The sequence below is a fragment of the Companilactobacillus allii genome, from assembly GCF_001971585.1.
GTDB lineage: Bacteria > Bacillota > Bacilli > Lactobacillales > Lactobacillaceae > Companilactobacillus > Companilactobacillus allii.
In genome coordinates, this window is the sequence record NZ_CP019323.1 from 2,131,891 (window position 1) to 2,189,561 (window position 57,671).

At 34.7% G+C, this 57,671-nt stretch carries 50 protein-coding genes (2 of these 50 only partly in view); 8 read left to right on the forward strand and 42 right to left on the reverse strand.

The window, feature by feature from the left end; genetic code table 11:
• From BTM29_RS10570 to BTM29_RS10635, 14 genes are all read right to left on the reverse strand, one after another.
• On the reverse strand, positions 1 to 1,678 hold the 5' portion of the coding sequence (locus BTM29_RS10570; protein WP_076617339.1) for a lactose/cellobiose PTS transporter subunit IIB. It extends 62 nt beyond the left edge of the window; the window shows 1,678 of its 1,740 coding nt (coding positions 1-1,678); the start codon lies at positions 1,676 to 1,678; its stop codon lies beyond the left edge, outside the window.
• A 37-nt stretch (positions 1,679 to 1,715) separates the two neighbouring features.
• Positions 1,716 to 2,063, reverse strand: coding sequence for a PTS lactose/cellobiose transporter subunit IIA (locus BTM29_RS10575; protein WP_076617342.1), 348 nt, complete (start codon positions 2,061 to 2,063; stop codon positions 1,716 to 1,718).
• 14 nt (positions 2,064 to 2,077) lie between these two features.
• Complete coding sequence (locus BTM29_RS10580; RefSeq protein WP_076617345.1) at positions 2,078 to 2,932, reverse strand: PRD domain-containing protein; 855 nt, start codon at positions 2,930 to 2,932, stop codon at positions 2,078 to 2,080.
• 297 nt (positions 2,933 to 3,229) lie between these two features.
• On the reverse strand, positions 3,230 to 4,654 hold the full coding sequence (lacG, locus tag BTM29_RS10585; RefSeq protein WP_076617349.1) for a 6-phospho-beta-galactosidase: 1,425 nt from the start codon (positions 4,652 to 4,654) through the stop codon (positions 3,230 to 3,232).
• 36 nt (positions 4,655 to 4,690) lie between these two features.
• Positions 4,691 to 6,445, reverse strand: coding sequence for a lactose-specific PTS transporter subunit EIIC (locus BTM29_RS10590; RefSeq protein ID WP_076617352.1), 1,755 nt, complete (start codon positions 6,443 to 6,445; stop codon positions 4,691 to 4,693).
• A gap of 15 nt (positions 6,446 to 6,460) precedes the next feature.
• Positions 6,461 to 6,814 carry a PTS lactose/cellobiose transporter subunit IIA gene (locus BTM29_RS10595; protein ID WP_076617354.1) on the reverse strand — a complete coding sequence of 118 codons (354 nt, stop codon included), beginning with the start codon at positions 6,812 to 6,814 and terminating at the stop codon, positions 6,461 to 6,463.
• A 30-nt stretch (positions 6,815 to 6,844) separates the two neighbouring features.
• Positions 6,845 to 7,699 carry a PRD domain-containing protein gene (locus BTM29_RS10600; protein WP_076617358.1) on the reverse strand — a complete coding sequence of 285 codons (855 nt, stop codon included), beginning with the start codon at positions 7,697 to 7,699 and terminating at the stop codon, positions 6,845 to 6,847.
• A gap of 297 nt (positions 7,700 to 7,996) precedes the next feature.
• Entirely contained in the window at positions 7,997 to 9,313 is a 1,317-nt protein-coding gene (locus BTM29_RS10605; RefSeq protein WP_225972198.1) for a Sapep family Mn(2+)-dependent dipeptidase, read from the reverse strand.
• A 17-nt stretch (positions 9,314 to 9,330) separates the two neighbouring features.
• Positions 9,331 to 10,443 carry a M42 family metallopeptidase gene (locus tag BTM29_RS10610; protein WP_076617362.1) on the reverse strand — a complete coding sequence of 371 codons (1,113 nt, stop codon included), beginning with the start codon at positions 10,441 to 10,443 and terminating at the stop codon, positions 9,331 to 9,333.
• A 13-nt stretch (positions 10,444 to 10,456) separates the two neighbouring features.
• Positions 10,457 to 11,521: a hypothetical protein gene (locus BTM29_RS10615; protein ID WP_076617366.1), complete on the reverse strand. Its 1,065-nt coding sequence runs from the start codon at positions 11,519 to 11,521 to the stop codon at positions 10,457 to 10,459.
• Positions 11,522 to 11,537: 16 nt separating this feature from the next.
• Positions 11,538 to 12,059 (reverse strand): GrdB-related putative oxidoreductase, encoded by a 522-nt coding sequence (locus BTM29_RS10620; RefSeq protein WP_225972199.1) that lies wholly within the window; start codon positions 12,057 to 12,059, stop codon positions 11,538 to 11,540.
• Between the two features lie 21 nt (positions 12,060 to 12,080).
• Positions 12,081 to 13,430, reverse strand: coding sequence for a PTS sugar transporter subunit IIC (locus BTM29_RS10625; protein ID WP_076617369.1), 1,350 nt, complete (start codon positions 13,428 to 13,430; stop codon positions 12,081 to 12,083).
• A gap of 26 nt (positions 13,431 to 13,456) precedes the next feature.
• Positions 13,457 to 14,173: a GntR family transcriptional regulator, LSA1692 subfamily gene (locus tag BTM29_RS10630; RefSeq protein WP_076617372.1), complete on the reverse strand. Its 717-nt coding sequence runs from the start codon at positions 14,171 to 14,173 to the stop codon at positions 13,457 to 13,459.
• Positions 14,174 to 14,211: 38 nt separating this feature from the next.
• Positions 14,212 to 15,165, reverse strand: a complete 954-nt coding sequence (locus BTM29_RS10635) for a glycosylasparaginase (RefSeq protein ID WP_076618914.1) — start codon at positions 15,163 to 15,165, stop codon at positions 14,212 to 14,214.
• Positions 15,166 to 15,430: 265 nt separating this feature from the next.
• Between BTM29_RS10635 and guaD the strand changes: the two genes are divergently transcribed.
• Complete coding sequence (gene guaD, locus BTM29_RS10640) at positions 15,431 to 16,753, forward strand: guanine deaminase (protein WP_076617376.1); 1,323 nt, start codon at positions 15,431 to 15,433, stop codon at positions 16,751 to 16,753.
• A complete protein-coding gene (locus BTM29_RS10645; RefSeq protein WP_076617380.1) occupies positions 16,740 to 18,083 on the forward strand; it encodes a uracil-xanthine permease family protein in 1,344 nt (447 codons plus the stop codon). The genes guaD and BTM29_RS10645 overlap by 14 nt, the downstream gene beginning before the upstream one ends.
• Before the next feature lie 177 nt (positions 18,084 to 18,260).
• On the opposite strand, the gene BTM29_RS10650 is transcribed toward BTM29_RS10645, so the two are convergent.
• From BTM29_RS10650 to BTM29_RS10705, 12 genes are all read right to left on the reverse strand, one after another.
• Positions 18,261 to 19,421: a GNAT family N-acetyltransferase gene (locus tag BTM29_RS10650; RefSeq protein WP_076617385.1), complete on the reverse strand. Its 1,161-nt coding sequence runs from the start codon at positions 19,419 to 19,421 to the stop codon at positions 18,261 to 18,263.
• A 55-nt stretch (positions 19,422 to 19,476) separates the two neighbouring features.
• Positions 19,477 to 20,562, reverse strand: a complete 1,086-nt coding sequence (locus BTM29_RS10655) for a DUF871 domain-containing protein (RefSeq protein ID WP_076617388.1) — start codon at positions 20,560 to 20,562, stop codon at positions 19,477 to 19,479.
• Between the two features lie 21 nt (positions 20,563 to 20,583).
• Positions 20,584 to 21,906 carry a PTS cellobiose transporter subunit IIC gene (gene celB / locus BTM29_RS10660; protein ID WP_076617392.1) on the reverse strand — a complete coding sequence of 441 codons (1,323 nt, stop codon included), beginning with the start codon at positions 21,904 to 21,906 and terminating at the stop codon, positions 20,584 to 20,586.
• Positions 21,907 to 22,044: 138 nt separating this feature from the next.
• Positions 22,045 to 22,818, reverse strand: coding sequence for a MurR/RpiR family transcriptional regulator (locus tag BTM29_RS10665; protein ID WP_076617396.1), 774 nt, complete (start codon positions 22,816 to 22,818; stop codon positions 22,045 to 22,047).
• A gap of 129 nt (positions 22,819 to 22,947) precedes the next feature.
• On the reverse strand, positions 22,948 to 24,399 hold the full coding sequence (locus BTM29_RS10670) for a 6-phospho-beta-glucosidase (protein ID WP_076617400.1): 1,452 nt from the start codon (positions 24,397 to 24,399) through the stop codon (positions 22,948 to 22,950).
• Between the two features lie 16 nt (positions 24,400 to 24,415).
• A complete protein-coding gene (locus BTM29_RS10675; protein WP_076617404.1) occupies positions 24,416 to 25,873 on the reverse strand; it encodes a 6-phospho-beta-glucosidase in 1,458 nt (485 codons plus the stop codon).
• A gap of 37 nt (positions 25,874 to 25,910) precedes the next feature.
• Positions 25,911 to 26,246 (reverse strand): PTS lactose/cellobiose transporter subunit IIA, encoded by a 336-nt coding sequence (locus BTM29_RS10680; RefSeq protein ID WP_076617408.1) that lies wholly within the window; start codon positions 26,244 to 26,246, stop codon positions 25,911 to 25,913.
• Positions 26,247 to 26,352: 106 nt separating this feature from the next.
• Complete coding sequence (locus BTM29_RS10685) at positions 26,353 to 26,661, reverse strand: PTS sugar transporter subunit IIB (protein WP_076617411.1); 309 nt, start codon at positions 26,659 to 26,661, stop codon at positions 26,353 to 26,355.
• Between the two features lie 193 nt (positions 26,662 to 26,854).
• Positions 26,855 to 27,706 carry a Cof-type HAD-IIB family hydrolase gene (locus tag BTM29_RS10690; protein ID WP_076617415.1) on the reverse strand — a complete coding sequence of 284 codons (852 nt, stop codon included), beginning with the start codon at positions 27,704 to 27,706 and terminating at the stop codon, positions 26,855 to 26,857.
• Between the two features lie 74 nt (positions 27,707 to 27,780).
• Entirely contained in the window at positions 27,781 to 29,061 is a 1,281-nt protein-coding gene (gene aroA, locus BTM29_RS10695) for a 3-phosphoshikimate 1-carboxyvinyltransferase (protein ID WP_076618917.1), read from the reverse strand.
• Positions 29,062 to 29,307: 246 nt separating this feature from the next.
• Positions 29,308 to 30,642 (reverse strand): M20 family metallopeptidase, encoded by a 1,335-nt coding sequence (locus BTM29_RS10700; protein WP_076617418.1) that lies wholly within the window; start codon positions 30,640 to 30,642, stop codon positions 29,308 to 29,310.
• Between the two features lie 38 nt (positions 30,643 to 30,680).
• Positions 30,681 to 32,183 carry a YfcC family protein gene (locus BTM29_RS10705; RefSeq protein WP_076617421.1) on the reverse strand — a complete coding sequence of 501 codons (1,503 nt, stop codon included), beginning with the start codon at positions 32,181 to 32,183 and terminating at the stop codon, positions 30,681 to 30,683.
• A 131-nt stretch (positions 32,184 to 32,314) separates the two neighbouring features.
• Between BTM29_RS10705 and BTM29_RS10710 the strand changes: the two genes are divergently transcribed.
• Positions 32,315 to 32,899: a hypothetical protein gene (locus BTM29_RS10710; RefSeq protein ID WP_125673061.1), complete on the forward strand. Its 585-nt coding sequence runs from the start codon at positions 32,315 to 32,317 to the stop codon at positions 32,897 to 32,899.
• A 61-nt stretch (positions 32,900 to 32,960) separates the two neighbouring features.
• Here BTM29_RS10710 and BTM29_RS10715 read toward each other — a convergent pair whose 3' ends face one another.
• Complete coding sequence (locus BTM29_RS10715; protein ID WP_225972200.1) at positions 32,961 to 34,328, reverse strand: FAD-dependent oxidoreductase; 1,368 nt, start codon at positions 34,326 to 34,328, stop codon at positions 32,961 to 32,963.
• An 80-nt stretch (positions 34,329 to 34,408) separates the two neighbouring features.
• Here BTM29_RS10715 and BTM29_RS10720 point away from each other — a divergent pair, with 80 nt between their 5' ends.
• A complete protein-coding gene (locus BTM29_RS10720) occupies positions 34,409 to 35,101 on the forward strand; it encodes an EAL domain-containing protein (RefSeq protein ID WP_083685984.1) in 693 nt (230 codons plus the stop codon).
• Between the two features lie 302 nt (positions 35,102 to 35,403).
• Here BTM29_RS10720 and BTM29_RS10725 read toward each other — a convergent pair whose 3' ends face one another.
• The 3 genes from BTM29_RS10725 to BTM29_RS10735 all read right to left on the reverse strand — a co-directional run bounded on the left by BTM29_RS10725 (position 35,404) and on the right by BTM29_RS10735 (position 37,706).
• On the reverse strand, positions 35,404 to 36,777 hold the full coding sequence (locus tag BTM29_RS10725; protein ID WP_076617432.1) for a DUF4097 family beta strand repeat-containing protein: 1,374 nt from the start codon (positions 36,775 to 36,777) through the stop codon (positions 35,404 to 35,406).
• A 1-nt stretch (position 36,778) separates the two neighbouring features.
• On the reverse strand, positions 36,779 to 37,120 hold the full coding sequence (locus BTM29_RS10730; RefSeq protein WP_076617436.1) for a PadR family transcriptional regulator: 342 nt from the start codon (positions 37,118 to 37,120) through the stop codon (positions 36,779 to 36,781).
• A gap of 103 nt (positions 37,121 to 37,223) precedes the next feature.
• Entirely contained in the window at positions 37,224 to 37,706 is a 483-nt protein-coding gene (locus tag BTM29_RS10735; protein ID WP_076617440.1) for a GNAT family N-acetyltransferase, read from the reverse strand.
• A 262-nt stretch (positions 37,707 to 37,968) separates the two neighbouring features.
• On the opposite strand from BTM29_RS10735, the gene BTM29_RS10740 reads away from it, so the two are divergent.
• Entirely contained in the window at positions 37,969 to 39,558 is a 1,590-nt protein-coding gene (locus BTM29_RS10740) for an L-lactate permease (protein WP_076617443.1), read from the forward strand.
• A 338-nt stretch (positions 39,559 to 39,896) separates the two neighbouring features.
• Complete coding sequence (locus BTM29_RS10745) at positions 39,897 to 41,489, forward strand: L-lactate permease (RefSeq protein ID WP_076617447.1); 1,593 nt, start codon at positions 39,897 to 39,899, stop codon at positions 41,487 to 41,489.
• Here BTM29_RS10745 and BTM29_RS10750 read toward each other — a convergent pair.
• The 8 genes from BTM29_RS10750 to tyrS all read right to left on the reverse strand — a co-directional run bounded on the left by BTM29_RS10750 (position 41,473) and on the right by tyrS (position 51,441).
• Positions 41,473 to 42,498 carry a quinone-dependent dihydroorotate dehydrogenase gene (locus BTM29_RS10750; RefSeq protein ID WP_076617450.1) on the reverse strand — a complete coding sequence of 342 codons (1,026 nt, stop codon included), beginning with the start codon at positions 42,496 to 42,498 and terminating at the stop codon, positions 41,473 to 41,475. The two genes, BTM29_RS10745 and BTM29_RS10750, sit on opposite strands and share 17 nt — an antisense overlap.
• Before the next feature lie 2 nt (positions 42,499 to 42,500).
• A complete protein-coding gene (gene pyrE / locus BTM29_RS10755; protein ID WP_076617454.1) occupies positions 42,501 to 43,139 on the reverse strand; it encodes an orotate phosphoribosyltransferase in 639 nt (212 codons plus the stop codon).
• Positions 43,139 to 43,831, reverse strand: coding sequence for an orotidine-5'-phosphate decarboxylase (gene pyrF / locus BTM29_RS10760; RefSeq protein ID WP_076617458.1), 693 nt, complete (start codon positions 43,829 to 43,831; stop codon positions 43,139 to 43,141). Before pyrF ends, pyrE begins: the two co-directional genes overlap by 1 nt.
• A gap of 26 nt (positions 43,832 to 43,857) precedes the next feature.
• A complete protein-coding gene (locus tag BTM29_RS10765) occupies positions 43,858 to 45,120 on the reverse strand; it encodes a dihydroorotase (RefSeq protein WP_076618924.1) in 1,263 nt (420 codons plus the stop codon).
• Positions 45,083 to 46,024 carry an aspartate carbamoyltransferase catalytic subunit gene (locus tag BTM29_RS10770; RefSeq protein ID WP_076617461.1) on the reverse strand — a complete coding sequence of 314 codons (942 nt, stop codon included), beginning with the start codon at positions 46,022 to 46,024 and terminating at the stop codon, positions 45,083 to 45,085. Before BTM29_RS10770 ends, BTM29_RS10765 begins: the two co-directional genes overlap by 38 nt.
• A 314-nt stretch (positions 46,025 to 46,338) precedes the next feature.
• Positions 46,339 to 48,591, reverse strand: a complete 2,253-nt coding sequence (locus BTM29_RS10775) for an ATP-binding cassette domain-containing protein (protein ID WP_076617465.1) — start codon at positions 48,589 to 48,591, stop codon at positions 46,339 to 46,341.
• 147 nt (positions 48,592 to 48,738) lie between these two features.
• Complete coding sequence (gene nhaC, locus BTM29_RS10780; protein WP_076617469.1) at positions 48,739 to 50,169, reverse strand: Na+/H+ antiporter NhaC; 1,431 nt, start codon at positions 50,167 to 50,169, stop codon at positions 48,739 to 48,741.
• Positions 50,170 to 50,196: 27 nt separating this feature from the next.
• Positions 50,197 to 51,441, reverse strand: a complete 1,245-nt coding sequence (gene tyrS / locus BTM29_RS10785) for a tyrosine--tRNA ligase (RefSeq protein ID WP_076617472.1) — start codon at positions 51,439 to 51,441, stop codon at positions 50,197 to 50,199.
• 358 nt (positions 51,442 to 51,799) lie between these two features.
• On the opposite strand from tyrS, the gene BTM29_RS10790 reads away from it, so the two are divergent.
• On the forward strand, positions 51,800 to 52,570 hold the full coding sequence (locus BTM29_RS10790) for a nucleoside phosphorylase (protein WP_076617476.1): 771 nt from the start codon (positions 51,800 to 51,802) through the stop codon (positions 52,568 to 52,570).
• A gap of 13 nt (positions 52,571 to 52,583) precedes the next feature.
• Complete coding sequence (locus tag BTM29_RS10795; RefSeq protein WP_076618927.1) at positions 52,584 to 53,147, forward strand: histidine phosphatase family protein; 564 nt, start codon at positions 52,584 to 52,586, stop codon at positions 53,145 to 53,147.
• A gap of 70 nt (positions 53,148 to 53,217) precedes the next feature.
• On the opposite strand, the gene yihA is transcribed toward BTM29_RS10795, so the two are convergent.
• From yihA to tuf, 4 genes are all read right to left on the reverse strand, one after another.
• Positions 53,218 to 53,799 (reverse strand): ribosome biogenesis GTP-binding protein YihA/YsxC, encoded by a 582-nt coding sequence (gene yihA, locus BTM29_RS10800; protein ID WP_076617479.1) that lies wholly within the window; start codon positions 53,797 to 53,799, stop codon positions 53,218 to 53,220.
• Between the two features lie 74 nt (positions 53,800 to 53,873).
• Positions 53,874 to 55,127, reverse strand: coding sequence for an ATP-dependent Clp protease ATP-binding subunit ClpX (clpX, locus tag BTM29_RS10805; protein ID WP_076617483.1), 1,254 nt, complete (start codon positions 55,125 to 55,127; stop codon positions 53,874 to 53,876).
• 114 nt (positions 55,128 to 55,241) lie between these two features.
• Entirely contained in the window at positions 55,242 to 56,528 is a 1,287-nt protein-coding gene (gene tig / locus BTM29_RS10810) for a trigger factor (protein ID WP_076617487.1), read from the reverse strand.
• A gap of 202 nt (positions 56,529 to 56,730) precedes the next feature.
• Positions 56,731 to 57,671: the 3' portion of an elongation factor Tu gene (tuf, locus tag BTM29_RS10815; protein WP_076617490.1), read on the reverse strand. It continues 250 nt past the right edge of the window; only the last 941 of its 1,191 coding nucleotides appear in the window; its start codon lies beyond the right edge, outside the window; it ends in the stop codon at positions 56,731 to 56,733.

Sequence of the window (57,671 nt, forward strand, 5' to 3'; positions counted from 1 at the left end):
TAAAGTGTAAAGCCTTATCAGCATGTCTTGTTAAATCAATATACTGTTTACCAGTAGTTGTAATCATTGAAACATCAGAATGATCAGCTTCTTCTTTCAATGAATCACGCATAGCATCCATTTGTGGAGCCAAAACAACAACATCCATATCAGGTAGTAAATCACTATGTGCACCATAAGCTGCGGCTGCAGCTTCAACAGGCAAATCTTTTTCTTTAGACATCTTGTTCAATGCGTTGGCAAGAATACCTGAAGTACCACCACCAGCACAGATAACTAAAATATTTAGTTCTTTTTTATCTTTTGTTAGACCTAAAGGAATATCACCTGCTGCTGTAGCGACAACAGCTGATGTATCGGCATTTGGATCAACTCCATTTTTCTTTGCTTCTGCTGCTTTATCTGCCTCTTCGGCAACCTTTTGAGCATCATAGGCTTTGAAGAATGGATAGTAGAAGATAAAATCAACGACCAACAGTAAGAATACCAAAATTAAAGCTTGAATTGAGAATCCAGTACCCATGTACAATCCAATAGGACCCGGTGTTGTCCATGGTAAGTTATAGATAAATCCGTTCATCCCCAAATGATCAATGAAGAATTTGAATAACCATACGTTCAAGATTGGTGTTAATAGAAATGGAATAAAGAATACGGGGTTCAAAATTAATGGGGCACCAAACAAAATGGGCTCATTAACACCGAATGAAACAGGAATTGCTGCCGCACGACCAACAGCCTTTAACTCACTTGATTTAGCCATCAATGCAAACATATAAGTAATTACTAATGTTGCACCAGTACCACCAAGTGTGGCAACAAAGTATTGTGTACCTTGTGCTAATACATCTGTAGCGTGTCCGCCAGTTTGAAACATCTTTAAGTTGGCTTCAACGTTTGATAAATAAATAGCTGTAACAGCTGGTTCAACAATTGATGGACCTTGAATACCAATGAACCAGAAGAATGCCATAGCACCATAGATAATTGCCAAACCGACATAACCATCAGCGGCAGTAAACAATGGAGCCAATACTTGAATGATCCAAGCAGCTAAGTTAGTACCTGTTGCTGCACGGAACGCAATATCAAATATTGCAAAAACAGATGTTGATAATGCAAATGGAATAATATTTGCGAATGCTGATGAAATATTCTGTGGAACTGCATCAGGCATCTTGATTGTAATATGATTCTTAAAACATACATAATAAAGATTTGGAACAATAAAACCAACTAAGAATGCGGCCAATAGACCTTTAGTACCCATGTAACCTGTTGTAAAGAACAAACCAAGTTTATTATTAAATGGGTCAACGGCAACTAGTAAGAATGCAATTTGTGCTGCAAACATAACTGAAGCTGTGGGAATTTGGTTAATCTTAGCTAACTTCAAATTTTTACTCTTTGTAAGTGCTCTAGCAACGTTAGCAGCTGCCATTAATGATAAGACACCCATTGAGTAGTTATAAACCTTTAATAATCCATCACTAACATTTGTTGGCCAGTAAAAACCCCAAATATTAGGAACGTTTGCTACAAGTAAGAACAAACTGGAAAAGATGATGATCGGCATTAACGAAATAAAACCATCACGAACAGCTTGTAGGTATATGTTAGCAGATAATTTCTTGAAAAATGGTTGAGCTTTTTCAATTTGCTTAACAATTCCGTTCATAATTCTTACTCCCCTCAAAATTTAATATCTTTTTTATCTATTTCATACCAAGCTTTTGCTCAATTTTATTGATACGATCATATTCATCAATAAAGAACTCAACTTGATCTTTTAACATCATCGTTGTCATCAGTGTATCTTGACCATGAACCATAATGAATGTGACATCCATATCCATACCACCAGCTTCATTAGCTAGAAGCTTTGTTTGTTCATTATGAGCATCGACGATTGATTGATTGGACTCCTCCAAAAACTTACGAGCTTCGTCAATTTCACCATCACGAGCTTTATTTAAAGCCTTGATCAAAGCTGTTTTTGCATCCCCTGCATAAGCAACGATTGCGAATCCTGTCATTGATATTTCTTCTTTTGTAACTGCCATAATAATTACCTCACTTAATTATTTGCTTTCTCTTGTGTTAATCGTTGAATATGAATTATAAAGTATAGAAGTTCGTTACCACTCAATTTCTTATCTAGTTTAAGTTGAAGTTGTTCATAGATATTCTTAGCAATATCAAACGATTTTGGATACGCTTTCATCATTTCTGACTCAAGTTTCTCATTTAATTTATCGTTATCCTTACTCGGTGTATCCAATCTACCTGCCAAATATTGGAGATGAATCATGAATCTGTCATAATAATTTGCATTATCATCAAATCTGATAATATTATTTTGACCCAAAACATCTTTAACAACTTTATTAATATCGATTGTTTGTTTCTTATTCAACTTTCCTTCTTTTGACTCTTCACCTTTTGCGTTAATAAAATGCAGTGCAATACTTTTCATTTCTGATTCTGGAAAATCAACATTCAAATTTTTATTAATTACATCTAATCCGTAACTAGCAATTAAATATTCTCTTGGATATTGATTACTCATATCAGGAACAACACTTTCAGTATATGTATCTGCTAGAAATCTCTGGTAAGCCCCATAAATGTGATCACTTAAAGTAATATAAACGTAATCTAGTACGTTGTAATTGAATTTTCTTTTAGCATAATCAATAATTTCATAAGTAGTCGTAACCACATCTATTGGAATGTCTTTCATTAAAAAGTACAAATTTTGTTGAGATTCCTTAGTGTTCAAATAAAAAATCTTTTCAATTCTATCAGTATCAATATCCGCACCCTTTGATTTCCCAAAGGCAATCCCTTTGCCCTTCACAATAGCCTGACGCTTGTCTCCTAGGTTGACTAACGCACTGTTATTGTTAAAGACTTGGGCTATCTTTACCATCGCTTTCCCCCCTTTCTGCACAAAAAAGCGAGACTACCAGTATTGTAAAAAAGTCTGGCATTAACTATGTTATATGCCCGTAACTTTAATTACAATACTTAGTAATCTCGCCTAATTTAATAGTAACGATTTACTTTGCTTTATTTTTTCAACAAGTTCATTGTATAACACAATACACCATTTGTAAACGTTTACAAACATCTAATTTACAAAAGTAAACAAAAAGTCCCCAAAAGTTAACAGCTTTTGGGGATTTTTCATTTTATATTTCACTTCTAGGGGGAAGTCAAAATATAATTAATCTTCTATTTCATGTGTTTCACTAAGTTTCTTAAACCAAAAGGCACTCTTTTTAACGTAACGCTTTTGTGTTGGAAAATCGACAAAGAATAATCCATAACGCTTACTATAACCATTGGTCCATGAGAATTGATCTTGTAGTGACCAAATGAAATATCCTTTAACATTGGCACCGTCTGAAATCGCATCAGCAATAGCACCAAAGTACTTCTTCAAGTAGTCAATTCGTTTAGGATCATCAATGATTGTTTCATCTGTGGCATTCTCTGGTAGTTCTTCTTTAAGACCAATCCCGTTCTCTGTTACATAAGTGGCTGGTACCAAAGGATATTCATCATGAATCCTCATAAGGATATCATGCATCCCTTTGGGATAGATTGGCCAATCCCAATCAGTTGTTTCAACATCATCTGGTTTTTTCTCTTCACCAATTCCATGGATTCGAGAAACTGAAGTTCCTTTAGCACCTGTTCCATTATGAACAGTCTCTGATGCACCATCGTAAGCGCGCAACCATTTACTAAAGTAATTATTTACACCAACAAAATCAAGCTTATGGGCAGCCGCACTGATTTCTTTCATCTCTGAATCAGAATATTTAAACATAGGTTGATCATTAGCATCAAGAATTTCTTTAACTAAATCAAGTGTTTCTTGATGATATTTTCCGGCTAGTGTTCCATCCAAATATAGTCTATTTTCAAACGCATCTTGTAATGCGGCAGCATGCTTGTCTTCTTTACTATCACTATATGGATAAACTGTCTGAAGTGCGTGAACGATTCCAATTTCACCGCCTAAATTCATGTCTTTATATGCATTAACAATTCTAGCATGGACAAGAATCTGATTGTGTTCTGCTTGGAAAGTCTTATCGAAACGGCCTTTTTCAGCAGGTGGGAATGTTCCAGAAGTATATTGTTGAATAGCCATTGATGTTGGTTCATTAATAGTGATCCAATGAGTAACCTCAGGGAATTCTTTGAAACAGTATTTGGCATAAGCTAGGAAGTCATCAAGCATTTCTTGACTCAACCAGTCTCCAGCTTCATGTAATCTTTCTGGTGTATCAAAATGATGCAAGGTTACATAGGGAACAATATTATGTTTTTCACATGAGGCAAATAACTTATGATAATAAGCAACTCCACGTGGTTCTATTTTTCCAGCACCATCTGGGAATATACGTGACCAAGCAATAGAAACTCTAATAACTTGAACTCCATATTCCTGTGCTAGTGTTAAGTCTTCATCATAGCGATGATAAAAGTCAGCTGCAGGATCTGGACTGAATCTACCTTGTTTCTCTAAGAAATCATCCCAAAGAACACGCCCCTTGCCATCTTCTTTAGTAGCACCCTCGACTTGATATGCGGCACTTGCGCCGCCCATTAGAAAATCTTTTGGTAATGTTTTACTCATTTATATCCTCCTCAGTAAAGCGTTTTCACTAATTAACTATATATGTTCTTTTACAAACTTCAAGGCCATATCAGGATCTCGTGTTAAAGCAATGTATTCCTTACCTGACGTTGTGGCTAATTTAGCACCATACTTATCAGTTATTTTCTTAACATTTCCTTTCATACTATCCATTTGTGGAGCTAAAATGACCAAATCCATATCTTGAATCATATTCATATCTTGACCATAAGCACGTGCAGCAGCGGATAATGGTAAATCACGATCTTTAGCAATTTTATTCAAAGCATTGGCTAAAATACCAGACGTTCCACCACCGGCACATATAACCATAACTGCAGTTTCTTTTGTAAATCCAGCATTTATTGATGCTGCATCATCAACTTTTTCTACTGTGGCACTAGCTCCAGAACTTGCTGTAGCCATGACCGTTCCATCAGCTGAAACTTCTACATCAGAATCATTATCATCATCAATAGCATTTTCTTCATCAGAATCAAGATTCAAACCTACTTCTTTAGCTTTCTTTGCTTCTTCTTCAAGCATTTGACCATCGTAAACTCTCATGAATGGGAACCAGATGAAGACATCGATTACTAAACTCAATAATACGAATACAAATGATAATGGAGCAAATCCAGTACTTATTAAAATACCAATTGGTGCTGGAATGACCCAAGGCATAACGTACATCATACCGTTCATACCCAGTGTGACAATAAAGAACTTGTACAAACAAATATTAACCATTGGTGTAAGGATAAATGGAATAAAGAATACAGGGTTCATAATAATTGGAGCACCAAACAAAATTGGTTCGTTAACTGAGAATGCAACTGGAATAAATGAAGCTTTACCAATAGCTTTCAGTTGTTTTGATCTGGCAAGTAATAAGAACATAAATCCAAGAACAAAGGTTGATCCTGTACCACCCATGTTCATAACATAATCTTGTGTGTTTTGAGCAAGAATATGTGTGGCTTGTTGGCCAGCTTGGAATAACTTCAAGTTAGCTTCAGTATTTGTAATTTCAATAGCTGCAACGGCTGGGGCAACAATTGATGGTCCTTGAACACCTACGAACCAGAAGAAAGCCATAGCACCGGCAATAATTGCAAGACCAATGTATGAATCACTAGCTGAAAAGACAGGTGCTAAAAGTGCAACGATCAATTCTGGCAAGTTCTTACCAGTTGTACTCATGAGTAAGAGTGAAAATGCCCAGAAAGCTGTAACTGATAGAGCCATAGGAATAACATCTTTAAAAGTCTGAGAGATATTCTGTGGTACCTGTGGAGGCATCTTGATAGTTACATTATTTTTAATACAAACATAATATATATTAGGAACAATTAAACCTACAAGATATGATGCAATAAGTCCTTGTGTACCCATGTATGTAAGATCAGCGCCACCTTTGTTTTGAACAATAGCACAAATGATAAAGGCAATTTCAGAAGCCATAATAATTGAAACGGAATTCATCTGATTTGTCTTTGGTAAATCAAGATTCTTTGCATCAGTAAGGTTCTTAGCAGTTGTAGCAGTAACAAACAATGCTAGTAGACCCATCGAATAGTTATAAGCAATAAGTAAATTACTTTCGATATTTGATGGCCAATAAAAGCCCCAAGCATTTGGTAAGTACGTTACTAATAAGAATAATGACGAGAACAAGATGATAGGCATTGCAGCAATAAACCCATCACGAATAGCAGAAACATAAATGTTGGCGGCAAATTTTTCAAATACCGGTCTCATTTTTTCAATCTTAGACGTTAAAACATCCATGATCACATCTCCTTTTTAATTATTTTTTATATCTAACTTTTCTTCAATTTTATTAATTCTTTCATACTCATCAATAAAGAATTCAACTTCATCTTTGAGCATCATCGTAGTCATTAATGTATCTTGACCATGAACCATGATAAAAGTAACGTCCATGTCCATCCCGCCTGCTTCATTAGCAAGTAGTTTTGTTTGTTCATTATGAGCATCGACAATGGATTCGTTAGCAGATTCAACTAACTTCTTTGCTTCGTCTATTTGCCCCTCTTTTGCTTTATTCAAGGCATTGATCAAAGCTGATTTAGCATCTCCTGCATACGCAACAATAGCGAATCCTGTCATTGATATATCTTCTTTTGTAACTGTCATAAAACTACATCTCCCTGATTATTTTCATTTTTAATCTTTCGTATCTTCTTGAATTAATCTTTGAATATGAATAACAAAGTACAATAGCTCATTACTTCCTAATTTGTTTCCCAATCTTTCTTGTAGTTCATCATAGATTTGTTTTGCAATCTCGAATGATTCTGGATATGACTCCTGCATTTCCTTTTCAAATTTTGGACTCAAGACATCGTCACCATCATCAGGCTTATCTAGCCGGCCGGCTAAGTATTGCAGGTGAATCATGAATCTATCGAAGTAATTCCCATTGGAACCTAACCTAAATATTTTATTATCACTAAGTATCTTTTTGACTATGTCGTTAATATCTTGGCTTTCATCTTGTTTCAACTGTCCTTCTTCAGGTTCTTCACCTTTAGAATTAATGAAGTGAAGTGCTAGTGCTCTGATTTCTGATATTGGAAATTTAATTCCAAGATTATTTTGTATTACTTCCAACGCATACCTAGCAATTGCATACTCTGTGGGATATTGAGCCTCCATGTCAGGAATTAGGTTTTCCTTATATGTTCCTTTGTTAAATCGTTTCGTTGATTCTAATATGTGGTCACTCAATGTAATGTACGCATAATCTAAAACGCTATAATCAAACTTCTTATTACCATAATCAATAATTTCGTAAGTAGTTGTAACAATATCTATTGGAATATCCTTCAATAGAAAATATAAATTCTCTTGTGATCCTTTGGTATTCAGATAAAATATTTTTTCGATTTTATCTGTGTTAACTTTTGAACCCTTATGTTTGTTAAAAGCAATTCCATTACCTTTGATGATAGCTTGGCGATGATCTCCTATATCAGCTAAAACGCTGTTGTTATTAAAAACTTGTAATATATTTACCACTTTTATTTCCCCCTCCCTTTTTTATATGTGCATTCTCTGCACAAAAAAGAGACCACTGGTAACATGGTAATAATTCAAACAACCATGACACCAAGTGATCTCGCCTAATTTAATAGTAACAACTCACCGTCTCATAAAAAAAGAGACCACCAGCATTTCGATAAATCGAAGTGCAAAGTGATCTCGCCTAATTTAATAGTAACAATTCACTAGAGCTATTCATTTCTTTCAACAGCTCCTAGTATAGGACAAACCATCCCTTTTGTAAACGGTTACAATTGAATTCTTTCTATTTGTTTAGCATAACTCAGTAATAAAACAGTCATAATAAATCTCCATCATCATCTGCCAATCACTGAATTGAAGCCATTCATCGCCTTTATGAGCGATTCCTTTTTGGCCCGGAAATGAAGGACCAAATGCAACAATATTGGGTAATGCTCTAGCATATGTAGCACCAGTTGTCGTAACAGGAGTTCCATCGAGTCCAGTATCCTCTTCATATATATTGGAGAATTGCTTGATATATTCTTGATTCTTCTCACTAAGCTTGGATTGGAAACTACGATTAACCGTAATTGACATCCCATCCTTCAATTGAGATTTCAGTTGACTTAATACTTTATCTTCAGTGATTGAAATAGGATAACGCATTGAAATGTTAAACGACAATTTGTTGTTCTTTTTTTCAATTTTATATAGTGACAGTTGCAAACTACCAGATTCTTCATCCGCAAAATCTAATCCCAGATTCTTACCATCTGTTTGCTTAGAGATTTTGGCCGATAACCACATGAAGAAATCTCCAGTTTGACCTGCTAAACCTACCCAATTATCAGCAATCTTTGGTAACACATTATCCGCCATATCAGGAGCGTTGCTTGGTGCCTTTTTACCAGTAAATTCCTTCCAAGTCCCATCACTAAGTTTGAATTTAGCATAATCTGGAATATAGCTACGATCAAATTGACCTGATATAGATTCAATCTGATCGATTGATCCATCTGATATATCTTGTGAAATCGTCAAATCAACTAAACCACGTTCCCCATAAACAATGGGAAATTTACAATCTGGTGTATATCCGGCATAAGGAGGTTTTTGTTCATTTAAATAATAAGGGATATCACGACTACCAGACTCCTCATCCGTACCAAACATAATACGTACTCGCTTATTTAACTTAATTCCTTGAAGCTTGATTAAATATAATGCAAATAATGTCGACATTAATGGTCCCTTATTATCTAATACACCACGTCCGTACATCATATTATCAACCTTAGTCAATTTGAATGGCGGATAAGACCAATCATCCTCAACATCGACCACGTCTGTATGTCCCAATACACCAAAATATTCTTCAGCATTCTCTGGACCATATTCAGCCCAACCGACACAATCAGATACACTACCAGTTCTAAATCCTAGTTTTTCAGATAGATTCAACATATAATCCAAAGCATTTTTTGGACCAATACCAAATGGTGCCTTAAAGGTCTTATTTCCGTTTACACTAGGAATCTTAATCAATCCATCTAAATATTCTAGAAATTCACTTTTATGTTCATCAAATAATTCTTGAAAATCAGGTCTAACTTCATTCATTTCCATATTAAATTTTCTACCCCTTAGTACTTATCTACTAAAGCTTCTCTAGTAGTCTCCTTAAATAAGGATACATCTTTTTCAGATAAAGTTTTACAAAATTCAGTTAACAATGTAATCGTTTGCTTATAGTCATCCAAATTAACCATTAATCTAGGTGAATGCATATATCTCGTTGGCATTGACACTGTCATAGTCGGAATACCATCCATCGCCTTATGAATATTACATGCATCAGTTCCACCAACAGTCATGAAATCATATCGAATATCTAATTTTTGTTCTGTAGCCAATCGTTTCATACGATACAGTAATCCCTTATTGGCAATAGTCAAGGAATCCAAAACTGCCAAAACTACCCCCTTACCAAGATTATCGACATTTCTATCGTCTAATGGCGTATCTTGCGCAGTGGTAACATCCATTGCAATAGCTAGATCTGGTTTAATTTTATGAACCGCAGAACGAGCTCCCCTAATACCGACTTCCTCTTGAGTAGAACCCGTAAAATACAGCGTGGCCTCATGATCCATCACAGAAGTTCGTTTCATCACTTCCAATTCTGCTCCTAAACTAAAACGATCATCCCATGCTTTTCCTAACAGATAATTAGGATTATTCATTTGTCGAACTTTTATATTTGGTGTAATCATATTGCCAATTTCAATTCCCATTTGTTCTATTTCAAATTTATTATCAACGCCCATATCAAGGAACATGGACATAGGTTTCATAACTTTATTTTTTACTTCGTCTGATAATCCATGTGGAGCACGACTGCCTATAACACCAATATATTTTTTATTATCATTGGTTGTGACCGTCATTTCTTGAGCAGGCATAACATGCCCCCACCAGCCTCCAATTGGAAGCAATTTTAGAAATCCTTGTTCCGTTATCTGCCTTACTTCAAACCCCACTTCATCCATATGTGCGGATAACATAACTTTTGGACCATTCTTGTTTATACCGTTTTGTTTTAAAATTATCGACCCTAAATTATCGTAATAAATATTATCAACATAGGGTTGAGCATAGCTATGAACTATTCGACTTACTTCCCGTTCTCTTCCACCAATACCATCTGCTTCACTGAGATTTCGTAGTAATTCAAGATCAATTGCTTCATTACTCATATTTAGCACCAACCTATCGATTCTCTGATTTAAATAACTCAATTTTATTATTATCAAGCTGTTCGATAAATTTAATTAAAGCTTCCCTGGCTGAACCGAAATCTTCTTCAGAAATCACGGATTTTGGAGTATTAAAATTTCTTACAGGAATATTTATAAAAAGTGATGGACATCCTGTACGTAACTTGTTCACCCAACCAGCCTCTGAATCTTCAAGTGAATAATAATACTGATATTTAATTTCATTATTATCACATAGTTTTTTTAATTCACTAATAAGTAACCTATTAGGAAGAACGGTCTTGGCATAATAAGTTAACAATAGTCCGCCACCAAGAATTCCTATTTTATCTTCTGAGTTCAATTGATAATCAAAAGATTTATTTGATTCCAAAATAATTGCTAAATCAGGAGAAACCTTATTCGTCGCTGTTTGGATTCCACGAAGTCCAACTTGTTCTTGAACTGTACATCCAACATACAAATCGAATGGTAATTCTATATTATCTAAAGCCCTCAGTAATTCGATTCCAATAACTGGAGCATATCTCCCATTGATATTCCTACACATGATAGTCCCAGAACTTGTTCTAATAAATTCAGATGAGAAAGATATTGTATCCCCGATTTGAAGATTTGTCTCTGATTGATTTTTATCCATAAACCCTAGATCAATAATCAAATTATTCTTTTCATCTAAGACTGTCTCATCTTCTCTTATAGATAATATTGTTCCAGGAAAAACATGCCTTTTTTCATTAAATGCTTCAACACTTGCGCCAAGTAATGAATTCTTTGGTATATTTCCAAGCATTAGCGCTCCAATAAGTCCATTATCATAGAACTTATTAATTATAAATCCAATTTCATCCATATGGCCAGATACCATAACTCTTTTGGCATTGACGTTTTTACTCTTCTTTACCGCATAAATAGAACCAAGATTATCATAAATAATATCATCAGATAATTCCTCATAATATTTTCTAAGCATTTCTGATACTAATCGCTCGTTACCAGCAACTCCATGAACACTTGAAATTTCTTCAAATAAATTAATTGACTCATTAGATAACATTTTTAAAGTCCCCAAATTAATAGATTTTTATTTCTTTAAATTCATTTAAATCGTCACCATTTACCTTTTTACGACAAACATCAATAATATCTTGTAATGATTCACTTAGACCCGTTCCACCTTTCCGTGGCATTTTTACAATATCAACCTTGTTACTATATTCTTTGATTACATCTGAACACTCTTTGGACATGGCCGCAACCACAGGAATATTTGTTTTTTCAGAAACAATTGCTCCAGTCTGAGCACACATTTCTGCATACTCAACGTAATGAAATGCTGGTCCACAAATAACGGCATCTGGCTTCAGCTTATTGATCATAGCTGCTAACTTAAGACTAACTTCATTTTTATTTTTCATATAGTACTCATCACCACAAAATAGCGTAGTTGTTATTTTTTCATCTTTATTAAGATATTTATCAAACATATCAGCAGCACCTAGAGCAATCTTTTTCCCACCTAACGGCAAATCACCATGTTCCGTACCACCAAGACCGGCTTGGATTTGGTCTAAAACAATTAATATTTCCATCATTTTCACCACACCTATATATTTTTAAATAAAATTAAGATCATCATTTGTTAAATCATCAAATGAAATATTTTCAACTTTTTCCATTTTGGCATCATGTTCTTCCTTAAGATATTGCTTATCTAATGTCTTGATAAATGGATAGTAAATTAGGCATCCCAAAATAAGTAAAAGTATTTGATAAACAGATGCCCAAAGGCTTCCTGTAGATAGATATCCCGAGAATCCTATGGGTGTTGTCCATGGTAAAGCAACACCATTGGTATATGGAATAATGCCTATTTTTGTAACTAGGGTAGAAAGTAATAGATTAATTAACGGAACCAAATTAAATGGAACAAGCAAAATCGGATTCAAAACTATGGGTAGACCAAATATTATTGGTTCATTAATTCCGAAGAAACCCGGTACTATTGCTAATTTCCCCAATTGTTTAATTCGCTCCGATTTACAAACTAGCAACATTACAATGACTAATGATAATGTACTTCCTCCGCCACCAAAATTTGTAAAGAAATTAGAAAATGGATCGGTAAATATATTTGGTAATTTATGTCCATTCTGAAATGCATCAAGATTTTCCATTGTTAAAACTTTTGTAATTGGAGCAAATACTGAGTTAGCTACAGCCGGTCCATTGATTCCGAAAAACCAAAAGATTGTACATGCAAAACCATAAATAATTTGAGCCATTAAGGTATTTCCGGCTCCTTTAAGTGGTACTTGTAAAATTTGATATATAAAATTATGTAATGTTTCGAAACCTGTCATTCCAAATAAAATACGAATAAAGAAAAATACCATAATAACAAATGCACTTGGAATCAAAGCTTCAAAAGATTGTGCTACGGCTGGAGGAACTCCATCAGGCATCTTAATTGTCCATCCTCTTTTGTAGACAAAATCATAAATAATAACGGCAATAAATGCGACTATTAAACCTAAAAAAATTCCATTTGTACCAAGATATTCCATATCCAAAACACCATCAACGGGTTCCTTCAAACCATCAACAATCATCTTTGTAGGTGTAAGAATTAAAAATGCTACAAGAGCTGATGCAGCTGCTTGAATGGCATCCGATTTGATTTGTCTTGCATAGGCATATGCAGTACTAAAGCAAGTAAAAAATCCGACAGTATTAAATACTGCTCTGGATACATTAGTAAACCAGCTTTCCCAACCATTTCCAAAATAATTTGCCCAAAATTCTGACCAACCTGGAATAGGAAAATTAGCAATTAAAAGAAAAATAGATGCAACGATAATCAATGGCGTGGTTATTAAGAAACCATCACGAATGGCAATTAAGATTCTGTTACTACCCAATTTTGTTGCAGCTGGCATTAAAACTTTTTCTAATTTATTAAACATATCTCATCCTCCTAAAATGGGACTATTTAATTCTTTCTATATAAAATATTATGAAATGTATATTTATCTGAACGATAGTACGAATTATCATACAATATTGGATATCCATCTACGGAATAAGTAATCGTATGTGCCAAAAACGCTGGCAACTTATCTTCAACTTCCAATTTTTTACTTACTTCTGCGCTAAGCTGGATAGCCTCCAACTCTTGGCTTGCATATCCAATAGAATTACTCAATTCTATGAGGTTATATAAAGATTCAGAGGCCTGTTTTTCATTCAATGTAGGTAACAATGTTTCCCTTAAATATAAATTTTCAAGAGTCATTGGATTGGAATCGATAAGTCTCAATCTTTCAATTCTAAAGACCATCTCATCTTCCTTTAGTTGTAGCCCCCTTCCGATTTCTTTTGGATAATTCGAAATTATTTCAAAACTTAATACTTTCGTGTTTACTTTTAAATTCAATTTTTTAGCAACTTCTGTAAATCCTGATAATCCCGCACTTCCACTTGAAATTTTTTGATTATCAGCCAAAACATATGTTCCTTTATTTCTCTCTTTAACAACCACTTGTTCTTTTTCTAAAGTCTCTATCGCTTTACGTACAGTTAAACGACTGGTACTAAATTGATCTGCAAGATCTATTTCTGAAGGTAATTTTTGATGTGAGCTATAAATTCTATTATCAATATCCTTTTTGATTTGGTTTGCTATTTCTATATATAAATAATTTTGCATAAAACTACTATTCCCTCAATTTATTAATATTATATTTTCTAATCAATCGGTGCTTTAATTCTCAATTCGTACGCATCAAGCCATTTCTTTGTAATAGGTTCAATTACAGTGGTCCCATCTTCACCAGGATTTGCCATCATAATTTTAGGAGCATTTTTATTATCACCAGCTGCAAATGTGAATTCCACATTGGTGGCAACTCCCCATTCACCTTTGTTATTCAATGCAACTAATGAAAATTCTCCCACTTTTCCATATCTCTTCTTTAATTTATCTATAAATGGATAAACGGCTTTATCACAAGCAGCTTGAGGAGTGAGTCCTGTTCCCATTAGTCGAACAATCTCATAACACAAACATCCCTTCATGATATCCTCACCAAGACCAGTAGCTGCAGCACCACCTATCTCGCTATCACAATAAAATCCGTCACCTACAAGTGCAGAATCCCCGGTCCGACCGGGTTTTTTCATAAATAATCCAGATGTTGAAGTCCCCACTGCCATTGAGCATTTAGGATCTAGGCTGATCATCCCCACAGTATCGTGACCATCATATGGACTCAAATTCTCTTGTGCAATCTCACGTTTACGTTTTTCCCAAATCTTTTTAGCTCGGGCTGTCAACATGCTTTTACGCTCAAATCCATTCAATACTGCATACTCAGATGCACCTGACCCGACCAAAAAGCTATTGAAATGTTCTTTACTTAACTTACGTGAAACTGAAATGGGGTTCTTGATATCACTGATGCCTGCGACAGCACCAACTGCAAAAGTATCACCATCCATAAATGCTGAATCCATCTCTACCAAACCATTCGCATTGGGGAGGCCACCATATCCAACAGATTTAAAAAACGGATAATCCTCGACTTCCTTAATGGCGGTTTCAACAGCATCACTACTATTTCCACCATTCTTCATTAATTCCATACCCTTACTTAAACCTTCATATGCCATTCTCCAAGTTCCGATCATAGCAAACGTCATCATTTATCACCTCATATTCAAAATTTATTGAAATCAAATTGTATATACCAATATTATTTATGCAATCGATTTCAAACAAAGTATATTCACTATTGTATATACAATCAAGTATTATTTAAGATTTTTTTTAATCTAATAAAATTAATATCCATAATTTTTTGTAAAAATACCTATTTCCGAACTTTTTTAGCTTTATTTAATAAATCATTCATGTTAATCTAATTACAACAAAAAAATAAGGAAGTGTTAGATTATCACCTATCAAATTGTTTTTGAAGGAGCTATTTTTTCTTCAGTATCGTTTGACAAGGCGGATTTTTCACCCAAAGTTCTCACTTGTATTGATCAATCAGGTTTGATTGATCGCATAATATCTGTTGATGAACCGGATTATAAATCGGTCAAGCAAACTGCTGAAAATCTAAATATTCTTCATCCTATACCAAAAGGCAGTTATCTCTTGCCCGGATTCATAGATTTACATGTCCATGCACCACAATGGCCTCAAGCTGGTCTTGCCTTGGACAAACCACTAGATGAGTGGTTGCAAAAATATACTTTCCCACTTGAAGTAAAATACAAAGATTTGAATTTTGCTAAAGAAAACTATACAGGTTTAGTAAATGAACTTTTAGAAAATGGAACAACGACTGTTTTATACTTTGGATCAATTCATACAGACGCAAATTTGGTCTTAGCTGATATTTGTGCTGAAGCTGGTCAACGTGCCTTCATTGGGAAAGTTGCAATGGACAATCCCACACAAACTCCAGAGTATTATCGTGATTCATCTTCAAAAGAATCATTGGAGCAAACCGAACTATTTATAAATCGGCTATTAGACAAACAAAAGAAAACAGGTGCAGAATTAACCCCTGTAATTACACCTAGATTTGTTCCCAGCTGTACAGACGAAACACTTGCTGGACTAGGTAATTTAGCAAAAAAATATGACCTCCCTATTCAATCACACTGTAGTGAAAGTATTTGGGAAGATCATTATGCAATTGAACGTTTCAATTTAAGAGATACGCAAGTTTTAGATAAATTCCATTTATTAACTAGTAAATCAATTATGGCACATGCAACTCAACTGAATGATTCAGATTTGGAATTATTCAAACAAAGAAATACCGCCATTGCTCATTGCCCTATTTCAAATGTTTACTTTGGTAATTCTGTATTACCTGTTAAACATATTCATGAAAAAAATATCAACATGGGAATGGGTACTGATATATCCGGAGGTTTCTCCCCAAGCATCTATCGAAATATTCAACAATCTGTTATGTCTTCACAAATGTTACAAGATAATAGTCATAGTGATTCAAGAATCTCTGCCACAAATGCCTTTTATCTTGCAACAATTGGAGGAGCAAAAGCTCTTCATATTAAAACTGGACAGATATCCGTTGGATATAAAGCTGACTTTCAAATTGTCACTGATCAATACTTCAACTCAATGTCTAATGAACCACAGGATGTTTTTGAAAGATTAATCTATCACACGACAAAATCAGAAATTAACGAAGTTTATGTTTCTGGAAAACAAGTAATCAATCGAGGAGAGCATCATGGAAGAAAATAAAAGTAGTTTATTGATTGGACCTGACGATAAGGTTGGATTTGGTGAAGCCGGGTTCTTAGGCTTGCAACATGTTTTAGCAATGGATATTTACGTTCCACCAATTATCCTAGCTGGTATGATGGCTATGGGAATTGGAGACCAAATGAGTTTATTACAATCCACATTTTTGGCCGCTGGTATTGGAACTATTTTACAAACATATGTCTTCATGAAAATGCCCGTATCACAAGGTCCTTCATTCGTACCGCTTGGTGCGGCTGCTGGTGTTGTCTTAGCATCAGGTGGTATCAAAGGAAATGGTATGGCAACACTTATTGGATCCTTATTAATCGGTGCAATAATTCTGATTATCCTTGGAGCTACTGGTGTTTTCCAGAAGATTATTAGTAAATTAGTACCTGCCTTAGTTGGTGGCACAATAATCACATGTGTGGGTCTTTCATTGATACCATCTGCACTTAATGACAATATTTTTGAAGCATCCGGAAATATTAATAATAATATTATACTTGCTTCAATCACTGCACTAACTCTTCTGATTTCAGTCGGAATAAGTATGAGATTCCCTAAGGTTCGTAGAATTTTTAGAACCGGATCAATTATTTTGGCTCTTGCAGTAGGAACGATTGTTTCAAGTCTTATGGGATTATTTAATTGGAAAACCGTTGCTGATGCTGCATGGTTCAGTCTTCCTTCAGGAACTGCTTTCAATTATGGAATTTCATTTTCACCATCAGCCATCATCACCTTCATCATCATCTATGCCGTTATCACTACTGAAACAACTGGTACTTGGTTTGCCATGGGTGCTGTTACAAATCACGAAATTAGTAAAAAACAGTGGAATATGGGAATCATTGGTGAAGGATTCAGTTGTTTAGTTGCTGCCCTACTTGGTACAACACCTGTCACAGGTTATTCTACAAACGCTGGTGTTATTTCCATCACAGGAGTTGCAAGTAAACGTGTATTCTTATTCGCAGGAATTTGGTTCACGATTCTTGGTTTCTTCAGTAAGCTATCAGCCTTTCTAGCTGCTATTCCAGCACCAGTTATTGGTGGAGTCTTTGCCATTATCTGTGTAACTATTATGTTGAATGGATTAAATGTTATCCGTGCACTGAATACTACTGATAGAGATATCTATATTATTGGCTTACCAATAATTCTTACACTTGCACTAGTCTTACTTCCAGCAAGTGTTACAAAACAAGCACCTCAAATTTTACAATATTTATTAGGCTCACCAATTGCAGCCGCCGCTATTGCAGCGATTGTTTTGAATCTATTAATGCCAAAAGTTAAAACTTTAACTTCTGATGCTGCCTAAAAAAAGAGTGTTCCAAAACATGTTTAATTTTCGTTTATAAGCACAAAAAAATGGTATTTACGCAAAGTAAATATCATTTTTTTATGCTTATATTGAGAAAATTGTGTATTGGCGCACATTTTCACTACAAATTTGAGTAGAAAAGAATTATGTCACAGCACCATTTTGATATTAAATTTAGAAATAATCTCTAAGTTGCGGTTTCTCAGTCACAAGTATTTTGCTCAATGTATCAATAGATACTGTAGAACCTTGAACATATCCATAATGTGCCAATGAATTAAGTGATCTAATGCCAAACATAGCTTTTGTTAAAGTTTGAATATCCAACTTCACACTACTAGGTTCACTAGTCTTTTCAAATTTAACATTACCGTTCTTAATAGATAACGACCAAGTCTGATTATTCCACTCTAACGTATCACTAACATCAATAATTACTGGATCCAGATTATGTTTGATAAATGGATATTTTTTGATAAAGCTCTTTAAGTTAACAATTCTTGCTGACATATATGGAATTGTTGAAACCTTGGCAACATATGGCTCATCTAACAAATCAGTTTTCACTTCAGAATCAGGTGACTCATATATAAAGTTGTTGAACATAGATTGGTGTTTAACAATAAAGTTAGCCAATGCTTTATAACTATTGGGATCATTAGTTACCCATTCTTGAATTATCAAATTATCATTTTCGTTTGAATAGAATAAATATCCATCTAACTCATCGGTATCGTTGTAATAAAGTGCGGCGAACCAATCAGAATGCTTATAGGCCATGTGATCCCACCACCAATCCTCACGGATAACTCCTCCAAGAATATTGTGATTATTATAAAGTATCCTGGCGGACTTGGGAACTTCGTTCAATCTCACTCGTTTGATGTGTCCTGAGTTTGGTGACTTGATACGTGGCCATTTGGAACTTGGTATATCGGTAATCACATGGTTAAATACCTGTTCATAACCAAACTTTCTGTAATACTTAAACGAGAATGGTGCCAAATAAGACAATGTAACATTTTCATTGTACATATCCGTCAATGCCTGATTCAATAATGTACCTGCTCCACCTCTACCGGCAAATTCTGGAGCACTCATTACATCACCAATACCATTCATATGATAAGTCACACCATGAAAGTTTACTGTGAATGGAATACTAAGCAATCCACTACCTAATTTATCACCATTCATAATCCCATACGCTAATGAATGATCAAATCTATCACTTAAAGCATTTTTCTTTTGTTCATTATCAGGTCGATTGAAGGAATAAAGATACAACTCGTAAAATTTCTCAAAATCGTTTTTTTCTAAGCGATAATTTGTCATTTTCCCACTCCTATAAAAAAGACACTATTCAATTGAGAATAGTATCTTTATTTTTTTATTCTGCTAATTTAAAACTACTCCATGTACCAATATAACTCAATAAAAACGCTTCTTCATGATTTAAGTGTCCAACAATGTTTCTACGTCCATCATTTTTGATATCACGCAAAGCAATTTGTGTTTCACCTTTATATTGACCATATTGATCATTAACAATGATGATGTCTCCACGTTTAATATTTTCAGTATCATGAGCGGGGAAATCTTTATCACGATATATTACACGTGTCATTGTGCTTCTTAGTAAATAATCTGAAGCATCACCACGATACACGTGTGTAGATTTCAAAATAACTTCTTTTTCAATGTCAGTAATATTTTGAGATAAATCGACTTTCAACACAGGTAGTGGTGAGAAGAATGCCTTTGAAGCTTGTTCCAATTCTTCATCAGATGCATATGTGTTACCAATAATAACATCGTCAACCATTCCAGTTAAAACTAGATGTTTAACTTGTGTTGCAATTGGTAAATCACGATCATCTTCCAAAGTTGGTAAACCATCTTGCACTGGCCATGGTCCAAACGTTGCTTTATGTGAACTCACAAATGCAGCAGAATGAATATTATTATTCTTGAATAATGTTGACCATTTAGTAAAGAATTCTTCGCCCAATCCAGTGTATCTTTGTGGATAGAAATTGTGACAACCTAATAAATTATTAGTATTAGGTTGATATGCCATAATGTTATCCAAGTAATGTGTACCTGAACTCATATTGATTTCAATCTTCAATCCATAAGGATTATGAGTCATTTTAGCTTCTTCCATACCAGTGAAGCCTTCATCTAAACGAAGTCCAGCAGCACCAATATCTTGGAAAAACGAAAGATTGTCATAACTGATACCTAACTTAGTAAACAATCTAGGATTCATATCGACAATTGTCGCAAATCCTAATTCGTTTGCATAAGCAATTGTTTCTTTAAATCTAGCAATCGTCTTTTCCTTATCATCACCTAATTCAAGTAATGAAACAAAAATACGTGAATAACCTAATTTACTTGCAGTATCAAGATACTTTTTATCCTCATCCAAAGTTGAATGTTCAGGATATAGAGATAATCCTAGTCTTCTCAAAACATGACCTCCGAAATTTTTTTATGCCTTAACTGTATTATCTTGTCCAGCAATCTTAACATCGCCAAGTTCTTCCTTGAGCTTTGCTCTATCCATCTTCTTAAAGAAGTAATAGTAAATTGCAAAGTCAATAACGATATTGATAATTTGCATAACTGAACCAGAAATATGACCAGTAGCAATGAATCCAGAAATAATTGGTGGAGTTGTCCATGGTAGATAAACTCCCATTGGTTTAGCAACCAAGTTTGTTGCCATACCAATATATGTTGTAACTACATTAGCAAGTGGTGTCAAAATAAATGGAATAGCCATCTTGTAGTTCATAACAATAGGTAATCCGAAGACGATAGGTTCATTAATGTTGAATATTGCAGGACCTGCAACCAACTTACCTAAAGTCTTTAATTCCTTACTCTTAGAAGCAAATGCTAGAAGCATTGCCAAACCAAGTGTAGCACCAGAACCACCCATGTGAACAAACAAATCAAAGAATGATGTTGTAACAATGTTTGGTAGTGCTTTACCAGCTGCTAAAGCAGCTTGGTTTTGTTGCAAAGCTGTTAGCCAGATAGGCATCATAACACCTGAAACAACGTTGGCACCGTGAATACCGAATAACCATAGGAATGAAACAAGGAATTCAGCAACTAAAGCACCAGGTAATGTATTACTCAATGTGCCTAGTGGTGCGGCCAAGAAGTAACTAATAATATTTGGAATACTTTGCATAGGTGTTGCTTCAACGCCTAAACGTACTATCCAAACAACGAACAAAACAATTAATCCTGGGAATAAAGCAGCAAATGAGTTACTTACTGCAGGTGGCACTGTATCAGGCATCTTAATTGTCCAGTTCTTATGAATCATCCATACATAGAAATCAGTAATGAATAATCCAACAATAATAGCTGTAAATAAACCAGCTGAATCTAATTGTGTTAATGGTAACCACAATGCACCAGCTTTGTCTGTCTTCAATGGAATTGTTAAGATAAATGCACCTAACGAAACAATTGCAGCAGAGATTGGATCTACCTTATAACTCTTAGCCAAGTTAAAAGATATACCTACAACGGCGATAAGTCCCATAATATGGAACGATGCGTTGGTTGGATATTGTAAAACGGTTGCCCAGTTCTTACCGAATACACTAGCCATAAAGTCTAGATATCCTTGAATTGGAAATTGTGCAATGATCATGAAGATTGAACCAATGATAATCATTGGAACAGCCAATGTCATACCATCACGCAATGCAATCAAATGACGTGACGAAGCAAGTTTGCCAGCTAGTGGAACTAGCTTATCTTGAACAAAACTGCCCTTCTTGTTGTCAGCCATGTTAAAGCCCCCTCAAATTTTTTTGTTACTAAGCAGAAACACCCGAATCCGCTTACAAGAACCATTGTAACCCTTTTCATCAAAAAATGTTGATAAATTAGTATATTGGGAGCTTTTTACGTAAAAAAAAACACGTTACTAATCTGTAACATGTTCCTTAAATATATTTTGTGGTTGGTCTACCATCTTATGATATGCACAACTTGATATCTGTTCTAGTATATAAACCACTGGAACTTGTGTTGTAACGTTGATATGGCCCTTTCTTACTTGGGGTATATCGTAAGACAACGAGAAATCAACCACTTGATTCAAGGTTGAATATGAGTTAGCCGTGATTGCAATCGTTGAAGCACCGTGCTCCTTGTAGTATTTGGCCTGTTGTAACGCCTGTTGTGTTTCGCCTGAAACAGATACTATCACCAAAAGCGTCTTACTAAAATCTCGATCTGAAAACGGCTCTGGTTGAAACGGATCATTTATGGGAAGTGAATATATACCATAACTAGATAAAACACTTGCACCATAATCAGCCGTTCGACCACTATTACCTACACCGAAAAATAATACTAAATCAGCTGCATTGATCATTTGTGCCGCCTGATTGATCTTATCCGAAAATACCCCTTCGTGTGTAATAACATCAAAGAAGTTCTTGATGGGTTCAACACTACTGTCGGTGAATTTCTTTGCTGGAGTTTTTTGACTTTGTTTTAGTGCGTATTTAAATTCTGAGAATCCACTATAATCCATTTTTTTTAGAAATCTTAACACAGTCGTAGTTGATACATGTGCCTCGGTTGCAAGATCTCGAATGGTCATATCTTCAACTTCTTTTAAATGACTAACGATGTATTTATACACAATCAATTCCAGTCGATTTAACTCGTGAATTTTCTGATATGGAAACATGAATCTCACCTTCTTTTTGAAATTGGTCTATATCATTTATACGAAACATGTTTTTTATAACACGTAACATGTTACTTATTATATAAAATAAAGGACTGGAACAAAGTCCCAGTCCTTAGTTATTCAGTCTTATTTAATATCAGCCCCGTTTGTACGGATAACTTTTTGATACCAATAGAATGAATCTTTCTTGGAACGAGCAAGTGTTCCATTTCCTTCATCGTCTTTATCAACGTAAATGAAGCCATATCTCTTAGACATTTGTCCTGTTCCAGCAGAAACAAGATCAATACAACCCCATGGAGTGTATCCCATTAAGTCAATTCCATCTTCATTAACTGCTGTAATCATTTGTTCAATATGTGCACGTAAGTAATCAACACGATATGGATCATGAATACTTCCATCTTTTTCAACTTTATCGTATGCACCAAAACCATTTTCAACTATCATCAATGGCTTATGGTAGTGTTCAGTTAACCAGTTCATTGAATATCTCAATCCAATAGGATCAACTGGCCAGCCCCAATCATTATATTTCAAATTAGGATTCTTAACTGTTTCACGATCACCAATAAATTTGAATTCTGGATTATCCTTACTATGCTTAACAGTCATTGAGTTGTAATAACTGAATCCAACATAATCGACAGTACCTTCTTTTAGTACTACACGATCTTCTTCAGTAATATCTTCTCTCAAATTGTGGTTCTTAAAGTAAGCTTCCATGCCAACTGGATATTCTCCAAGCGCTTGAACATCAGCCCACCAGTAACGTCTTTGCATAGCCTTTTCTGCCAACAAGATATCTGATGGATCTGATGATGCTGGATAAACTGGTGTGAAATTAACCATGTTACCAATAACGAAATCAGGGTTAATTTTATGTCCAATTTTAACAGCTAGAGCACTAGCAACAACTTCATAATGTGAAGCTTGATACATCAACTTTTCACGTTCATCTTCTGATTCGTTATTTCTAAAGATCAAACCAGAGTCAGTAGCAATTGAGAAGTCATTTGTGAATGTTGTTTGATTGTTTATTTCATTAAATGTCATCCAATACTTAACTTTGTCTGCATAGCGTTCGAAACAAACTCTAGCAAATTTAACAAAGAAATCTATAACCTTACGATTTCTCCATCCACCATATTCTGTAACTAGATGATATGGCATTTCAAAATGAGATAGTGTGATGACTGGTTCAATTCCATATTTAAGACATTCATCAAACATGTCATCATAAAACTTCAATCCTGCTTCGTTAGGTTCATCTTCGTCACCATTTGGAAAAATTCTTGTCCAAGCAATTGATGTTCTAAAACACTTGTATCCCATTTCAGCAAACAACTTAATATCTTCTTTATAATGGTGATAAAAATCAATTGCCTCATGATTAGGGTAATTTTTACCTGGAATAATTCCATCAGTGATTTCACGAGGTTGTTGGTAAGCACCGGCAGTCATAATGTCACTTACACTAACACCCTTGTTATCAACATCAAAAGCTCCTTCTAGTTGGTTGGCAGCAACAGCACCACCCCACAAGAAATCTTTTCTTAAACCACTTTTTTCCGACATGTAAAATCCTCCCTAATTATTTTTGAATATCTGTTCCTAAATCTTTACCATTTGATTCAATAACTTTTTTAAACCAATAGAATGAGTCTTTCTTGTAACGATTCTTTGAACCATTACCTTCGTCATCTTGATCGACATAAATCATTCCATAACGTTTCTTCATTTCACCAGTGCTTGCTGAAATAAGATCGATGAAGCCCCATGGTGTATATCCAATAAGGTCGATTCCATCTTCTTTAACAGCTTTTTCCATTTCCAAAATATGATCATGGAAATATGAAATACGATAATCATCATGAATAGTCTTATCAGCTTCTAATTTGTCATGAGCTCCAAATCCATTTTCAACTATAAATAATGGCTTGTGCCAACGAGTCGTCATCCAATTCATACCGTAACGAAGACCAACGGAATCTATTTGCCAACCCCAGTCTGTCTTAGGAACGGTTGGATTTGAAACCAAATCATTGTGCTCATCAAAATCAAAGTGAGTCTCTCCATCATGTGCCTTAGTTGTAAATGACATGTAATAGCTGAACCCAACATAATCTACTGTACCGGCCTTGATAGTTGCTAGATCTGCATTGGTAATATCTAGATCATATCCTTTACGGTCACGATATTTCTCCATCCATTCTGGATAAAAGCCAAGTGCTTGAACATCTCCATAAAAGTAGCGATATTGCATTGCACGTTCTGCTTTCATAATATCTTGTGGCTTAGATGTTAGTGGATATACTGGACACATTGCAATCATTGATCCTACTTGCATTTCAGGATTGATTTTATGTGCTAATTGAACTGCTTTTGCACTAGCAACAAACTCATAATGTGCAGCTTGCAACATTACTTCTTCCCAATTATCCTCATCAGTCATTTCAAGACCAGAATCTTGTAACAATGGATGTGGGTCTCTAAAGTCAATTTGATTATTGATTTCATTGAAAGTCATCCAATACTTGACCTTATCTTTATAACGTCTGAAACAAACTTCGGCAAAGTGATCAAAGAAATCAATCATCTTACGATTTCGCCAGCCGCCATATTCCTTAACCAAGTGATAAGGTATTTCAAAATGAGACAGAGTGATTACTGGTTGAATATTATATTTCAAACATTTGTCAAACATATCATCATAAAATTTTAAGCCAGCTTCATTAGGCTCTTCTTCATCACCATTTGGGAATATTCTTGTCCAAGCAATTGAAGTTCTAAAACACTTCAATCCCATTTCGGCAAATAACTTAATATCCTCTGGATACATGTGATAGAAATCATTACCCCAATGATTAGGATAGATTTCTCCATCCTTTACACCATCAGTAACCTTTCTAGCAACTCCATTAGATCCAGCTGTCATAACGTCCGCAATACTGACACCTTTTTTACCTTCTTGCCAACCACCCTCAAGCTGGTGAGCAGCAACAGCGCCACCCCAAAGAAAATCTTTTGGCATCTCAATTCCTTCACTCATTGATGTTTCTCCAATCGTTAATACTTTTAAAAATTAATTATCTAGCATCCTTGGCTAACTTCTTATATAAGTCGACGATTTCGCCAGCAAGATCTCTAAATGTAATTGCATTCATAATATGATCTTGTGAGTGAACCATTAATAATGTAACTTTTGCATGATCACCATTTGCTTCATTAGTTAACATTCCAGTTTGAACATTATGTGCATCAACTAAGAAACCATCTGATTCCTTTAACTTTTGATCAGCAACGGTAAATTGGCCCTTCTTAGCAGCATTGATAGCTTCAAATGCTGAGCTTTTAGCATTACCACCATTAATGATCAATCCCATAATTGTTTGTAGTTGTTCATCGTGTTCTTCTTCAGCCATTTTAAAAATCCTCCATAAGCGCTGTATGCGCTTCCCACTTTTTTGAATATAAAAGGGGTGCAATTTTCAGCGCCCCTAAGTTGTTACTATTTATGCGAATAAATGATTAACCAATTAATTCCAAAGCTCTCTTGAATACTTTTTCACCATTCATCATTCCATAGTCTTGCATGTTGATTACTTCAACAGGAATTGAAAGCTTATCCTTGAATTGTCCTTCAAGATATCTAACTTGAGGTCCAAGCATAAGTACTTCTGGATGTTTTTCTTCAATCTTTGAATCTGCATCAGCAGCAGCTGTAGCAAAGATTTCTGCATCTATTCCATCTGCTGTAGCAGCCTTTTGCATCTTTGAAACTAATAAACTTGTTGACATACCTGCGGCGCAGCATAACATAATTGTTCTTTCAGCCATGATAAAAACTCCTCTGTATAGTAAATTGTATTAAATTTGTTTTTTGATAAAAACGTTTTCTTAAAACGCTTTCATCGAACAACTAGATTGTATAACTAGAATCAGCATTTGGCAAGATGTTTTTTAATAAAAACAAAAAACGATGAAAAATGTTTTAATAAATAAAACATTTTCCATCGCCATATTACATATATCAATAATCTATATTACTTCTATGATTTTTCTTTTCAAATTCACCGTTTAATACACGATCAATCATGACCCCAACGCCATTTTCGTTATTAGTCTTAGTAATGTTCCATGCCACGTCTTTAACTTTCTCAATGGCATTATCCATCGCGACTCCATAACCAACTTCTCGTATCATATCAAAATCGTTCCCATAGTCACCAAAACACATAGAACTAGCCATTGGGATACTTTCTAGTTCTGAAATCTTTTGTAGAGCTGAAAGTTTCGTTACATCCTGTGCGTTGATTTCAAAATAACTGGAGCCAGATCGACTGATCGTGACCGGTAGTGTGGCTAATGACTCTAACTTCTTACGAAGCTCAAATACACGTTTGGGAGTGGTGCTAAAACATACCTTGTAAATCTTGAAATTTGGATCCTCATTTTTCTTTCGAAGATCGTCTATAGAATTGGCGTGAACATTATGTCTACTCATTCCCTCAAAATAAGTTGTCCAACTCTTTTTAGGATCATAGACATATGTGTAATTCATCCCGTCAATAACCACTTTAAAATTGCTAAACTCAACACGCTTCAATATCTCGTCAACAATATCGTGATCTATCGGACTGTCAACTACCGTTTCACCTTTGGGATTGACCACCACTCCACCATTGAGAACTACCCTATATCCGTCTATTTTTAAATCATTTTTAAAAAATTTATTTACTGAATGTAATGTTCTTCCAGAACAAATTGCGTAAATAATCCCTGAATTCACAGCTCTTCTTATAGCATCAGCGTTTTCCAATGGTACTTGGCTGTAACTATTAAGTAATGTCCCATCTAAATCAGTTCCAATAAATTTGATCATAAAGTCACGTAACCCCTTACATATTTTCATTAACACCATCATACGTCAATGATTTAAAAAAAAGAAGTCCTAAACTACCCGGCAAACAATACCTTTTTCATATCAGAGATGAAATCTGGATATGAAATATCGATTGCTTCAATATTTTTAATTTGAAACGGTGTATCAATTAAATTCGATGCAATACACAACATCATAGCGATGCGATGATCGTCATGACTGTCAACATCGTCTTTAACGTGGATCGTTTGGTTACCTTTAATAACGATAGAATCATCATTCACCGTCATAATAATACCTAATTTGGCCAGTTCAACACGCATATTGGTTATCCGATCACTCATCTGTAAATGAACGTCATGGACATCTTCAATAATTGTTTCACCACTGGCCTGAGAAGCCATTAGGGCAATAAGTGGAATCTCATCAATAATGAATGGGACCTGTTTCGCGCCGATCGTTGTACTATGTAATTTTTGGTTAACTATTGTCAAATCACCAAATGGCTCAACACTATTATTAGATCGATTGGTTATTTCGATATTACCGCCCATTTGCTTAATTACATCCAATAAGCCAATTCTAGTTGAGTTTAATCCTACATGTCGAAGTACTAAATGACTGTTTTCTGCTAACAAGGCACCAACGATATAAAACGCTGCTGATGAAAAATCGCCTGGAATCGTCAAATTTTGACCAATCAATTGAGTATTTTTTGGATTAACGGTAATAACATTTTGATCAGTTACAATATCTGCTCCAAAATAATTTGCCAACACTTCTGTATGATTTCGTGTCGGCATTTTTCGCAGTATTTCAGTTTTTGAATCTGCATATAGACTGGCAAATATCAGTCCACTTTTAATTTGTGCACTAGCTATATCTTGTTGATAAGTTATTCCTTGTAGCTTATTTGAACCTGTAATTTCTAGTGGCAAATAATCACTTGATAACCGGTTTAAGCCAACGCCCATATCAGTCAATAACAATGCCAAGTTATCAAAAGGACGCTTATCTAGAAATTTTCCGCCACTTAAAGTGTATGTATCTGGAATAGTCGATAACATCCCCATTATCAAACTTTGTAATTCTCCTACATTATTTAAATTCAAATTATGTGTAATTGGATTGAATTCATGATTTGACCCCTTAATAATCATGTCCTTAGTAGTGGGTTCAATATGCATTTTGACACCAAGGTCTTGAAATAACTTAACAGTCGTAGATAGATCCTCTGAAAAAGAAAAATTACTAATCTGCGTTACGCCTTTGGCTAATGCTCCTAGAATAATTGCTCGATGAGCAATACTTTTATCCCCGGGTACTGTCATTTCGCCCTGAAATCTATATTTCATAGGCTGCGTATTAAAATTGAACATATTATTCACCCGCAAGATAACACCTTGCGTATCCTTTCTGATAAGTTTGATCTTTTAAGATTTCAACGTTTTTTCTTACCTTTAAACTAACCAATTTACTAATATAAGACAAATTTTTAGTCTTGATGATTAAAAAACGCAAGAAAAAAAGAACTGCTAAAGCAGTTCTTTTAGAATATAAAATATATTATAATACTTCTTTCATTTTTACAAAGTATTTGTCTAGACACATAAACGATATACAGCTTCAGCAATTATCTCCATTGCTTTTCTCATATCTGCCTTGCTCCAATTTTCATTAACCTGATGCATGAAATCAGGAGTAGTTGGTAGCATTGCACCAAATGCAACACAATTATTCATAGTTCTAGCAAAGGTTGCACCACCTGAAATAGCTGGTTTAGATTTAGTATCACCTGTTACATCTTGATACGCTGACATTAATGTTTTTACAAGCTCAGTATCAGTTGGAACGTACAAAGGTGCTACATAGTCAAAGTTCTCATATTTAATATCAAATGGTTTAACTGCTTCTTCGACTTTTTTAATTAATTCATCGTGGTCCACTTTTACTGGGATTCTCATATCAATTTGCAGACGTGATCTTTTGGAATTTATCTCCAAACTCGAAATATTAAAGGTCAATTTACCAGATACATCATCGGATATATCACCCAATAAGTTGGTAGCATTAGCATCTTCCCCGAATTTCTTCAAAAATTGAAGGATTTTTACATCTGGAAAAACATCTGCTAAAGCAATACCGAGTCTGACAGTCGCATTAGTTCCTTCTGGGGCATTCATTGCATGAACTGAGTTACCGTGAATCTCGATACCGTCAGAGGTCATATCAGCATCAAACTTATGATTTTGTAATGCTTCAAATACCTCATCTTGCTTTGGACCATTGTAAATTGCTTTACCGGGCACAGCGTTGAAGGCATCTACAATATTAAGATTCAACTCATCAGAACCTTCACCAACCAAATAAGATTGTTGTAATCCTTTTTCAGCATATATCAATGGGAATTCAGCATCTGGTGCAATTCCCATGTCAATTGGAGATTCAAACTTGTTATATTGTGCGAGACATCTCCAAAGTGTTTCTTCGTCAGTACCAAAGATAAAACGAATTTTTTTATTGAAAGTATAGCCAGCATCCATAATGGATTTAACAGCAAACATTGAGGCAACACTTGGACCTTTATCATCTTGTGTACCACGGCCAAATAACTTTCCATCTTTTTCAACCATCTTGAATGGTTCAGTATTCCAAGCATCAATATTTCCTGCCGGAACAACATCCATGTGACACACTAAACCAAATATCTGATCACCCTCACCAATATCGGCATAACCATAATAACCCTTAGGATCAATGTGTGTTGTAAATCCAATACTTTCAGCAATTTCCAAAACCTTTTCTAAGGCCTTTTTAGGACCAGGACCAAATGGTTCATTTTCCCCAGCCTCTTCACAATATGAGGGAACTGCAATTACCTTACTTAATTCGTGAATTGCATCATTTTGAACTTTATCTGTGATAAATGTTTTCATTATGGAACCCCTTTCAAGTTAATAACTCTATTATTTCATTACAGCATCGAAACAACAACCAAATATCCAGCAACAACAACAAATAGTATTACCATTAACTTCCACATGTACTTCCACCAAGAAACGATATTAACGTGTCCGATGGCAAGTGCACCCATAACAACACCTGAAGTTGGTGTGATCAAATTGACCCAGCCAGAAGCTGCTTGATAGGCTGTGATTACAAGAGATCCATCAACACCAGAGAATTTACCTAGTGGTCCCATAATTCCCATAGTAGCGGCAGCTAATCCCGATGTAGATGGAATCAAAAATGACATAGGAATATAGAATATAAATGTTAACACAATGAATACAGCTGAAGATAAGTGTTGTAGTCCTGTTTCACCGAAGTGAAGTACAGTCGCTGTGATATAACCATTGTTCATTATTACCTGAATACCACGAGCAACACAGACGATAATTGCTACACTCAAAAATTCTCCCATACCTTCCATGAATGCATTGATATATTCTGATTCACTCATATGGAATACAAACATGACAATAACTGACATTAAGAAGAACAATGTTGTTATTTCTGAGAAGTACCATGTACCCAGTGGTGCAATATCTTGACCAATTAATGCACCTAAGAAAGGTACATTTGTAAGCCACTTAGTAAAGCTGTCGAAAAATGTCCAACTTGAATTAAGGTTACTCCAAGGAATCAATCCAGCAATCATAATTACAAAGGTTGCTCCAAATAACCAGATAACGATTTTTTGACCTCTAGACAATACATGATCATCAGACTCTTGTTTCATTGAGAAATCTTCAAGGTCCTTTTGACGATGTTCAAATACATATGACGCTGAGGGATCTTTTTTGACCTTAGCAGCATAGTGCATAACATAAAAGATACTAATAGCTGTGGTAATTATTAATAGCACCAATCTAGAAATAAGTCCCTGTCCTGGTGAGATATTAATAGTCTGTGAAGCAACTCCAGTAGCAAATGGGTTAACTGTTGATGCCAAACATCCCACCTGAGTACCTATAAGTGCAATTGAAATTGCCGTAATCGAATCATAACCAACGCTGATCATAACTGGGATTAAGATTGGATAAAAAGCAATCGTCTCTTCACCCATACCAAATGTTGATCCACCAATGGCAAACAATATCATTAAAATTGGAATAATGGCTTTTTCTTTACCATTATTATTTTTTATAATTGCAGAAATACCATCATCGATGGCTCTTGTCTTATTTACAACTCCCAAGAATCCACCGATCACTAAAATAAATAATGAAATTGAGATTGAACCATCTGTATTTGCTGTACCAACCATCCCATTGACTGGAGCCATAAATACATCCCAAATTCCTTGAGGACTGTTAGTACGTGCCCTATAAGTTCCCGAAATAATATTTCCAGCTTTTGTTGTTGCATATTGACCTGCAGGAATTATCCATGTCAATATGGCTACCAAAATAATAAGGAAAAACAAGATCGTGTATGCTGAAGGCATTTTAAACTTCTTTACTGTTTTATTCATATTTTCTCCTCCCTGAATAAAAGTACAAATTACAGCTTAAACAATTTATTCATTTAATACAACGTTTTCAAAATGATTTTAAAACAAATTTACTTAAAAAATGCTAAAATAAATTTTATTTGTGAAAACGGTTGCTTACAGCTACAATTAAGATAATAGAAAATACGGGTGATAAGATGAATAGCACGATTACGTTTGGTAGAGAAATAAATCATGGGCCTCTGTTCAGAAGTATCCTGATAAGCGCAATTTTGGGAATTGCCAGTTCATTTGCAAACAACAAAATTGGAATAACAATATTTTTGATCATTTTATTTGTAATGCTCTTTATTTATTATCCTAGTTATCTGCCACTTTTATATGGTTATTGGATACTTGAAAAACACGGCATTACTTACTACGATATGAGTTCTTATCGTGCCAAATTAAAATTGATTTTTTTGGCAAAACAATCAAAATTACAATTCATCAGTTATTCGCAGATTCATAATTTTACAGTGAAAACAGAGAATAAAACTTATTCTGTTGAAGATATCACGACCTTAAATAATACTAAGCAATCACACTTTGTTTGGCTGAGAAAACCTTTAAACTTAGAGATTCAGTTAAAAAGCCACAATATAAATCTTGATATGTCTTTTGATCAGCTACATGATAATAAAAATATTCAAGCACGAGTAATGAATGTTTCTAATATATTGGAAGAAAAAATATAATAATTTACTATTTCATCCAACAAAAAAAGTCAGCTTAACCTGACTTTTTTTAATTACATTCTTATGTTCTTAGATATCCCTTTTCCTGATCAACTGCTTTTTGACCAGCCAGATTCAAGTAATCGAATGGTCCATTAAAATTAGGTGAAAATAACATATCTATCATTGCCAATTGATCTATTGTGCCTCCGTATTGCATCAATACCGAAATCGTATTGGCTGATTGAGATACATCGTGTTGAGACATTAATTGTGCCCCTAGAACTTTACGATTATTTTTATCATATATCAATTCAACAACTACATTATAAGAATCAGGCATAAATTCAAGGCGATATGGTCCTTCATATACAACGCTTGCAGCATTAAAATTGGCCTCTTTAGCCTGAGATAATGTCAAGCCTGTACTAGCCACGGTATTACCGAATACAAGTATTCCAGTCGTAGCTTGAGTCCCGATTGACCTTAAACGACGTTCAAATATATTGATTCCCGCTAAAGTACCCTGTCGAACAGCATGAGATACTAATGGAGAATAGGAAGTCGAACTTGTTGGATTAAAATGAATAACTGAAGCATCCCCTGCAGCAAGAATATCAGGATTAGATGTTTGCATATAATCATCAGTTATAATTGCATCATTTTCAGCCATATCAACTTGGCCCTGCAAAAGTTCCGTTTGTGGGATCATCCCTGCTCCAATAGCTGCTATATCAACTTCGTAATTACCATCTTTTGTAGTAATCAACAATTTATTGTTCGCTGTATCCTTAAAAGAAGTGACTTTTGAATTAGTTAATACTTGAACTCCGTTTGAAATCAATTCTTCTTTTATTTTATTAGAAATTAACGGCTCTACATATTTATCCAACAAGTATGGTGACTTTTGGACTAATAACACTTTATGACCAGATTTAGAATATCCTTGTGCTAATTCAACACCCACATAACCACCGCCAATAATGGCAATTTGTTGATTTTCACTTGTATATTCACATAAATTATTTGCTTGATCATATGTTTTACATAGTAAAACTTTTGGATTCTCAATCCCTGGAATAGCTGGAATAGCAGTAATTGATCCTGTAGCCATAATCAATTTGTCATATGTAGTGGTTTCCATTTCTTTAGTAAGCAAGTTTTGAACTAGTATTGTATGTTTAACAGAATCTACTTGGATAACGTCATGATTGATTTCCATAGTGACCCCTTGTTCCTCAAAATCATCAGGCTCTACATAACGTGCATCAGAAAGCTTCTCTACTGTACCTTCAATGTGTAAATATGTTGCACAAGATAAATAAGAAATATTACTTTGTCTCTCATAAACAGTAATTTTAGTATCAGGATAATATTTTAAGATTTGTCTAACTGCCTCAATACCGGCATGCGTACAACCAATGACAACAACTTTCATAAAATAAATCATTTCTTTCTATCATTTATTGGATAAACATAGTATACTGTTCTTCTGCAAGATATTAAATAGTATATTACGGAGGCATTTTATTGATTCCAACTTATCGTTACTTTGTTCAACCACAAATTGATGCAAAAACTAATACAATTGTTAGCTATGAACTATTGATGAAACAGCTAACTTCACAGGGATGGCGTCTGCCTGAATCATTTACATCAATTGACCCTCAAATAATTGCTGATCTTTTAGTAGAGACTACCAAAGTGCTTTCACTTAAGGTACGTCGCTGTTCAGTAAATATCAATCGTGAACAATTAATGACAACTCCAATTGCTGAGGCCATAATTAAAAGTCAAAAACAATTATATCCAACTAAGCTTATTGTTGAATTAACTGAAGAAGATGGTCCACAAAAATACTCGATTGAAGATTTACTACCAAGATTGAAATCATTTGTAAAAAAGGGAATGCAGCTTTCACTCGATGATGTTGGAACCGGTAATAATTACTTCCATGAAATCCAAGAGTTACTACCTCTTGCTTCAGAAATAAAGTTTGCCTTACAAAACTTCAATAAAGAATTTAAAGATCCCAAGATTCAGCAAAAAATCCACTTTTGGCACGCAATCAGTATCGAATATGGATTACGTTTAGTACTTGAAGGAATTGAAGATCACTCTGATAATAAATTAAGCAATGAACTCGGTATAAAACTTAAACAAGGTTACTATTTTAGTAGACCACAATTATTAAATTTACCGCAAGATTCTATTGCCGTATAAACGAGAGTATGAAAATGCACGGATAATTTCCGAGCATTAAAAAAATAATGGGGTTGTGACATAACTCCTTTTCTACTCAAACTTGCAGTGAAAACGCGTGCCAAAACACAATTTTCTCCCTATAAGTCCAAAAAACCGATATTTACTTACGTAAATACCGGCTCTTTGGACTTATAAACGAAAACTGAACGTGTTTTGTCACGCTCTCATTATTTTTTTTAAGCGGAAGAAATTGTGCATTTTCACACGTTTAGCTGCAAATTTGGGTAAAAAAGGAGCCATGTCACAACCCTATTTTTTAATTAGTACAACTTAACTGCACCAGATAAAGCCCTTGCGTTAATCGTGTGAACTGGGTTATCACCAATAAATCCATCTTTAAAATCAAAAGTATCATGATTAAGGATTGCACCTTCTGGTGAACGGACCGTTCCACTTTTAGCCTGTAGATCAAATTTATAGTTATCAGTAAGCATGTTAAGTTTTACAGCCCCACTATGAGAATCAATATTTAAATCTCCAGTAAGTTCACTAATACTTAATGTGACTGCACCTGAATGACTTTCGATCGTACCACTACCGCCTAACTTTTCTCCACGTACCGAACCGCTGTGAGCTTTGATTTCAAACTCATTGCCAAGTACATTTTCGATCCTAATTGCTCCACTATGAGCTAACAGTTGTAATAAATCATCAGCTTTAACATTTTTGATTTTTATTTTGCCAGACTGCGCCTTAACTGAGAAATTATTAACTGAAACATTATTGAAGTATCCATTTCCACTATTGATTGTTGTCTTAATAATGCCCATATTACTAATACCATCAATATAAAGATTACCTGCAACACTTGTGATGCGCATATCTCCTAAAAATGTCTTAGGGATAAGGATCTGAGTTCTAACCTTCAAATGTAAGAACTTAGGAAAACGTCCTTGCTTGATTTTTAGTGTACCCTCATCAACTTTAGTTCGAGCAAAGTAATCTGGATTATTACGAGACATATATTCTCTCAAAATAACCTTGTCACCATTACTTGGAAGAATTTTAACAGTAGCGAATCCATATGAGATATCTAGTCTTTTAATATCAGAAATTTCAAATGACTTTTCATTTACTAGATCAAGCGTCTCAACATAGATCTCTGTATCTACGTTGTGATCAAATGACTCATCGAATTTAGAAAATGTATCATTAACTTTACTTTTATTTTTTTCGAAGTTTATTCCACGGCCATCAATTGTCATATTACCTACTTTGACACCATTTTCATCCGCACGAAATACTTTACCATTGTTAATCGATACTCCAGAACCATCAGCCCTAAATGAATTACCTTTATTGATAAAAACACCTTTTTTATCGATTTTTAGCTTATCACCACCATCAATGGTTATACCGGATTGATTAATATCAATATGATGACCTTCATTGCTATTTTCTTCAGGATCATCTTGCATCACATCATCGATCAAGTCAGTAATATCACCGAATTCATCAAATGCTTTATCTACAGCACTTTCTTCAGACATTCCATCTTTAAATTTATCTTCTGCTGAGGAGATCAAGTCTGATTTCAATTCTGCTGCTAACTCATGAATATCAGATGTTTGGGGGTAATCCTCAAATATTTCGGATAGTTTTTCTTTTACTAAATCTACAATTTTTTCGTTCATATCAATCAATCCTTCCAAGAATCAAATCATCAATTACGTGCTTAGCGAAATTCCATTCTTTTATATTCTCTTTTAAAGTTGCTTTACCTTGCTCAGTTATTTTGTAATATTTACGACGACCGCCTTGACTCTCGTCGCCCCAATAACTTTGTATATCATTATTTTTCTCAAGTCTTCTAAATACCGTATATAATGTTGCTTCGTTTAATTCATATGTCTCATGACTCATTTGTTTAATTGTCTTCGCAATTTCATAACCATAACTGTCATTTTGATTCAAAATATTCAAAACGATAGTCGTTGTATGACCACGAATAATATCTTTAGAAATTATCGGCTTCATATTCAACTTCCTTTCGATAGGTATAATGTATCATCAACTACTGTGTGTGTCAAAGTAATTGAATTAAAAGTATAATAAAAAGAGTTGAGATTCAATACAAATCTCAACTCTTTTTTAATTCCATTGTTAGTCTGACCATGTCTTTTAAGACAAAACCATTGAATGTTAAAAACTCTTCAATAATTTTTTTAGGATAATTTTTAGTGAAAAAATCTTTATCGATCCAAGACATTCTAAATCCTAGCTTTTGATAAAGATGTAATTGTTGATATGAATTACTTCCAGTACCGATCTCTAATGTAGAGTATCCTGCTGTTTTAGCGGCAAAAATCATTTTTTTAAGTATTTGTGTACCTATTCCAAGATTTTGTTGTTCTTTAGCTACAGCGATATTAACTATCTCCAAAGTATGTGGTCTTGTTGGTAATAAGGCCACGATCCCAACTAATTTATCAACATTGAATACTTCGAATACAGTTGAACGTGTAATATATTCATCAACAATCCCCTTATATGGATCAGCGTCCAATAATAATTCGTAATCATCTGCGGTTACTTCTGTAATCTGTTTAAAGGTTAAATCCATTTTTGTCCCCTTTTTAAATTAACTAAATTAATAATTTAAATTTACACCCTTTTTTATAATTTGTAAAAAATCAAATCATCGGTCAAACTATTGTCATTATAGTATCCATGCCATATTTAATATGCTAAAATATTAAGTGTCAAGAAACTTATAAATGAATAAATTCTTTTTAATAACTTGAAGCTTCGAGGTGTTTCTCTCCAAATTATGGAAGAATCCTCGAAGCTTTTTTGAAAGATATTATTCAACTGGAGGACCGTGAATGATTTTAGTCGCCTTATCGGCTGTTATTTTACCAATGATATTGTTAGGAATATTAAATCTCCCTGCTACTAAGGGGATGTCTATCAGTGCCATTGTTGTTATGATCCTAGGAGCTATTTTTTGGAAAATGAATACCAAAATACTCTTGGCATCAATCTTACAAGCAATACACAAGTCACTACCAATTATTTGGATACTCTTTGGTGCATTGATTATGCTCAAGACTTTGGAGCACACTGGAGCCATAACCAGAATTAATATTGGTTTTGAAAAGTTGTCATCAGATATGCGTGTTCAAATTATCTTAATCGCGTATCTATTCGGTGGACTAATTGAAGGAGTATCTGGATTTGGAACTCCTGCCATGGTAACTGCACCTTTGATGATAGCCTTAGGATTTTCGCCAATTGCCTCTGTAACCTTAGCTTTAATTGCCGATTCAACGCCTGCTGCATTCGGAGCCGTTGGTACCCCATTAACTGTTGGATTAAGTAATGTTAGTGAGAGTACGAATTTCTTAAATAGTATTGGTAAGAGCTTAACTTCTATAGACTTATTTGCTGGTTCATTAATGCCAACAATGTTGGTATTTCTACTAATTTTTCTATTTGGTAAATCTGACGAACCAAAAATAAAAGAATGGATCCAATTTATTCCATGGACGTTGTTAATAGGTATATTCTATAGCGTAGCAGCCTTATTAACTGCAATGTTTGTCGGTTATGAATTTGTCTCCATCCTGGCACCATTTGTTACCATAATAGTGGCCATCATTACTATTCGTACCAAGTTCTTAATACCCAAATCAAGTTTTAATGATCCTTGGACAATGAAAGATTCCACTGGCGAAAAAGATGAAAAATCTGATATGTCACTTCTAACAGCCTGGTCACCATATATCTTAGTTGTTCTACTATTACTATTATCTAGAACAATACCAGCCTTAAAATCGTTCATGACTTCATTCTTAAATTTATCATGGACAAACATTCTAGGAATCAAGGGACTCAATTCTGATTGGGAGTTCCTATATTCACCAGGAACAATTCTGACCATTGCTGTGTTATTGGGATTATTGATCCAAGTTAAATCTCTAAAAAGCTTCATCCCTACTTCTATCAACGTTATAAAATCAATGAAAAATACTGCGATAGCTTTGATCGTGACGTTGATCATGGTTCAAGTATTTACTAATTCCAATTTCAATAATGCCAATCTGGTAAGTATGCCAATGTATATCGCAGAATTTGTCTCCAAATACTTCTCTGCTGGATGGATCTTTATCGCACCATTCCTTGGAGCGTTGGGTGCCTTTGTTACTGGTAGTTCAACCGTTTCAACCTTGACATTTGCTCAAATTCAATCAGATATTGCAAGTAATGCCAATATTTCACAACAAATCGTATTGGCTGCTCAGTTAATTGGTGCGGCCGCTGGTAACATGATTTGTGTTCACAACATTGTAGCTGTTAGTTCTCTAGTTGGACTAAGTGGCCAAGAAGGTACCATTTTGAGGAAAACATTGGCGCCTTCACTGTTGTATTGTTTATTAGTTGGTATAATCGGATTTGTATTTATATCTCTATAATTATTATAAGAGCGTGACAAAACGCGCTTAGCTTTCGAGTATAGTTACTAAAAAAGTCCAGTATTTACGTAAGTAAATGCGGGGCTTTTTTTGAACTAGACGGTCACGCGTTTTCATAGCAAAATAGTCAGCGCTTACATAGCTGATACATTAAAGTTTTAACTACAAAAATAATATGTTAGTATAAACGAGCAGATTGTGAATTTTGCGTATCACAAGCTTCACAGTATTCTCCCCATTCAAAAATTGGAAGATATATTTTGGGGCTATTTTTTTTAGGAGGTCATTATTATGGAATTATCAAATATTTTTACAAACTCTAATTTGGGGGGATCATCATGATACTTGTTGCACTATCGGCCGTAATTTTGCCGATGATATTATTAGGTGTATTAAATCTACCTGCTACAAAAGGAATGTCAATCAGTGCTGTAGTAGTTATGATTTTAGGAGTGATTTTTTGGAAGATGCACACTAAGATTTTAATCGCATCGGTTCTTCAGGCAATACATAAATCACTCCCAATTATTTGGATATTATTTGGTGCCTTAGTCATGTTAAAAACATTAGAACATACTGGCGCAATAACTAGAATTAATATTGGCTTCGAAAAACTATCATCCGATATGCGTGTTCAAACCATTCTAATAGCCTATCTATTTGGTGGACTAATTGAAGGTGTGTCTGGATTTGGAACACCAGCCATGGTGACTGCCCCATTGATGATTGCACTGGGCTTTTCACCAATGTCTTCTGTCACACTAGCCTTAGTTGCTGATTCAACACCCGCAGCGTTTGGTGCGGTAGGAACTCCTTTAACTGTTGGACTGAGTAACGTAAATGATTCAACCAACTTTTTAAACAGTGTTGGTCAAAGTCTCACACAAATCGACTTATTTGCTGGTTCACTGATGCCCACAATGTTAATATTCTTACTAGTTTTTTTATTTGGTAAAAATAAAGAGCCCAAAATAAAATATTGGCTAGAATTCTTGCCATGGACACTTTTCTTGGGAATCTGTTATAGTCTCATCGCCCTTTTATCTGCAAAACTTATCGGTTATGAATTTGTATCGATTCTTTCACCATTTACAACCATTATTATCGCAATTATTACTATTAAAATTAAATTATTAATACCGAAATCAAGCTTGTCAGATCCTTGGACAATGAAACAAAAAAATAACACATCAGCTGAAGCCTCTGATATGTCACTATTTAAAGCATGGTCACCATATATTATCGTGGTCATTATGTTATTGCTATCTCGTGTTATCAAACCATTAAAGGCATTTTTAACTACTTTTTTGAATCTGTCATGGAGAAATATTCTAGGAATTAAAAACCTCAACTCTGATTGGGAATTCATGTATTCCCCGGGAACTCTTTTAACAATAGCCGTAATATTGGGGCTATTGATCCAAGTTAAGTCAATAAAAAGTTTTATTCCAACCGGAATAACAGTTATTAAATCAATGAAATCTACTGCACTTGCCTTGATCGTTACATTGATCATGGTTCAACTTTTTACAAACTCCAATTACAATAGCGCTCACTTATTAAGTATGCCTATGTACATTGCTAGTTTTGTCTCAAAATACTTCTCAAAAGGATGGATCTTTGTTGCACCTTTCCTTGGTGCTTTAGGTTCATTTGTCACTGGTAGTGCAACCGTTTCGACTTTAACCTTTGGACAGATCCAATCCGATATTGCTAATAATGCCAATATCTCCAAACAAATTGTTTTGTCTGCTCATTTAATTGGTGCCGCTGCTGGTAACATGATCTGTGTTCACAATATTGTTGCCGTTAGTTCCCTAGTTGGCATGAGTGGAAAAGAAGGAGCCATACTGAGAAAGACATTGACTCCATCTTTACTATATTGCCTATTAGTTGGTATTGTTGGCTTCGTATTTATTTCAATTCTTTGATCATTTGTTCTTCAGATAGAGAACGATTAATACGTTCAATCATAGTTGGTCCGTTATAAATGAAACCTGTATAGACCTCAACTAAGCTTGCCCCAGACTTTAGAGCAGTTTTCGCATCTTCTGGTGTAAACACACCACCCGAATAAATAATTGGCATATGAGGGAATTGTTCATGAACTAATTTTGTCATAGCAATTGAAGTTTCAAATAACGGCTTACCACTAAGACCACCATTTTCTTTTTTATCAATTGAAACAAGATTATCTCGTTTCATACCACTTGTATTAGTTAAAATAACTCCATCTAATAAATTCTCTACCGAATGTAGTGTAGCTATTAACTCATTAGTATCAATATCATTACCAAACTTACAAAATACTGGCTCATCAATATTCAGTTCTTTAATACCAGTTAATATTTGTGTTAAAAGTTCAACATGTTGCAGTGTTGCAACTCCTTTTTGATTAGGACAACTAATATTCAAAGCAATATAATCGGCTTGATCATGGATTTCTTTTACACTTTCAATCATTTCAAGAACTTTTCCAGTATCATTCAATCCATGACTAGGTGCAATACTTAGGCCAATCTTCACATCATTAGCTGGTTGATTTTTTAATCTATCTTTTGTGATTTTTATTCCATCATTATTTAAACCCATTCGATTAATAATAGCCTTATCTTCAGGAAGACGAAAAACTCGCTTCTTCTTATTCCCAGCTTGAGCTTTTTTAGTGACACTACCCACTTCGACGAACCCGGCTCCAAGTGCTCCAAGGCTATTGTAGAATTCAGCTTTTTTATCAAATCCAGCTGCAATTCCAATTGGTGAATCAAAAGTTAAGTTCTTAATTGTAACGCTTAAGTTAGGACGTTTCTTAGTATAAAACATTTTACGTAAAATTTTGGGATTCTTATTGAATATTTTTAATCCATTGGCTACCAGATGATGGTCCTTTTCTGGATCAATTGAAAAAATAAGCGGTCTTGCAAGTTTATATAAGTCCATTATTATTTGCCCCAACTTTCTGGTTCTTTATACCACTGTCTTAATAATTCCATGTCACTTTCTTCAACGTAATCTTGTTTTTGAGCAACTTCTATCATGGTTGGATAATCTGTGAGTGTTACTAATTTTGTTTTAGCATCATCGAAATTCTTTGTACTTTCAGGTAAATTATAAGAAAATATTGCGGCTGTACCAATGACTTCTGCTCCAGCTTGTCTAACTGCTTCAACAGCTTTCAAAATACTACCACCAGTTGAAATCAAGTCATCAATTAACACGACTTTGTCACCTTTTTGACAGCGCCCTTCAATTTGACCTTTTTTACCATGATCTTTAGGTTGAGAACGAACATAATTTAGAGGTAGATTCAAAATATTAGAAACACCAGTGGCATGAGGAATTCCTGCGGTCGCTACACCACCTATAACCTCAACATCTGGATAAACTTCTTTTATCAAATCAGATAGATCTTCAGCTATTTTTTGACGAAAATCTGGATATGCAATTGTTAATCTATTGTCTGTATATATTGGTGCATTGATTCCACTTGCCCAGACGAACGGTTTCTTAGGACTAAGTGTTACTGCCTTTATACTCAACAACTCACTTGCAATATTATTTGATACTTTAGTTTTATCCATTATTTATTCCACTCCTTAGAAATATTTTGATATGCAATAAATCCATTACTTGCTTGTGTAATTGGACGTCCGACCACGATTCCATCACTACCCAAAACTCTCGCCTTGGCCGGTGTTGCAACACGCTTTTGATCTCCTACTTGAGCAGATTTCGGTCTGATACCTGGAGTAATACATAGAAAATCCTTACTAGTTGCTTCTTTTATTAATGGAACCTCTAGAGCTGATGAAATAACTCCATCAGCACCATTATTAAAGGCCAATTTTGCTAAATGTGTAACATAATCTTGTGATTTTAACGGAACTTGTAATTCATTTGCCAGTTCAACTTGTCCAAGTGATGTCAATTGTGTAACTGCTAGTAACTTTGTGCCTGATCCATCAAGGCCACTTTTTGCGGCAGCAATCATTTCAGCACCACCACTGGCATGAACCGTCAACATTTGTACATCCCACTTAGAAATCATCTCACAAGTCCTACGAACGGTATTGGGTATGTCATGAAGTTTCAAATCCAAAAATATATTGTATCCACGATTTCTCAAGCTTCTAACAAAGGGATAACCAAATTGACAAAACATTTCCAAGCCAATCTTGACAAATAACTCATCATTCTTGGGAAATTGACTTAAGAATTCAATACATTCAAAATCATCAGCAAAATCTAACGCAACTATAACAGGTTTTTTCATTACTACTCACTGCCTCCAAATTGTTCTTAATATATCTTTTCTCCATTTACATATGTCTGTTTAATTCGACCAGAAACTTTCCAATCTGCACCCGTAAATGGTGTATTTAATCCTTTAGATAGGAAGTCACTCTTATTGAAAAAATACTCATCATTTAAATCTATAATTGAAAGATCTGCAGTTTTTCCAATCTCAATTGTTCCTGCGTTCAAATTAAATATCTTTGCTGGTCTAGTAGACATAAGACTTATTAATCTCTCTACATTCATCAAGCCACTTTGCACAAATAACGTGTACATCAAAGGAAATGAAGTCTCTATTCCTGTGATTCCAAAAGCACTTTTTAAGAATCCCTTGTTCTTCTCATCCTTTGCATGCGGTGCATGATCAGTAGCAATCATATCAATCGTTCCATCCAGCACACCGGCAATTAACGCTTCACGATCGGTTTCTGATCTAAGTGGTGGATTCATCTTGAAATTAGCATCATCAGTTAATATATCTTCATCACTCAACAACAAATGATGTGGTGTAACTTCACAACTAACATTTATCCCGGCATCTTTAGCAATCCTTATTAATTCGACACTATCTTTTGTTGAAATATGGCAAACGTGATAATGTACGCCAGTTTCTTTGGCTAATAACAAATCTCTAGCAAGTTGTGATGTTTCAGCAACTCGTTGTATTGCTGGTAAACCCAGTCTTGTAGCTGTTTTACCACTATTTATTACACCTTTATTGAATAAATTTTGATCTTCAACGTGTGCTGCTAGATGGCTATTTAATTGGGATATTCTTTCCATAGCATCAAACATGGTTTTGGCATTTGCTATACCATGGCCATCATTTGAAAATGCGAATGCTCCGGCATTAGAAAGTTTTTCGATTGGACTCAATTGGTCCGATATTTCATCCAAGGTCACTGGTGCATATTGAACGATTTTAACTTTTGACCGTTCATTTAATTTAACTTGATGTTCAAACTTTTCAACATTGTCCGGTACTGGTATAACATTTGGCATTGCTCCAACAGTGGTAAATCCACCATGTGCCGCTGCCTCACTACCAGTTTTGATTGTTTCTTTATGAACTTGTCCAGGTTCTCTAAAATGAACATGAACATCGACTAACCCCGGAGTGACAAGGTTGTTCTTTGCATCAATTACTTCAGTTATTTTGTTATCAATTTGTGAAGTGATTTTTTTTAATTTTCCATTTTCAATTACGAGATTTTTTTTAATTAACTTATTATCGTAAAGCAGATTGGCGTTTTTTATTAATTTTATTGTCAACGTTATCTCCTTGCAATACAGCTTCGATCATAGCCATTCTTACAAATACTCCATTTTGCATTTGTTGGAAAATATAAGATTTATTGCATTCAACAACATCACTGGCAATTTCTACACCGCGATTAATTGGGGCTGGATGCATGATCATGGCATCTGATTTCATCATATTAACTCGACGCATATCTAATCCGTATTTATTGAAATAATCTTCTTTTGAGAATTCTTCATTTTCCTCAGCGCTTAATCTTTCATGTTGAACTCTGAGTAACATTACGACGTCCATTTCCTGACAAAGTTCATCAACACTCATATGCGAACCAATTGGCTTGAACTCATCTGTGTACCATGAATCTAAACCACCGAAACTTACATCTGCACCAAGTCTAGTCAATATTTCAGCATTAGAATGTGCAACACGTGAATGACTTAGATCACCAATGATTCCAACTTTTAATCCTTCAAAATGTCCAAAATGCTCATAAATTGTCATTAAATCTAGTAGTGATTGTGAGGGATGTTGACCTGTTCCATCACCACCGTTGATAATGTGGATTTTCATATTATCATTGATAAGTTTCTCGTAATACTTATCTTGTGGATGCCTGATGACTGCAACACTGGCACCAATACTTTCAACCGTTTTAACTGTATCGTATAAACTTTCACCCTTTGTTACTGATGAAGTAGATGCATCAAACATGATCTCCTTCATACCTAACTTCATTTCAGCAACTTGGAAACTTGATTTTGTTCTAGTACTATTTTCAAAAAACAAATTAATCGCAAATTTGTCTAATCCAATATCTGATTCCTTCCCAGCTTTAAAATCAATTGCTGTTTCCATAAGGTCGTAGACCTCATTGTTTGTTAATTGTGACATTGAAAGTATATTTTTCATTGTTTTCCTCCAAATTAAAAGGGACACTGTCAGATTCAGTGTCCCAATGGAGTTAAATATATTACGCCTTTGGGATCTCACTGGATCCGATTAAAAGTCATCTTTTATTTTTAAGTTACCCGAAAACCATGTATAACCTTGCAGGCCTCTCTGGACTTGTTTAAAAGTTTTCGTTGGAAATACTATATGTTAATTACTACTAATCGTCAAGTTGAAAATTATTTTTACAACATAAAAAGAGACAATCTAAGTTATCATATCAACCTAACTTGTCTCTTTATTTTATTTTAAATAACCAAATCATAAGATTAGTCTTAAACTTTTATAAATTTTCTCAAATGCTTAGCTGTATATGAATCATAACAATTTAATAAATCTGTTACATAACCTGAAAATACAATATTGCCACCGTAGCGTCCACCATGTGGTCCCATATCAATAATCCAATCAGCTTGAGAAATTATTTTTAAATTATGTTCCAAAATAATAAGTGTCTTATTTGCTAACAACAACTTGTTAAATAATTCTAGTAAGTTAGCAATATCTGCTTCATGTAAACCAGTACTTGGTTCATCCAAAATAAGAACATCATTATCCATTGAATTTAATAAGCTTTTTGCTATTTTTAACCTTTGTAGTTCACCACCAGACAATGTATCAAGCCGTTGTCCCAAATTCAAATAATCCAACTTTGCATCGATCAAGAACTGTATTTTCTTGGCAATTACTCCATCAAATAAATCCAAAGCTTCTGATGCAGTTAACTGCAAAACATCGTAAATACTACGACCATTGAGCCTAATCTCTAATGCTTCACTATTATATTGCTTACCTTTGCACAATTCACACTTTTGTTTAACATCCCCCATGTATGCCAAATCAAACTTAATATAACCTTTACCGTGGCATTCTGGACATGCACCTTGTCCATTGAAACTAAATAGCGAAACATTCTCATGTGATTTCTTCGCAAAAAGTTTTCTAATATCATCAAAAACACCTAAGTAAGTTAGGATATTAGACCGACTACTACCTTTTATTTGGCTTTGATCAAAGACAATTGAATCAGGATACTTCCCCACGAATAACCTTCTAATAAGTGTACTCTTACCTGAACCTGCCACACCTGTTACCACAGTCATTGCATTTTTAGGAATCTTCACAGATGCATATTTTACATTAAATAGACTAACATCACTTAATTGATAGTATTTCTTAAAGTTCTTGCGTTGAGTATTAATTTGGTGTTTTTCAGACAAACTCTTTCCAGTAATAGTATTTGATTTCAACAATTCTTGATAAGTACCACTAAAAGTTATTCTTCCACCATTTTTACCTGATGATTCACCCATTTCAACCACATTATCGGCAATCTTGATAATATCTGGATCGTGGTCTACTAGTAATACTGTATTACCCTTGTCTCGTAACATTTTAAATATCTTATTTATACCTATCAAATCTTCGGGATGTAGTCCAACACTTGGTTCATCAAATATATATAATACGTCTGACAATGCACTATTCAGATGCTTGGTCATCTTGATTCGCTGTGATTCTCCACCGGATAATGAATTCGTTGATCTAGATAATGTCAGGTAGTTCAAACCAACCATATTGAGACTTTGGAGTCTATTCAAAATATTTTTTAAAATCAGTGAAGTACTAGCATTACGTTTTATATGATTCAAAAAGTCAATCAACTCATCAATGGGCATTTCAACACAATCAGCAATTGACTTATTATCTATCATTGCGGATCTAATCCTTTTATTAACACGTGTCCCCAAACATTCAGGACAAATATCAATATCCATAACCGATTTTAATTTATCTGTATATTTATTCTTTGCTTTTTCAATAATAGACTTTTGAATTCTTTCAATCACACCAACATATAAAGCGGTTTTGGGCCATTTATCTGTCGGATTTAGTGGCTTACTTCCTTTATCGTACAGTAATAGTTTCAATTCCTCTGGCGTATAGTCTTCAATCTTTTTATCATTATCAAAATTACCTGATTCAGTATAACGTAACCATCTGAATCCGCCCGGTTGAAACGTTGGAAAATTGATAGCACCATCATTCAATGACTTATCAAAATCAATTAATTTATCAATTTTTATATGATTGACTTCACCAATCCCCTGACACACTTCACACATCCCATCAGGATTATTGAATGAATAAATCATGGAGTAACCAATAAACGGTTTAGCGAGTCGAGAATATAACAATCGTAATCCAGTATATATTTCTGTGGCAGTTCCAACTGTAGATCGAATATTTCCACCGATCTTTTTCTGATCGACAATAATTGAAACCGGTAAATTTGATATTTGATCTACTTTTGGTACTTCATACGTTGGCAACATTCTTTGGATAAATGATGAATATGTTTCATTCAAAAGTCGCTGGGATTCAGCAGCAATCGTATCAAACACCAAAGATGACTTACCAGATCCTGATAATCCAGTAAAAATAGTAATTTTATTTTTCGGTATTCTAATTGAAACGTTTTTCAAATTATTACTTCTGGCACCTTTTACTTCAATAAACTTATCCATTTATTCACCCTCCCAAACATGGTTCCCTGATCAAGATTATAAGTATAATACACTCTAAAACTTCCAGCAAGGTACAAAAATATCCACGATCACTAGGCTTCACGCCTAATAATTGTGGATACTTTAAGTGATTAATTTGCCCAATAATTAATTATTGGATTTAAGAATCGAAGTATGGAAAAAGAGATTATGCTTAGTCTTTTGTGAATCCTTCATGTAGCTCTTACCGAATACAAATGCGAAGATAACCGTCAACAATGGATTGATCCAAACGTAAAAGGCAAATGGTATAAAGGCAAATGGACTAACTCCAAGAATACCAGAAATAAATATACCACTGACACCCCAAGGAACTAACGCATTAATATCAGCACCACCACTAGCCAGAACACGTGATAGATATTGAGGTTTTATTCCAAGCTTTTCAAAGTTACCACGGAAAGTAGTTCCAGGTAGAATAATAGAAATATATTGTTCACCAACTAAGAAGTTAACTCCAATAGCACTGATCATAGATGCACTGACCAATTTACCTGGTGTATTGACCTTGTCACTCAATTTACCGATCAGGTTATCAACGACACCTAATTTTAGTAACACGCCACCAAGCGTCAATGCGACCAATATCAAAGAGATACTGTCCAACATACTAGAAACGCCACCACCACTAACAATAGTATTGATTTGCTTATCAGATGAATTCAGTTTGAAACCTTGCATTATAACTGTACTTATTGTTTTAAACGATGTGTGATTAATGAACATATCCATTATGATGGCTGCTAAAGATCCACTCAAAAGAGTAGGAATAGCTGGAACTTGCATAATTGCACAACCGATCAAAATAATGATTGGTATTAACATCAATGGTGATATGAAGAAGTTGGATTGTAATGCATTAATAATATGATGAACAGAACTCATATCAACTTGACTTCTATTGTGACCGATAAACAAGAAGATAACAGCAGTTATTGTTGCAGAAATCAATGCCGTGTGGGAAATAGTTCTAATGTGACTGAACACATTTTTAACACCAGCAATACCAGTAGATAGATTAGTTGTTCCAGATAATGGCGACATGTTGTTACCAAACAATGATCCTGAGACAATTGAACCTGCTGTAAGAACAGCGTCTATTCCCATGACTTGACCAATTCCCATAAAGATAATTCCTAAAGTAGAAATTGTTGTAAAGGAACTTCCAACAATGACTCCAACTAAACAGCAACTAATGAAAACTGTAAGTAGGAAGAACTTAGGATTAAGTATTTCCAATCCATAAACCATAATCGTTGGAATAACTCCTGAGATCAACCATGATGAAACCAAAACACCAATCATAACAAAAATTATCATTGGAATAATACCTGGTTTTACTCCATCTACAATTCCATCTTGTAATTCTGACCAACTGAAACCACGAAATTTACCATAAAAAAGTAATAATGTGAATGTTAATAATATTGGAACCTGTGGTGTCATATTAAATCCAATCATCATTGTTCCTAATATTCCAAACATGACTATCATTACAATTAAACTTTCAAGTGTTGTTAACTTCTTCTCTTTTTTCATACTCATTCATCGCCCTAATTAAAATTTTTATTTAATTTCGGCTAAGAAGTACTTTTTCTTACCACGACGAATAACAATATACTTGCCATCAAACGAATCCTTAGGATTTATTAATTCTGTTGTATCAGTTAACTTCTCCCCATTAATTCTAATAGCACCATTTTGTATATCTTCACGAGCTTGACGTTTTGACTTATCAACATTTGTAGCAATTAAAAGATCTACTAAATTGATTTCATCCGATGATATTTCTTCACTTGGTACGCCATGGAAAGCTTGTGTTACTTCATCTGTAGTAAGAGCCTGAATTTCACCTGAGAATAGTACTTCAGTAATTTTTTCTGCTGTTTTAAGTGCACTTTCTCCATGAACAAACTTAGTAACTTCTTGTGCCAAAGTCCTTTGTGCAACACGTTTTTCAGGTGCTGTTTTTACTTCTTGTGCCAATGCTGCTATTTCTTCTTGATTTAAGAAAGTAAATTTCTTAAGAAGATTTATTACATCTTTATCATCTTGATTGAACCAGAATTGATAGAATTCATATGGTGATGTCTTTTTAGCATCAAGCCATACAGCTCCACCAGCAGTCTTACCGAATTTAGTTCCATCAGCCTTCAATAACAATGGAATCGTCAATGCATAAACTTCAGCACTTTGACCTTCAGCTTTATGAATAAGATCCAAACCAGCTGTAAGATTACCCCATTGATCTCCACCACCGATTTGTAATTGGATATCATGGTCTCGATATAATGTTAGAAAATCCAATGATTGTAAAATTTGATAGGTAAACTCTGTAAACGAAATGCCAGCTTCCAAACGACTTGAGATGATTTCTTTACCCAACATTGTGTTAACGTTGAATAATTTTCCATAATCTCTAAGAAAGTCTAAAATACCAATTGGTTCTGTCCAATCATAGTTATTAACCATTGTGAAATCTTTAAAAATACTTTTTGCTTGATTACTTAAGGCCTCAACATTGTGATTTACTTGATCCATAGTTTGCATTGGACGTTCAGCCTTTTTACCACTTGGATCACCAATAGACCCTGTGGCTCCACCGATAACGATGTAGGGATGATGACCCATATCACCAAAACGCTTCAATGTCATAAATGGAAGCAAGTGACCAATATGCATTGAGTCTCCTGTTGGATCCATCCCACAATAAAGTGAAATGTCTTTCTTGTCGACTAACTTCCTTAAGCCCTCCTCATCGGATTGTTGGTTGATCAAACCACGCCATGAAAGTTCATCAATAATATTCATTTAAATATCCTCCTATTTTTTTGCCCTAATTACTGGAAATAAAAAGAGCGTCTCTGCAATATATGCAGGGACGCTCTTTGCGCGGTACCACCCAAATTCAGATAAATTAATTATCTGCTCTTTACTCCTGTAACGTCGGACACGTTATTTCAACTTGGTATTTCATCAAATTATCCTGCATGACTCGCACCAACCGTCAATTCTCTTAACACCCAGATAAATGATTACTTATTGTGAAGCTGAAATTTACTTTATGAATATGATACTAACAGACGTTAAAAATATTGCAAGTGTTTTTATTAAAAAAAATTTAATTGATGTATAATATTTCTAACATTTATACTTAGGAGATCAACTTATGTTATTAGAAAATTTTGACGCTCATGGATCAGAGATCATTCAGCCAACACAGTTATTTCAACCTTTAAATGATTTTCCAAAAATTATTATTGCAACATTTTTTGGCGATTTATTTAGAAAGTTTGTTTCTGATAATAAATTAGAAAAAATTATAAATCTTGGATCGATCAATGGCAATATGAATGTGTACAGATACCATTTGGACGGTATTGATCTGGGAATAATCATGGCACCGATCGGAGCCCCTTCTTGTGTGGCAAGACTTGAAGAATTAAATGCATTAGGCGCAAAACACTTTATTACCTTTGGGACCTGTGGTGTTTTGGATAGTACAATTGATCGCGGACAAATAGTTATCCCGACCACTGCAATTCGAGACGAAGGTACATCGTATCATTACCAACCAGCCAGTGATGAAATAGCGATTGATTCAGCATCACTAGCAATTTTAAGAAGTACTTTTATTAAAAACAATATTTCTTTTGAAGAAGGCAAAACATGGTCAACAGATGCCTTTTATAGAGAAACTACTCAAAAATTCGTAGAACGTAAAAATGCCGGTTGTAAATTTGTAGATATGGAAACTTCAGCAATATTTGCTTGGAGTAAATTCAGAAAAGTTAGCGCTTACCCTTTCTTTACAACCGCAGATAATTTAGACTCAAGTGAGTGGGAGCGCCGATCTGATTTTGAAATAAATATTCCAACTTCACTGAAAGTTGCGTTTTGCATTGCCAAAGAAATAGTAGAGGGTGAAAGAATTGAGTAAAACTTTATATTTGATGCGTCATGGACAAACACTATTTAACGTTAGAAGAAAAATTCAAGGCTGGTGTGATTCGCCATTGACCGAGACTGGAATTAAACAAGCAAAACTTGCTGGGAAGTACTTCAAAGATAATAATATTAATTTCAATGAAGCATATTGTTCAACTGCTGAACGTGCCAGTGACACATTGGAACTTGTTACAAAATTACCTTATAAACGTTTAAAAGGTTTAAGAGAATTTGGATTTGGAGCATTTGAAAGTGAAAGTGAAGATTTAAATCCCCAATTTGACCCATATAAGCACTATGGTGACTTCTTTGTTCAATATGGTGGAGAAGACAGTACTGCTGGTGAAGAACGCTTCAATAGCACTGTAGACCACATTATGGATAATAGTAAAAATAATGACAATATATTAATCGTTGCTCATGCTGGTGTCATAACAGCCTTTTCTTCCAAATGGTATGATCCTGTAAAATTACACAGTGATGGATTTACAAACTGTAGTATATTGAAGTTCACATACGATTCAGATAAATATCATTTCAAAGAATTAATTAATCCAACGGTGAAATGAAAAAAGCCAGCATTTACTTTACGTAAATGCTGGTTATTTATTTAGTCTCAAAAAACTCATTAGTGCTCTTTTACATGTGAGCTTCGATCCAAGACCAAACTTCATCTTTACCATATTTAGTTTCAGCACTAAATAATTGTAAATCATCGGTTTGATTTATTTGCATTGATTTGTTCACTTGGCTAATTGATTTATTCCATTGATTACGTTTGATCTTATCCATTTTAGTGGCAACAATCAAAGTTGGAATATGATAATAGCTAACATATTGATACATTGAAATATCATCATCACTTGGAGCATGTCTACCATCAACTAATATGACTACCCCCTTTAATACATTCCGTGTAGATAAATACTCTTCAATCATCGTTCCGAATTCTTCACGTTGCTTTTTAGAAACCTTTGCGAATCCATATCCGGGAACATCAACTAAATATAGTTGTTCTTCAATATTATAGAAATTTAACGTCTGGGTCTTACCAGGAGTACTAGACGTTCTCGCAAAGCTTTTTCGATTTATTAGTGTATTTATTAATGAAGACTTTCCAACGTTAGAACGGCCTAATAAGGCTATTTCAGGGTATCCTTCATCTGGATACTGTTTAGAACTTACTGCGCTCAAGTTCATAGATACATTATTTACTTGCATAATTCACCTCAATGTAAGTATTTTATCATAATTAATAGTATAAATAGACCTCTGTCCATAAAAAAAGGTTGCCACTAGGCAACCTCCCCATCTTTAAGAATCAATTCTGGTTTTTTGATTTTACGAACGGCATCCTTTGTTACTTTAATGCGTTCAATATCATCACGTCCAGGAACTTCAAACATTGTATCCAACATTGTCTCTTCAACAATTGAACGCAATCCACGAGCACCAGTATTACGTTCGATTGACATCTTAGCAATCTCTTGTAATGCACCGTCTGTAAATTGTAGTTTCGCACCATCAAGTGACAATAGTTCTTGATATTGCTTAATAAGAGCGTTCTTTGGCTTAGTTAAAATATTAACCAAATCTTCTTCAGTAAGCTTCTCTAGAGCAGTAACTATTGGAATACGACCGATAAATTCTGGAATGATACCAAACTTCATCAAATCTTCAGGAATGATTTGTTGCATTAGACTTTCTTCTTCATCGATTGACTTAGCTTCTGTCTGTTCTGCACCAAATCCAATTGTCTTATCGCCTAAACGGTTCTTAACAATTTGTTCGATTCCATCAAAGGCACCACCAACAATGAATAAGATATTAGTTGTGTCAATTTGAATAAGTTCTTGTTGCGGATGCTTTCTACCACCCTGTGGTGGCACACTAGCGATTGTTCCTTCAAGTATTTTTAACAATGCTTGTTGGACACCCTCACCTGAGACATCACGAGTTATAGATACATTTTCACTCTTTTTAGATATTTTATCGATTTCATCGATATAGACAATACCATGTTCTGCTTTTTCAACATCAAAGTCAGCATTTTGCAATAACTTAAGCAAGATATTCTCAACATCCTCACCAACATAACCAGCCTCAGTTAATGTTGTTGCATCAGCTATAGCAAATGGAACCTTTAAGATACGGGCTAATGTTTGAGCTAAGAATGTTTTACCTGAACCAGTAGGTCCAATTAAAGCAATATTACTCTTTTGAAGCTCAGTATCTCCATCCTTTGAATGTTCCATTTTATTAATTCTCTTGTAGTGATTATAAACAGCAACTGAAAGTGCACGCTTAGCGTCAACTTGTCCAATAACATAATCATCAAGAATTTTTTTAATTTGTAATGGTGTTGGGATATTATCTAGGTCCAATGGAGCGCTATCTTTTAGTTCTTCATCTATAATCTCTTTACATAAATCGATACATTCGTTACAAATGTATACGCCAGGTCCAGCAACGATCTTTTTAACTTGATCTTGTGTCTTTCCACAGAAAGAACAACTGATTGTACCCGTAGTTTCTGTACTATCAAACATATGCATATTCTCCTTCAATAGTTCCGATACTTTGAAAGTCTAGCATTTAAGACGATTCTAGTAAAGTAATTAGTTTAATGAATAAAAAAAGAGGCCTACGGCCTCCACATAAACTTATTTTTCTTCAGCGGAATCAACGATCATTTCAATTGCATTCTTAGCAGCAATATCATGAGCCAACATATCATCTGTCAAAGCTTTTCTAACAGCAGATTCTTCCATGTTGTATTCATCAGCTAATGACTTGATTTCAGACTTGATCTCATCTTCAGAAGGTTTGATGTTTTCTTTAGCAACAATTGCTTCGATAACCAAGTCAGTCTTAACACGTTCTTGTGCATCACTAGCAAATTGTTTCTTCAAATCATCTTCACTTGTACCTGTCATTTGATAGTACAATTTAGGATCGATACCTTGACGTTGCAAATTAGCCATGTATTGGTTCATTTGGTTATCAACTTCTGTATCAATCATTGCTTGAGGAATGTCATCAATCTTAGCATTCTTAACAGCAGCAGAAATTACTTCTTCTTGAATAGCATCTTCAGCAGCTTGTTTCTTTTGATCCTTTAATTCATCATGAATCTTCTTCTTAAGATCATCAAGTGTGTCAACATCTTCGTCAACGTCTTTGGCAAAGTCATCATCTAATTTAGGTAATTCCTTTGTTTTAACTTCATGAATCTTTGTCTTAAAGATTGCATCCTTACCAGCAAGTTCCTTAGCTTGATAGTCTTCTGGGAATGTAACTTTTACATCAACATCCTCATCAGCACTATGACCAACTAAAGCTTCTTCGAATCCAGGAATGAATGAGTTTGAACCCAATTCTAGTGAGTAGTTTTGTGCACTACCACCATCGAATTCTTCACCATCAACTGTACCGACATAGTCAATAACAACTGTGTCGCCATTTTCAGCTTTACCATCTTTAAGAATCAATTCAGCTTGTTGCTTTTGTAATTCTTCAAGACGAGCATCAACATCAGTCTTCATAACATTTCTTTTTTGCTTCTTAACTTCTAGACCTTTGTAATCGCCAAGTTCAACTTCTGGTTTAACAGTGATTGTTGCACTGATAGCCCATGGTTGATCTTTATCCATTGAATCAACACTGATTTCTGGTTGATCAACTGGTTCTACTTTAGTCTCATCGACAGCTTTTTGATATGCATCTGGTAAAACGCTATTCAAAGCATCTTCATAAAGTGCTTCTTCACCGTACATACGGTTAAAAATTTGACGAGGAACGCGACCCTTTCTGAATCCAGGAACGTTCAAGCTCTTCTTTACACGATTAAAGGCAGTATCTAAGCCCTTCTTAATTGTGTCTTGGTCAATTTCAAATTTTAATTCACCAGTATTATTTTCTTTTTTTGTAAATTTAGCCTTAGCAGACATTTTATCCCTCCGGTATATTTCACGATCTCATACTTTGTAATATTACCCTAAAATGGCAACATTGTAAATATTTCACGTTAATTCTAAGTCTTTTTAGACAACTCCATAGTATTATAGAATACTTTGACCCATTTTGTACAAAAATTATACAAAAAAAAGAGCTGAGAATTGTCTCAACTCTTTTTTAACAGTCTCAAAGAGATTAGTCTAAGATATCTGTAACAACACCAGCACCAACAGTACGTCCACCTTCACGAACAGTGAAACGTGTACCACTTTCAATGGCAACTGGAGCAATCAAGTCAACTTCAAAAGTCACTTGGTCACCAGGCATAACCATTTCAACGCCATCTGGTAATTCGATAACACCAGTAACGTCAGTAGTATGGAAGTAGAATTGAGGACGGTAGTTTGAGAAGAATGGAGTATGACGTCCACCTTCTTCTTTAGACATGATATAAACTTCACCCTTGAATTTTGTGTGAGTTTGAATTGAACCTGGCTTAGCAAGAACTTGTCCACGTTCAACTTGATCACGGTTAATACCACGAAGAAGAACACCAACGTTATCTCCGGCTTCACCAAGATCCAATGTCTTACGGAACATTTCTAGTCCAGTAACAGTTGATTTTTCAGCTTCTTCTTTCAAACCAACAATTTCAACTTCATCACCGACTTTAACTTCACCACGGTCGATACGACCAGAAGCAACAGTACCACGTCCAGTGATTGTAAATACGTCTTCAACAGGCATCATAAATGGCTTGTCTGTTTCACGTACAGGAGTTGGGATATATTCATCAACGACATCAAGTAGTTCTTCAACATGCTTGATTTCCTCAGGATCGCCTTCAAGAGCCTTCAAAGCTGATCCACGGACAACAGGAGTGTCATCACCAGGATAATCGTATTCTGAAAGTAATTCACGAACTTCCATCTCAACAAGGTCAACAAGTTCGTCATCATCAACAAGATCAGTCTTGTTTAAGAATACAACGATGTATTCAACACCAACTTGGCGAGCCAATAAGATGTGTTCACGTGTTTGTGGCATAGGACCATCAGTAGCAGCAACAACAAGGATGGCACCATCCATTTGTGCAGCACCGGTGATCATATTTTTAACGTAATCAGCATGTCCTG

Coding starts and splice junctions, on each gene's coding strand:
- BTM29_RS10575 (WP_076617342.1), bottom strand. CDS start 2,063: ATGGCAGTTACAAAAGAAGAAATATCAATGACAGGATTCGCAATCGTT.
- BTM29_RS10580 (WP_076617345.1), bottom strand. CDS start 2,932: ATGGTAAAGATAGCCCAAGTCTTTAACAATAACAGTGCGTTAGTCAAC.
- lacG (WP_076617349.1), bottom strand. CDS start 4,654: ATGAGTAAAACATTACCAAAAGATTTTCTAATGGGCGGCGCAAGTGCC.
- BTM29_RS10590 (WP_076617352.1), bottom strand. CDS start 6,445: ATGGATGTTTTAACGTCTAAGATTGAAAAAATGAGACCGGTATTTGAA.
- BTM29_RS10595 (WP_076617354.1), bottom strand. CDS start 6,814: ATGACAGTTACAAAAGAAGATATATCAATGACAGGATTCGCTATTGTT.
- BTM29_RS10605 (WP_225972198.1), bottom strand. CDS start 9,313: ATGGAAATGAATGAAGTTAGACCTGATTTTCAAGAATTATTTGATGAA.
- BTM29_RS10610 (WP_076617362.1), bottom strand. CDS start 10,443: ATGAGTAATGAAGCAATTGATCTTGAATTACTACGAAATCTCAGTGAA.
- BTM29_RS10615 (WP_076617366.1), bottom strand. CDS start 11,521: ATGTTATCTAATGAGTCAATTAATTTATTTGAAGAAATTTCAAGTGTT.
- BTM29_RS10620 (WP_225972199.1), bottom strand. CDS start 12,059: ATGATGGAAATATTAATTGTTTTAGACCAAATCCAAGCCGGTCTTGGT.
- BTM29_RS10625 (WP_076617369.1), bottom strand. CDS start 13,430: ATGTTTAATAAATTAGAAAAAGTTTTAATGCCAGCTGCAACAAAATTG.
- BTM29_RS10630 (WP_076617372.1), bottom strand. CDS start 14,173: ATGCAAAATTATTTATATATAGAAATAGCAAACCAAATCAAAAAGGAT.
- BTM29_RS10635 (WP_076618914.1), bottom strand. CDS start 15,165: ATGACGTTTGCTATGATCGGAACTTGGAGAATGGCATATGAAGGTTTA.
- BTM29_RS10645 (WP_076617380.1), top strand. CDS start 16,740: ATGGAAGAAAATAAAAGTAGTTTATTGATTGGACCTGACGATAAGGTT.
- BTM29_RS10650 (WP_076617385.1), bottom strand. CDS start 19,421: ATGACAAATTATCGCTTAGAAAAAAACGATTTTGAGAAATTTTACGAG.
- celB (WP_076617392.1), bottom strand. CDS start 21,906: ATGGCTGACAACAAGAAGGGCAGTTTTGTTCAAGATAAGCTAGTTCCA.
- BTM29_RS10665 (WP_076617396.1), bottom strand. CDS start 22,818: ATGTTTCCATATCAGAAAATTCACGAGTTAAATCGACTGGAATTGATT.
- BTM29_RS10670 (WP_076617400.1), bottom strand. CDS start 24,399: ATGTCGGAAAAAAGTGGTTTAAGAAAAGATTTCTTGTGGGGTGGTGCT.
- BTM29_RS10675 (WP_076617404.1), bottom strand. CDS start 25,873: ATGAGTGAAGGAATTGAGATGCCAAAAGATTTTCTTTGGGGTGGCGCT.
- BTM29_RS10680 (WP_076617408.1), bottom strand. CDS start 26,246: ATGGCTGAAGAAGAACACGATGAACAACTACAAACAATTATGGGATTG.
- BTM29_RS10685 (WP_076617411.1), bottom strand. CDS start 26,661: ATGGCTGAAAGAACAATTATGTTATGCTGCGCCGCAGGTATGTCAACA.
- BTM29_RS10690 (WP_076617415.1), bottom strand. CDS start 27,706: ATGATCAAATTTATTGGAACTGATTTAGATGGGACATTACTTAATAGT.
- aroA (WP_076618917.1), bottom strand. CDS start 29,061: ATGAAATATAGATTTCAGGGCGAAATGACAGTACCCGGGGATAAAAGT.
- BTM29_RS10700 (WP_076617418.1), bottom strand. CDS start 30,642: ATGAAAACATTTATCACAGATAAAGTTCAAAATGATGCAATTCACGAA.
- BTM29_RS10705 (WP_076617421.1), bottom strand. CDS start 32,183: ATGAATAAAACAGTAAAGAAGTTTAAAATGCCTTCAGCATACACGATC.
- BTM29_RS10715 (WP_225972200.1), bottom strand. CDS start 34,328: ATGATTTATTTTATGAAAGTTGTTGTCATTGGTTGTACGCATGCCGGT.
- BTM29_RS10725 (WP_076617432.1), bottom strand. CDS start 36,777: ATGAACGAAAAAATTGTAGATTTAGTAAAAGAAAAACTATCCGAAATA.
- BTM29_RS10730 (WP_076617436.1), bottom strand. CDS start 37,120: ATGAAGCCGATAATTTCTAAAGATATTATTCGTGGTCATACAACGACT.
- BTM29_RS10735 (WP_076617440.1), bottom strand. CDS start 37,706: ATGGATTTAACCTTTAAACAGATTACAGAAGTAACCGCAGATGATTAC.
- BTM29_RS10740 (WP_076617443.1), top strand. CDS start 37,969: ATGATTTTAGTCGCCTTATCGGCTGTTATTTTACCAATGATATTGTTA.
- BTM29_RS10745 (WP_076617447.1), top strand. CDS start 39,897: ATGATACTTGTTGCACTATCGGCCGTAATTTTGCCGATGATATTATTA.
- BTM29_RS10750 (WP_076617450.1), bottom strand. CDS start 42,498: ATGGACTTATATAAACTTGCAAGACCGCTTATTTTTTCAATTGATCCA.
- pyrE (WP_076617454.1), bottom strand. CDS start 43,139: ATGGATAAAACTAAAGTATCAAATAATATTGCAAGTGAGTTGTTGAGT.
- pyrF (WP_076617458.1), bottom strand. CDS start 43,831: ATGAAAAAACCTGTTATAGTTGCGTTAGATTTTGCTGATGATTTTGAA.
- BTM29_RS10770 (WP_076617461.1), bottom strand. CDS start 46,024: ATGAAAAATATACTTTCAATGTCACAATTAACAAACAATGAGGTCTAC.
- BTM29_RS10775 (WP_076617465.1), bottom strand. CDS start 48,591: ATGGATAAGTTTATTGAAGTAAAAGGTGCCAGAAGTAATAATTTGAAA.
- nhaC (WP_076617469.1), bottom strand. CDS start 50,169: ATGAAAAAAGAGAAGAAGTTAACAACACTTGAAAGTTTAATTGTAATG.
- tyrS (WP_076617472.1), bottom strand. CDS start 51,441: ATGAATATTATTGATGAACTTTCATGGCGTGGTTTGATCAACCAACAA.
- BTM29_RS10790 (WP_076617476.1), top strand. CDS start 51,800: ATGTTATTAGAAAATTTTGACGCTCATGGATCAGAGATCATTCAGCCA.
- BTM29_RS10795 (WP_076618927.1), top strand. CDS start 52,584: ATGCGTCATGGACAAACACTATTTAACGTTAGAAGAAAAATTCAAGGC.
- yihA (WP_076617479.1), bottom strand. CDS start 53,799: ATGCAAGTAAATAATGTATCTATGAACTTGAGCGCAGTAAGTTCTAAA.
- clpX (WP_076617483.1), bottom strand. CDS start 55,127: ATGTTTGATAGTACAGAAACTACGGGTACAATCAGTTGTTCTTTCTGT.
- tig (WP_076617487.1), bottom strand. CDS start 56,528: ATGTCTGCTAAGGCTAAATTTACAAAAAAAGAAAATAATACTGGTGAA.